We start from the raw sequence: 57671 nt of genomic DNA, 5'->3' as shown, positions 1-57671 counted from the left end.
TCAATGGAAGAAAAATTTTAAACAAAACAATACTTAATAAAGATGAAAAATTTAATAAAAATAGCATTCGCAATGTTCATTACATTAGGCTTGTCTTCTTGTATGTCTTACAATAATGCATATGCTGACACATATGGAGATCCTTACTATAATGATGGATATTATTATGCGCCACAAGGTTATTATAACACAGGAGGATATTATGGTAATGATGGATATTACTACAGAAATAATATGCAGTACCAGTACGACAATGGCGTTCCTTATTATTATGGTAATAACAGAACGAAAGTTTATGTAGAGAAAAGAAGTACATCTCAAAGACCTGCAAACGGATTCAGCAATACGCCAAACAATAACAATAATGGCAACTATACCAATCCGAGGAATAATAACGGGAACACAACCAATCCAAGAGGAAATACAAACAACCCAAGAGGTAACGGTGGATTTAGAAATCAGGGAAATACCAATAATAACGGACAAAGACCTCAACAGCAAAGTACCCCAAGATCAAACAGCAACAGTGGTTTCAGAAACAGTACAAACAGTACCCCGAACACACAAAATACCACACCAGCTACACCACAAAACAACTCCACAAGATCCGGCGGAGGATTCAGAAGATAATCATTCTAAATAAGTAAACGGACAGCCAACGCTGTTCGTTTTTCGTTTTAATTATAGTAATTTTGCACGTTAGTTTTTAGACAAAATAAAGTATGGAATTTTATAAATATCAGGGAACAGGAAACGACTTTGTAATGCTAGACAACCGTTCCGGAGAGTGGAATGATCTTTCTATTGAGCATATACAAAAATTGTGTGACCGCCGTTTTGGAATTGGTGCAGACGGATTGATCAAAATAAACACAGCAGAAGGTGTAGATTTTGAGGTTGATTATTACAATTCTGACGGTTCTAAAAGTTTTTGTGGAAACGGAGCCCGTTGTTCAGTTGCCTTTGCACATTTCCTTTCTATTTTTAAAAATAACAAGACCGTATTTACGGCAATTGACGGACTTCACGAAGCTGAAATCAATGAAGACATTGTAAAACTGAAAATGGGTGACGTTACGACCATCAACAGTGATGGTGATGATTCCGTTTTAGATACCGGATCGCCGCATTATGTAAAATATGTAGAAGACATTTCGAATTTCAACGTTTTTGCAGAAGGAAACAGCATCAGAAATTCTGCAAATTATCAGGAAAAAGGCATCAATGTGAATTTTGTTGAAAATATTTCTGATGATGAAATTTTCGTAAGAACCTATGAACGAGGCGTTGAGAACGAAACTTACAGTTGTGGAACCGGTGTTACCGCTTCTGCTTTAACTTTTCTCCAAAAAAGCGATCTAACCTCCATAAAAGTTAAAACGTTGGGCGGTGATCTTAAAGTGTATGCTGAAAAAAATGGAAGTTCTTTCCAGGAAATTTGGCTAGAAGGTCCGGCAAAACAGGTTTTCAGTGGTAAGGTTGATCTTATTTAAATAAAACAAAAACTTTTAATCAATTATCTATAATGAAAAAAGCTATTCTCATTATCGTACTACTTATTCTTGCTGTGGCAGGATTTTTTGGTTTTAAATTTTACAAAAAATATTACGGAAGCAACGTACAGAAAGATGGGTATGTTTTGATTCCGCATGGGGCAGAATTTAAGCAGATCTTAGATTCAATCACTCCTCATATTGATAATAAAGAAGCATTCATTGATGTTGCAAAAGATAAGTCGATGGATCAGTATTTCAAACCCGGTCGTTATCATTTTCAAAAAGGAGCCAGCAATACGGTTCTTGTGAATATGATTAAAGCAGGAAATCAAACCGCAAATTCTTTCAGAATCGGAGATTTCGGAGATATTTATCAGATGGTTGGGAAAGTTTCTAAAAAAACGGAACTTGATTCTTTAAAATTCGTGAATGATTTAAATAAAATTGCTTCTGAAAAAGGGTACAATAATGCTGAAGATCTTAAAAAATACTTTTTTATTGACACTTACAATTTCTTCTGGACGGTAACACCACAAGAGTTCTTCAAAAAATTTGAAGATCAGTATAACGAATTCTGGACTGCCGATCGAAAAGCTAAAGAACAAAAATCCGGATTATCAAGAGAACAGATTTATTCGCTGGCATCTATTGTTTACAAGGAATCCGGAGGAAAACCTGACGAAATGAAAACCATTGCAGGATTATATCTAAACCGTTTCAGAAAAGGAATGAAATTGCAGTCTGATCCTACGGTAATTTATGCGATAAACAAGCAAACCAATTTCAAAGAGCCTATCAAACGAGTTTTATACAAACATCTTACTACTCCATCGCCATACAATACGTATGCAAATGCAGGAATTCCTCCGGGACCGATTTGTGTAGTTGATAAAAACTCTGTGGATGCTATTTTGGATGCAGAAAACAACTCTTATATTTTTATGTGTGCAGACCCTGCGAGAATGGGCTATCACAAATTTACAGACAGTGCAGAAGAGCATGTCATCAACGCTAAAGCGTATCAGGATTGGCTCAATTCAAAAAATATCAAATAGTAAACATATTTAACTAAATTTTAACAATTTAGCAATTAACAAATCGCAGTAAAAGGCGACCTATCTATTAAGAACAATAAACGAATTGTGAAAAACTGAAAAATTAATTATTTAATAATTTCATAATATTAAATGTGTTTTTCATGATTTCACTTAAAGAATCTCTTATGAATCAGACGGAAATAATCAGCATGATTACGAAGAAAACCTTGGGGTTGACTTTTGTATTATCTGCAGCGGCTTTTGCCTTCGGACAGGAAAAAGTAGGTGTAACAGGAACTATTGTAGACAAAAGCAATCAGCCGGTGCCTTACGCATCAGTTACATTTAGCAATAAAGCGAATAAACTTTTCAGTGATGCTACACTGACCGACGAAAAAGGTCAATACACACTTGAATTAACTCCCGGAAATTATGATATTTCTGTTGAGGCAATCGATTTCAAGAAAAGTGTTATCAACAAACAGATTGCGGCAGCGGGAAATATCGGAGCTTTATCAATTGAAGCTGAAGGGTCTGCTACCAACCTTAAAACTCAAGATATTCAAGGGGTTACAATTACTGTAGCTCAAAAACCTTATAAAGTTGAGCTGGATAAAAGAACTTACGATCCATCTCAAGACATTGTAAGCAAAGGTGGTAACTTGCAAGATGTCTTATCAAACGTACCTTCAGTTTCTGTGGATACAGACGGAACGGTATCAATGAGAGGAAGTTCAAATGTAAGATTCTTAATCAACGGAAAACCTTCTGCTCTTCTTGGAATTGACGATGGTGCTAACGCTTTGCAAAGTATTCCTGCGGATCAGATCGAAAGAATTGAGGTAATTACCAACCCTTCTTCAAAATTTGAAGCAAGCGGAACAGCCGGTATTTTAAATATCATTTTAAAGAAATCTAAGAAAACAGGTTTCAATGGTAGTGTTATCGGAACTTTAGGATATTTACCTCAAACAAATTTAAACACTAACTTAAGCTGGAGAAAAGGAAGCCTTACATGGTTTTTGAATGGCGGCGGTGGTTATCGTGAATCTAAAAACACAAACAGAAATAACGCAACATTTTTTAATGCTGTCTTAGATAATGACAGAACTTTTACAGATCAGGAGTCTATTACAGACAGCAAAAATAACAATTACAATGCTTCGTCGGGTATAGTTTATGATATTTCAGATAAGACATCGATAAACGCTTCCGCAACTGTAAGAACATTTGACAGTGAAAATTTAGGTACGATCACTTATGATTACCGTTTTTTAAACGACCCTAGATCATTTGCGACAAGAACAAATACAGGATCCAATAATAATCTTGCTTTCCAAGGAGATTTTGGGGTTGACCATAAATTTGATGACAAAGGTCAAAACCTATCGCTATCTGCAAGTTTACAAAGTAACAGATCATATAATAATACCAGCGTAGACCAAACTGAAAATGGACTTTTTGAATTGCAGAATTCAATTAATCAAAATACAAAAAATAAAACTTTGGTAGGTAAAGCTGATTATGAATTACCAATTGGTGAAAACTCTAGACTTGAAGCTGGTTATCGTTTAGATATCAACCAAAACACTTATGATAATGATGTATTAGAAAGAGATGATATTAGTTCTCCTTTTAATTTTTTAAATGTTTATACTTATGATGCATATTATAGAGAAATTTTTAATGCAGGCTATCTACAGTTTAAAAGTAAAATAGGAAAGTTAGGATATCAATTAGGTCTTAGAAACGAACATTCTCAAATTGATATTAAGTACTCAAACTTAGATTTCAACACAAAGGACATTGACTCTAAAAAAAGTTATAATAATTTATTTCCATCAGTATTCTTAAGTTACGAAATTGCAAAAGACAATCAGTTTTTGGTAAATTATTCTAGAAGAATTGACAGACCAAGATCATTCTTTTTGATTCCAAATCCTAGTTATACTGATAATCAAAATATTTTTGACGGAAATATAGATTTAAATCCATCATACGTTGATTCTTATGAATTTGGATATAGCATATCTAAAGGTAAATTTACAATCAACCCTACTCTTTACTACAGGCATACTAATGATGATGTAAAAATGCTGGTTTTCCCTGACGAAATTGGTGCGTTTCATACAAGACCTATTAATTTAGGAACTGATGATCGCTTTGGTTTGGATTTAAACTTTAACTGGGATGCTACAAAATGGTTAAAATTCTTAGGAAACGTAGATGTATTTGGATATAAAACTACCGGAGTATTTGATGATTTATCTATTGTTCCTGAAGCTATGTCTTTTGAAGGAAGTGGTTTCTCTACTAGAGCCAGATTGACTTCTACCTTTAAGATTGATAAAACGTTTAGCTTTCAGTTACAAGGTTTCTACAGAGGAGCTCAAAAAACTAACAGTGTAGACAGAAAGGATATGTATGCGTTAAATTTTGGTGCATCAAAAACAATTTGGGACGGTAACGGAACAGTGAGTTTCAATATTCAAGATATTTTTAATACAAGAGCAATGGAATCTACGGCTTATGGAGTCAATTACGTAAGAGATTCTTACATGCAATGGCAACCAAGACAGTTTGCAGTATCATTGACTTACAGATTCAAGCAAGGTGAAAAAATCGAGCAACCGAAGAGAAAGAAAGATGTAAACTCTAATGCCACAGGAGACGAACAACAAGGTCCGATGTAATCAGATTTTAATGAACATAAAAAGTCCCGAAATTTAAATTTCGGGACTTTTTTATTTTGACATTTTTGACATTTCGGCTTCGTAGATTCTTTTCCTTAGATCGCTTGATGAAAAGCGGTGATCTCTTTTGTTATAAAAAATATCAATACCTTTTTCTTCGCAGTATTTTTTTCCGGTAAAATCTCGGTCCATGTAATCGTCTCCTATAATTCTCACGTCGATCACAAAAGATTTCAATATATCTTCCAAATCTTCTTCTGTATAATAAGGAATAATTTCGTCCACGGCATTGACAGCTTTTAACTGAATATATCTTTCAACTATGGTCTGAGTGGGCTTATTTTTTGTAGGTCTGTCGTGAGAAGGATCAATCTGCAGTCCTACAATCAGATAATCACAAACTGTTTTTGCCTCCTCCAACATTTTGATGTGCCCTGCGTGTAATAAATCAAATGAGGAAAATGTAATTCCTATTCTTTCGGTCTTCATATAAATTATTGGTGTATTATTTTGTTATAAATTAATTTTTTCTAGATTCTAAATACTTCTGCCATTCCCATACCGTTTTTAATGCTTCTTCCAAAGAAGTTTCAGATTTCCAGTTGAGCTCTTTTTCAGCTTTATCAGCATTGGCATAAGCAATCGTAATATCTCCTTCTCTCCTGTCGCAAATCTGATAAGGCACAGCAACATCATTTGCAGATTCAAAAGCCTGCACGACCTCTAAAACAGATGAACCTTTTCCTGTTCCCAGATTATAAACATCGATTACAGTTTCTTCTGAATTATTATTCATTAAACTTTTCAAAGCTGCAACGTGCGCTTTCGCCAAGTCTACTACATAAATATAATCACGAACTGCCGTCCCGTCTTCTGTAGGATAATCATTCCCCCAGACGCTTAGTTTCTCGCGGATTCCTGCAGCAGTCTGCATCACGTAAGGCACAAGATTATTCGGAACGCCAATTGGTAATTCTCCAAGCAAAGATGACGGATGCGCTCCAATCGGATTAAAATACCTCAACAGACAGATTTTACTTTTATAAGCCTGAGCAAAATCTTTTAAGATTTCTTCGCCCATTTGTTTAGTCTTTCCATAAACGCTTTCGGGCATTTTCAACGGAGTATTTTCGTCGATTGGCATTTCATCTGCCTGCCCATACACGGTACAAGATGAACTGAAAATAAAATTCGATATGTTTCTTTCTTTAAATTCCTGGAGAACATTGATTAAAGAAAACAAATTATTTTCATAATAATCAATGGGCTTTTGCTGGCTCTCTCCTACCGCTTTGAAAGCTGCAAAGTTGATGCATCCTTCGATATTATGCGCATCAAAAACCTGATTAAGAAGTTCTTTTCTTTTTAAATCGAAAGGGTAAAAAATAGGTCGCTTACCTGTAATTTCCTCAATATTATTTAAAATAAATTTTTCCGAATTAGATAAGTCATCCACAATAACAACTTCAAAGTTATTATTGATCAGTTCTACCACGGTGTGAGAACCGATATATCCAAGTCCGCCTGTTACAAGTATTGCCATTTTTAGTTTTTACTTAATTATTTTGTGTTCCAATTTCTTCTATCTTCAGAGATGCCGAATTATCTTCAAATCTATATTTTTTAATGAGCCTAAGCAACCCAAAAATAATTAAATAACAAATTGGCAATAGAATATAATCTATTAAATCTTTTCCAAAATTTTTCTTTATAAAAATTGATTCAAAAAGCCCGATTGTAAATATAACAATCATCATAGTTAACATATATCTAATAAACATTATTGACTTTTTATTTTTTGTAATCAAACAAAATAAAGATATAATTGATAATATTCCTATTAAAATAATACTAACTGAATAGGTAAAATCTCTAATATTAAAAAAAGAATTGGTAATAATTCTGTTAATGGACGCAAATCCAAATAAGATTGAAAAAATTAGAGTTATTGTAATTAAAATCCAATAAACAAATTTATACTTAAAAACTTTCCTTTTCATCTTTTATCTCATAAACTCCAAAACAGCATCCGTAATATACTTCAACTGTTCTTCGTCTAATTCTGTATGCATCGGAAGTGAAATTACCTGATCCAAAAGCTTGTCTGTATTCACAAAATCTGCATCATTACTTTCCTGAAAATAGGCTTTTTGCTTTCGTAAAGCTACCGGATAATAAATCATTGCAGGAACTTCTTTTTCAGTTAAAAATTTCTGCAATTCGTTACGTTTTCCATTTAAAACTCTTAAAGTATATTGATGAAAGACGTGTGTTGAATATTCGGCTCTTTTTGGAGTTAAAATATTTTCGTTTCCGGCAAAAGCTTCATCATAATAATCAGCAGCTTTTCTTCTTGCATCGTTGTAAGAATCAAGATTGGGAAGTTTTTTTCTTAAAATTGCTGCCTGGAGGCTATCTAATCTAGAGTTGACACCCACCTCATCATGATAATATCTTTCGTACATCCCGTGGTTTACGATACCTCTTAAACGGTGTGCTAAATCATCATTGTTGGTAAAAATCGCACCACCATCGCCGTAACAACCTAAGTTTTTAGATGGAAAAAAAGAAGTCGTCCCTACCGTAGACATCGTTCCTGCATCTCTTACAGTTCCGTCTGAAAATGTAAACTGAGAGCCGATTGCCTGCGCATTATCTTCGATAACAAATAAATTATGTTCTTCAGCAATCTTCAAAATCTCCTCCATATTCGCACATTGACCGAAAATATGAACCGGAATAATCGCTTTAGTTTTTGGAGTAATCGCTTTTCTGATTTGTTCTGTAGAAATCGTAAAAGTATCATAATCTACATCTACCAAAACAGATTTTAATTTAAGTAAATGAATTACCTCTACGGTTGCTGCAAAAGTAAAATCAGCTGTAATTATTTCATCGCCTTCTTGTAAATCGAGTGCCATTAAAGCAATTTGTAAAGCATCGGTTCCATTTGCACAAGGAATTACGTGTTTTACATCAAGATAAGTCTCCAATTCGTTTTGGAAAGATTTTACTTCAGGACCGTTGATGAATGCTGCAGAATCCATCACATTAAGAACCGCATTATCTACATCATTTTTTATTTTGTAGTACTGACTTTGCAAGTCAACCATCTGTATTTTTTTCATACGTCAATTTTATTTTTCTAAGTTAAATGTAATCGCTTTACTATTTTTATTTTTTACACAAATCTTGCGCAGCGATTTCACAAACAAATATTTTCGTAAAAATAAGGAATTTAAAATCCTATCAAAAATTTTATTGAATTTGTTTTATCTTTATACAAAATAAAGAGATGAAAAAACTTTTATTATTTTGTTTTCTAACGGGTTATGGATTGAGTAATGCACAAACCGAATTAGTTTTTGTTTATTTTAATGACAAACCAAATAAAGCAGCATTCTATGCGAATCCTCTGTCAGAGCTCACCCAAAAAGCATTGAATAGAAGGACTGCTTTGGGAATTGCTCTCAATGATCAGGATGCACCCATCGAACAATCATACATTCAAAATCTTCAGAATTTAGGATTTACCATCACAGATTATTCTAAATGGCTGAACGGAGTTGCTGTAACTGTAAACCAAGCTCAGGTTAATTTGATTAAAGCACAGCCTTTTGTACAATCTGTAGAAAGTTTCGCTAAAAACTCTTCTTTGATTTTAAAGACCCAACACTTTAATAAATGGGAAAGCTTTGAACAAAATCAAAAAACTTTAACATCTTTTGATTACGGATCTGGTTCTGCTCAGATTGACCAAATCAATCTGCGACCGCTTCACCTCGCCGGATATACAGGAACAGGTGTTACCATTGCGGTTATCGACACAGGTTTCCCTACCGTAAATACCGGCACTGCCTTCTCAAGATTATGGACCAATAATAAGATTAAAGGCGGCTACGATTTTGTCACAAAAACTACAAATATCTACGAAAGCACATTAAATAACCATGGAACGGTGGTTTTAGGAGCTATTGGCGGATATATTCAGGATAGTTTTGTGGGGTCTGCGCCAGATGCTGATTTTTATTTATACCGAAGCGAAAATACAGCTGTAGAAGTTCCGGAAGAGGAATTGTATTGGATTGAAGCAGCCGAAGAAGCAGACAGAAAAGGTGTAGACATTATTACAGCATCTCTTGGTTACAATATTTTTGATGACCCAAAATACAATTACACTTATGCTCAAATGAACGGAACTACTTCTTTCATTGCAAGAGCGAGCCAAATTGCAGTGAACAAAGGAATTTTTGTTTTAATTGCAGCAGGAAATTCAGGACAACAGCCTTGGCATTATATTTTGACTCCTGCAGATAATGCACAAGTTTTTAGTATTGGTTCAGTGGATTCTGCGGGACTTTCTTCTGGATTTTCATCTTTCGGACCCAATTCTTCAGGAATTATCAAACCTGATGCGAGTGCGAGAGGATCAGCAGCTACAACGGTGAATAATAATTCTACAATCTCTGTTACAGGAACTTCTATTGCAACACCTATTGCTGCTGGCGGAGTTGCTTGTTTAATTCAAGCTTTCCCAACAATGAATAGAAATATGATGAGAACACAATTAAGACAAACAGCTTCTTTGTTTCCGAGTCATACAGATCAAATGGGATATGGAATTTTAAATTTTGGAAGTTTATACAACTCTGTTTTAAACACTTCCGAATTGGTGAAGAAGGAAAAATTGGTCATCTTCCCAAACCCTGTAAAATCTATTTTAAATATTGCAACTGAAGGTGATGTTTCATCTCTTGAAGTGTATGATAATCTTGGAAGATTTATTTTTAAATCAACAAATCAAAAATCTGTCAATGTGCAGGATTTTGCAAAAGGAACTTACTACCTAAAAATTCAGGTTAAGAATAAGGTTTATTATGAGAAATTTTTGAAAGATTAAATACACTTAATTATAAGTTGAAAATTGGATGTTTAAAATAATTTTAACAATACTATTTATTTTACAATTTCTTTATTGTAAATCTCAAATTATTGATTCTGATAATGATGGAATAAAAGATGAAGAAGATGCATGCCCAAAAATCGCAGGTATAATTGACAGCCATGGGTGCCCAGGAATTAGTAAAGAAGAATATGCCGTAAACAATCAAAGACAATTAAAACAGTTTACAGAATTTGAAAACAATTTTAACTTTAAACAATTATCAAGTTTAATTACACAGAAACTAAAAATTAAGTATTTTGAAAAGAGTGATATTATACTACTAAATTTTAGATACGAAGAATGGGGAAATGATATTAGCAGTTCAAAACCTAAATTACCATTAGATGATGTAATATTTCGTCAAAATTTGACTAATAATTTGTGGAATAAAGAAAATTTCGAAAATTTCATGAAAACCAATAGTAGTAAAAAAATAGTGCTCGTACAATCACTGCAATATCCCGATAACATATTTGTAAATAATTTTGAACATCAACACAACTTCATTAAAAAATTTGAAAGCGGAAAAGTTTTAACAGATAAAAAATTCATTACAAGTCCACCGCAAGAATTATTTTATTATAATTATTATAAGAAAACAGACAATAAATCGTTAACAATTGGTGATGATGTATATAAGTATTCGGGACTGGCAATTTATTTATCTCACAAAAATAATTTTGTTAAAGCAGATTATTATTATAATTTTAAAATTCCAGTCTCAAAATTTTTCAAATTCGAAAAAGGTAAATGGCAAGAAAGCAGTCTTATGGAATTTGAAAAACTTAATTGATAAAAAATCACCAATCAACTATAATTACTGTTGATTGGTGATTTTTGAAGTCGATCCTAATTCAAATACGCATATTTTAAGTAAGCATTAAACTGAATTGCATACCATTACGCCGAATTTCTACTCGCATTAATATTCCCGAATAACGATCTCGTCACAAGCTTTTCATACGCTTCTTTATTACCTTCACCTTTCTGAATTTTCATTAAAGCATACTGCTGAATGCTCAACAACGGAAGCACAATTTTTTCACGGATTTTAACCGATTTTCTTGATAACGGATCTTCTTCCTGAAGCATTTTAAAGCCAGTCAATTCCAGCATAATATCTTTTGAAAGATTGTATTCACTGAAAAGTACATTCCAGAATTCGCCGAATTTAGGATTATTTTTAATATAATAAGTCAATGGGAAATAAGATTTGTTCATACTCATCATCGAGTTTAAAACTAAAGTTTTAAAGAAGTCAGAACCTCTATATAACTCTCTTACTTCATCAAATCTTCCTTCATCTTTCAACTGCTGCATTGCAAAACCAAAACCGAAGAAACCGGGAACATTCTGTTTCAACTGCGACCACGATCCCACAAAAGGTATTGCTCTTAAATCTTCAAATTTCAACTCGTTTCCACCACCACGTTTTGATGGTCGGCTTCCGATATTGGTTTTTCCGTAATATTCAAGCGTACTCATTTCCTGAAGATATGGTACGAACATCGGGTGCGCCTTTAAGTCTGAATATTTTTTATAACTGATATTGGCCAGCTCAAGAATTAAAGTTCTTTCTTTTTCAGTTAAATCTTTCTTAGAATTTTTAAATACATCGTTTTCAACTCCGGCAGTTAGTAGCTGTTCAAAATTATATTTCGCCTGCTCTTTATTTCCAAAAATACTTGTAATGGTTTGTCCCTGAATGGTCAATTCAATCTTATTATTGGCAATCGTTTTACCTTGCGAAGCATAGAAATCGTGAGTCTTACCGCCACCTCTCGCTGGTGGACCTCCTCTACCGTCGAAAAAGACTACTTTAATTCCGTTTTCTTCTGAAAGTTTTGTGAGAACTTCTTTCGCTTTATAAATTTCCCAGTTGGCTTTCAAATAACCTCCATCTTTAGTTCCGTCTGAGAACCCCAGCATAATCGTCTGCTGGTTTCCTCTTCTCTCAAGATGTTTCTGATAGATTGGATTTTTATATAATTCGGTCATTACACTTTCGGCATTCTCAAGACCTTCCATGGTTTCGAAAAGCGGAACAATATCCATATTGATTTCTTCGTCTTTGTAGCCTGTAATTTTGAAGAATGCATACACATTCATCACATCTTTCACCGCATCAGAATTTGAAATAATGTATCTATTCATCCCACGGTTTCCGTTGGCAAACTGTATATCTTTTATCTGAGCAACATTAATTAGAGTATCTTTTACAATATCTTCGAAACCATCAGCCTCTATTTTTTCTGAAACATGAATTAATTGGTTAAATTTCTCATCGTTGCTAACCTCAGATTCACCAAATTTAGCTTTATAAACATCATCAATCACCTGCTGATGAATTCTGCTGTCTTGTCTTATATCTAAAGTTGCGAAGTGAGTTCCGAAGATTTTCACACGGTCTTTGAAATTTTCAAGCTGATCGAGAAACAGCGAATTGTGTTGTTCAACTAATATTTTCTCTGCTTCATTTAATCTTTTAAGAATATCTTCTGCAGTGATCCTTTCGTTTCTAAAAATGGCAGTGTACAATTCAGCACTCAGTTGTCCCAAAACTTCCGAAACTCCTCTGAAGCTCAATCTTCTTCTGACATCTTTTAAATTTCCGTAATAAGATTTTAAAATGGCAGAACGCAGTTCTTCAGAAACTCTTTTCGTAACATCTGCTGTCACAAAAGGATTTCCGTCTCTGTCGCCACCCGGCCAGAAACCAAGCTGAATCAAGTCTTCATGCAAATGAAAATGTCCATTGCCAAAAGTAGTTTTTATTTTGGTAAACAGTTCGCCAATCGTATCGTAATACACATACCTCAGATAATGAATGATGCTCAAAGCTTCATCAATCGGAGTTGGCTTTTCTTTATTCACGAATGGAGTTTTCCCTAATTGCTGCAAAAGCATGTCAATATTGGTAATAGAATCGTCGGTGATTGATTTTCTTAAATCATGCAGAATTCTCTGCACCGAACTCGGATAAAACTGAGTCGGGTGAGCGGTAAAAACTACTTTCACCGTAAAATCTCGCAACTTTTCACGCACTTTCTCCAGCTTATGATCTTGTAATGAGCGCTCAAAAAGATTGGTTACTGTTCCGCTGTCACTTTCAGAATGTAAATTTGGAAACGCTGCATCTTCAATACTATCAAACAAAACAACTTGTCTCTCAATATACTGAATGATTTTAAACAACAATTCGAGTTTTTGTTCTTCTGTCTGTAAATCGGTATGATTGGCAAAGAATTCTTCTACAATTTGTTCAGGAGTTTTCCCGGCCTGGTAACCTTCTTTGCTTTCTTCATATAAAAACGGGAGGAGCATCCCGATGTTTGTCATTTTATCATAAGGCAGGCTCATAAATAATGAATTGTAGATTTGAAATTTATTTTCTACAATCTGCCTGAATTTTTCTGCGCGCTGGTCGTGTCTCATACAACAAATGTAGTAGATTTTACATTTAATTGCGAGCGATTGAGTTTAAAAAAGTGTGAAATTTAATTTATTTTTAATTTTCAGATAGGTTAAAAGAATAATAAAAGACAAGAATCAGCAATTGTTTAAAAAAATTAACCCTATATTTATATTCAAATTTGTTTACAATCATTTATTATGACTGAAAAACCATTATCTCACCAAACGATCGACGAGCTTTATCGGAACGAAAACAAGGCAAAAAAAAGCTTCATTTATAATACCATTCTTTTCCTTTTCATCATAGCAATTTCAATTTTCGTAACCGCTGAAAAAGGATTCGGGTTTTACACTTTCTTCCCGATATTCTTCAGCTATTCTATTATATCTTCTCATTTTAGATTAAAAAAAATCAGAGAAGAAATCAAGTCCAGAATATTGCATTTAAGAGGTTAATCAAGTAATTATTTTTCAACAACAAGAGAATTAATTAAGTTTCTCCGACATATTTTGTATTTTCGCTTTACCAAAATCAAAACTAAATAAGCATGTTTAAGAGAATACATTATTATTTTCTATCATCACAGTTTTAGAGTAATAAAATATAGTTGTTATGAAAAATAATAAATTAGCAGACCTTACCACGGAACAATTAGAAGCAAAAAAGAAAACACTTACAGGTGCATTGATAGGATTGGGAATCGTTATGATTATTGCGTGTTCATTTCTCTTTTATCTTGCAATCGTTAATAAAAACTATGCGCTTCTACCTATATCTACCGGATGTTTTATTACTCTACTTCCTAGCGTCATCGGTTTAAAACAGATTAATACTGAAAAATAAAATCAAGAGAATCTAAGTACATTAAATAGTACTATTGTTATGCATAAAACCCGCATACATTTTCTTATTATAGTTGCAATAATCACATGTGCCATTGGAATTTTTTTTCTTAAAAATATTCCATTACTTTCTTTTTGTCAACAATTGCAAGCATATTCTTTGCATTCAGAGAAAACAAAATGGAAACATTACTTAAGGAGAACTCAAAAATCCATTCTTATGTAAATGAAATACACATAAAAACTTCTAAATCCATTAATGCCATTATTATTTTAACGTATTCAATATTTATAATAATCAGTACATTCTTTCTATATCATGTCTTAAAAAAGGGAATAGATATTTTTTTAGCCTTGTTGCAATAATGCCAATTTCTGTAATGATATTCTCTGTAATGATGATTTATAAAGAAATAAGAAAAATGAATTCCACCATCATTACAATAAATAGGAAAGGAATACAAATAGTGAAAAAGCCATTCATGAATTGGTATGATATAGAAAATGAAAGAATCATCTCAAGATTTTATACTTTTAAAAAATCAAAACACGACAATAGCAGTGAAGTTAATTATTTATTATTTTATCATAAAAATGAAAGAATTGAGATAGCAATTGATGAACTAGATATTACTGACTCACAATTAAATCAATATCTTAAAATTTTCCGCACAAGATTTAATGATGAGAAATCAAGATTGCAGCAACTTTAATTACAAAGTTGTTTAAACGCCTCATAGTTTTAATAAAATTCAATCATACAAACTTTACACTTTTATTAACTGAAATTTCGTTGTTCAATGCGTAAATTTGATCTAAAATAAATTTAGAACAATGCTTAATTTCGAGTTAAAAAATCCAACAAAAATACTTTTCGGTAAAGGAGAAATCGCTAAAATTTCAAAAGAAGTTCCGCAAGATGCCAAAGTCTTAATGATTTATGGTGGTGGAAGCATCAAAAGCAATGGTGTTTATGACCAGGTAAAAGATGCCTTGAAAAACCATGATGTTCAGGAGTTTGGCGGCGTTCCTGCGAATCCTGAGTATGAAGTTTTAGTAAAAGCCTTACAGTTTATCAAAGAAAACAATATCACTTATTTGCTTGCTGTGGGAGGTGGTTCTGTAATTGACGGAGTGAAATTCCTTTCTGCAGCAGCAAACTATGACGGAGAGCCTTGGGAAATCTTAAAAAAACCAGTAAGAACCTTCGAAGGCGAAGGAATGCCCTTTGGTACTATTCTAACGTTACCGGCAACTGGTTCTGAAATGAATTCAGGATATGTTATCTCAAGAAGAGAAACCAACGAAAAGCTATCATCCGGCGGGCCAGGATTATTTCCTCAATTCTCAGTTTTGGATCCTGAAGTCATCAAATCTATTCCAAAAAAACAAATTGCCAACGGTATTGCCGATGCTTATACGCATGTTTTAGAACAATATATGACGTCACCATCTTCGGCTGATCTTCAGGAAAGAATTGCCGAAAGTATTCTAATCTCTTTACAAGAAACTGCACCAAAAGTGATGGCAGAAGATTTTGATTACGATGCGGCAGGAAACTTTATGTGGTGCTGTACAATGGCTTTAAATGGACTTATTCAAAAGGGAGTGATTACCGATTGGGCAGTTCATGCAATGGGACATGAGCTTACCGCTTATTATGGTATTGACCACGCAAGAACACTCGCTGTAATTGCACCTTCTCACTACCGCTATAATTTTGAAACCAAAAAAGAAAAATTAGCTCAATACGCAGAAAGAGTATGGAAAATAACTGAAGGAAGCTTAGAAGAAAAAGCCGAAGCTGCCATCAAAAAGATGGAAGAGTTTTTCCATAGTCTGGACATTCAAACTAAACTTTCAGATTACACCCAGGATTATCAAAACACAGCAGAACGTGTAGAAAAAGCTTTCACAGAAAGAAATTGGCTGGCTCTGGGAGAAAATAAAAATCTGACACCACAAGATGCTTATAAAATTGTAGAAATGAGTTATTAATATAGTTGGAGGATAGAAGTCGGAAGCTGGAATTATTTGGAGGTTTACATGATAAATCTCCATCTTTTTATGACTTCCAGCCTTTAACTTCCCTCTTCTAACCTTAAAATTACATTTTTTATAAACATTAGTTTAAAAAACCTTAATTTCATTATAAATATTTCAAATTTATTTATATTTTAGCATATTCTTAAATTTGTGAAAATGAAAAAATACTTACTTTTATTTGCCTTTTCAGCCTTAGCGCTTAGTTCTTGTGAAGATGATGATATTCAAAACTATGAATTGGATATGCTAAAAGGTGAATGGAAGGCAACAAAATCAGAAGTTGTTTCTGGAAAAGATCTTAAAACTGTAATTTCAACCGATACACCTACCGGATGTAGTGCAAAAAGTACAACAGAATTCAGAATTGATTATTATGCAGCGTACACAGCAGTAACCGGAGTGGGAGCAACATGTACAAGCAGTAAAACAGAAGGTAAATATTCTTATGATGCAGAAGAGAAACTACTGACCATCCAATATGACAATGACCTTCCAAGCGTTTATAAAGTACTGATTCTAAGCAGTACGGAAATGAAATTAATGACGATGGTCGGCAATATTGACCAAAATGGCGATAAAGTCATCGACTTCACACAGATCAGCTATGTGAGATAAAATAACTAAAACTCCCGAAAATATCGGGAGTTTTTTATTATATTTATTTCCTACAAAAATTAGAAAACAATGAAGAAGATTTTCGCAGCATTTCTTTTGCTCACCTTTGCCCTTATTTTTTCGCAGGAAAAAAAACCAATGTACTGGCAGGACATCCAAAATTTCAAAAAACTTGATCAGGAATCTGCACCACCGAAAGATGCTATTCTTTTAATTGGGAGCTCATCTTTTACCAAATGGCAGAACGTTTCAGATTATTTTCCAGGAAAGGTGATTATTAATAGAGGTTTCGGAGGCTCAAGGTTGACAGATCTCAATTATTATTCTGAAGATTTATTAAACCCTTATCAGCCCAAGCAAATTATCATCTATTGTGGTGAAAATGATTTTGCAGATGATGCCAAGTTAAAATCAAAAGTCGTAGTCGATAGATACAAGACTTTTTACAGAAAAATTCGTGAAAAATTTCCAAATATTCAGGTTGATTATATTTCAATTAAATATTCTCCAAGCCGCGAGCATCTTTGGCCTCAAATGAAAGAAGCCAATAAGAAAATCGCAAAATTCATGAAGAAAGAAAAAAATGCAGATTTCATAGACATTACAAAGGTTATGAATGATGCTAATGGAAATATCAAAAAAGACCTTTTTATAGAAGATATGCTTCACATGACACCGGAAGGTTATCAGCTTTGGACGAAAGTTATGAAACCTTATATGAAATAAAATAATGCAATCATCCAGAGAAATTCCAATTTTTAAAAAAGCTGAAGAAATTTACCAAGCTTTGAATACCATCACAGATCTTTTCCCTGAAGATAATGATTATTTGCAGCATCTGAAATCAAATCTTTTAGAAGACAGCATGGTAATACAGGCAAAAATTTCCGGTGCGGAAGCTGTAAAATTGTATGACATCAAAATGGAAAATGCGGCAATTATCAGAAAAGCAGCAAGAGACATTATGGTCGGTGGAAATACTTTAGAAATGTTTGATTTTGAAGATGCAAAATATTACAAAATCATCAGAAATTTGATTGAAGAATTTAGGATCCTTTTTGCCGAATGGGTAGAAGGTTTTAATCCAAAGCATTTTATCGTAGACGATTGGGGACTTTTCAATCCACCAGGAATTTCAAGAGATTACGTTCAGCGTGATGATGAACTAAATTTTCTCTACGAAGATGATGACGAGTAATTTTACGATTAAATATTGAAACATAAAGAAAAACGATTCCAAAATTGGAATCGTTTTTTTATATTTATTTCTTTCTCTTCGATTTTGAGATTGCTTTCTGTTGTGCTCTGTTGGCTCCGAATTTCTTAGGCTCTTTCCTTTTTGATGGTCCGCCCCAGTTTTCTTTTTTGTTTTTGTCTTTCTTCTCGTGGAATGCACCTCCGCCTTCATAAAGCTTACCTTGTGCAGGATTCTTCATCAAAATTACGTCTTCTTCAGAAATAATCTTTTTCGGATTGATCTTCACTTCAGATGGGAAGTCGATATACCTTAATTCTTTATCCATCAATAACTCGATGTCAAGTACTAAAGTTTCTTCTTTTTTAGTCACAAAAGTGATGGCTTTACCGTCTTTATCTGCTCTACCCGTTCTACCGATTCTGTGAATATACTGCTCCTGAACTTCCGGAGTTTCGAAGTTGATAACGTGGGTAATATTTGAAATATCCAGACCTCTCGCCATAACGTCCGTCGTGATCAAACCTCTGATTTCCTCATTTTCAAAGCGTTTCATCGCTTTCAATCTATAGTTTTGAGATTTATTGGAGTGAATCACATCAAATTCTTCAGGGAAAAGCTCATTGATTTTTGTAAATAATAAGTCTGAATGCTTTTTGTTATTCGCGAAAATCAAGACTTTAGACATATCATCATTATTCTTCAACAAATGTTCAAGCAAATTGATTTTTGTATTGAAATTTTCAACCTTGTAAGCAGTCTGCTCAATTTTCTCAAGCGGAGTTCCGGATTTTGCCAATGAAATTTCAATTGGGCCTGCAAAATACTGATCCAGCATTTCATCAACGGCTTCGGTCATGGTTGCCGAGAAAAGAATATTCTGTCTTTTCTCTCTCATCATTTCAAAGATGTGTGTCAACTGAGGTCTGAAACCTAAATTCAGCATTTCATCAAACTCATCAATAATCAACTTCTGAACTTCTCTTAATGAAATTGCATTATCAATCGCTAAATCCATAATTCGACCAGGAGTACCCACCAAAATGTCACAACCGTCGTTGAATAAAAGCTTTTGTGTATTGATATTTTTCCCACCGTAAATTCCGATTACTCTTGCAGTGATATTCTCTGTCAGTTTTTCAACAATTTCTGATACCTGAACAACCAATTCTCTTGTAGGAACCAAAATAACAACTGTAGGATTTCCCGTTTTATTGTATTTCCAGGTCTTCAAAACCGGAAGAAGATATGCCAACGTTTTCCCTGTTCCTGTCTGTGCAATTCCCATCACGTCTCTTCCTGAAAGAATCGGGCCTATACTCTTCTCCTGAATTGGAGTAGGCTCAAATAAATTTAAATCTGCTAAAACATCAAGAACTTTTACCGGAAGGTCAAAGTCTGCAAAAGTGAGTTTTTCCATTTTGCAAAGATAGGCAATTAATTTGGTTGTGTATTATTGCAAAAATTTGTAAGATAGAAGATGAATTACGGTAAGTTTCATGTCTAACTTTTGTTTAAAAAGTTAACATAAAGTTTGTCATTCCGGTAGGAATCTAAGCAACTAAAAACTTTTCTTTGTTGGGATTCCTCTGGAATGACAAACTAACCGTTGATTTTCTAACTGTAAATTCGCTTATCTTATATTCTACTTCCTCGTAATTCTCAGCAGAAGAATAACAACCAACAAAACTGAAAAGACAAATCCTAAAACAGCAACCAAAGACATTTCACCAATTCTTGGTCCGGATTCTGAAACAAAAACAATGGCTGTGGCAATAATATTTGCTCCCAAAACCATCGCCAAAATTAAATTGATAATGCTTGATTTTATTAGCTGATTGGTCTTCTCAATATTTTTAATTTCACTTGAAATGGTGAATTTGTTATCATCCAATTTCTGCAGAACTGAACGCAACTCTTTCGGAATTTCATCTACATTATCAGTGAAATTCATCATCTTATCCATTCCGGATTTGAAGAGTTTTTTCGGACTTATTTTTCTGGTCAGGATTTTTTTGGTGTACGGATGAAGACTTTTTACAATATCCAAATCAGGATTGATGGTTCTTCCGACACCCTCTATCAAACCGATTCCTTTAAATAAAAGATAAAAATAATCAGGCATATATAACTGATTGTCTTTTAAAACATCTTTCATTTTATTGATGATGATATGCGGATCAATATCTTTCAGCGAAGTGCTGTGAACAAAATTCAAAACTTCCTCCACGTCATTTTCAAATCTTCTTTCATCCGGAATTTCATAGCTGACCGCCATTTTTTTGAGATAACGAACAATTTTATTTGAATTTTTGGCGACAAAAGCCACAATCAGACTTTCGAGAATTTCTTTGTCATTTGGTTGAATTTTCCCGACGGCTCCAAAGTCAATAAAGACTACTTTTCCGTCTCGTTTCACCAAAATATTTCCGGCGTGAGGATCGGCATGAAAGAAACCATAATCTAAAATTTGCGAAACAAAAAGTCTCAAGCCACCTTCAGAAACAACTACAGGATCAATATTATTATTTAAAAGTTCTGTTTTATCGGTTACTTTAATTCCGTCAATAAATTCCATGCAAAGGACATTATTGTTCGAAAATTCGTCATATATAATCGGAACGTAGGTTTCTTTATTGTTTTTAAAATTTAAAGCAAACTGTTTGATATTATTCCTTTCATTAACCAAAGAAACTTCTTCAAGTAATGATTTTTCGAAGGTTGCAATAGCTTGTTTTAAATTTAATTTTGAACCGATTTCAGAGTAGGTGGAAATCAACTTCACCAAATCTTTAATGAGCAACAAATCATCTTCAATGACACTGAGAACATCTGGTTTTTTGATTTTTAAAATGACTTCTTCTCCTGAAATTAAAGTCGCTCTGTACACCTGAGCAATAGAAGCTGTAGCCAAAGGTTTTGCAATAATTTCTGAGAAATGATCCTTAACAACAATATTGAATTCATTTTCAAGAATTTCCTCGACATTCATTTCAACCACTTCTACCCGATCCTGAAGTTTTTGCAATTCCTGAATCAATTCTGGCGGAAGCAGATCTTCACGGTTGCTGAATGTCTGTCCGAGCTTCACAAAAGTCGGACCGAGTTCTTCTAAAACCAATCGTATTCTTTCATAAACGGTTCCTTTGGAAATAATTTCATCAGAAGCCGAAGAACTTTCTTCCGGTTTTTTGCCCATTCTGGCAATCATATCTTTGAAGCCGTATTTACTTAAAACGGAAATTAATCGGGCAGATCTTTTCAGCTTTCGCTGTTGTTTATCAAACATAATTTTGAGAATGAATTGAATTGCAAAGTAACTTCAAAAATTATTCCTATTGGATTATAATTTGAAAATGAAATTTCATTAAACTATTCAGTAAAAATATATTCATCATAATGTCCTAGAAATTTCACATTACAGCCTAAAGCAATTATTTCATCAATTGCATTTTGAGACAGAACATTATGCCACTCACTGGCGACATTGATAAAGAAAAAGTAATTTCCCAAACCTGTTTTCAAGGTCCGGCTTTCAATTTTTGAAAGGTTCATTTTTCTCCATGCAAAAACGGAAAGCACCTGATGCAGTCCTCCGGCATGATCTTCGGGAAGTGTGATGATCAATGATGTTTTCTCAGAAGTCTGCAGTAAATCAAGTTTCAAACTTTCTTTCTTTTTTGAAATCACGATAAACTTGGTATGATTCTGCTCAAAATCCTGAATATTTTCATGAATGATTTTCAATCCATACAATTTTGCAGAATATCGATTCGCAATTGCCGCCCATTTTTCTTGTGGATTTTCAGAAACCAATTTTGCTGAAGCTGCTGTAGAACTAAAATCCTGCGACGGAATATCTTTAAAATTGTCATACCTGAAATGAAAAGTCTGCGCCAAAGCTTGGGGATGAGAAATGACCTTTTCAAAAGTCTCGTTATTCGGATGAATCATTAAATGATGCGCAATCGGCATAACCAATTCTGTTTCAATAAAAACCTCAAAATCATATAAATAATCGAGGGTCATTGAAACCGTTCCTTCAATAGAGTTTTCTAAAGGAACGACGGCTTTATCTACTTCATTATTTTTCACGGCATTGAAACAGTCTAAAATACTCGACTGAGAAATCAATTCTTCATTCGGGAAAATCTGAGATGCCGCCAATTGCGTGAAACTTGCTTGAGGACCAAGGTAGGCTATTTTCATAGAGCAAATTTAGAAAATATAATCAAAAATTTCTACTAATCTAAATTTGTAGAAATTTTAAAATATTATTTGTAGATATATTCAAAATTCTTACTTTAAATCACTAATTGAAAATCATTTAAATGGCAATAATTTTTCTAAATCAAAGTGAATGTCCTATTTGTAAAAAACTTTAAACGAAGGACAAGATATTGTTTCATTTCCTGCTTTTACTTCAGATGAAAATGATAAGTTTTACATCTTTAATGATGAGGGAGTTCATCGCTCTTGCTTAGAAAGAACTGAATTAGGAAGAGAAGCATTAATATTTTTAGAAGAGATTTATCATTCTAAGAATAACAAATGAGAATTTAGATTCCTACCGGAATGACATACATTGTAACTATTTTGCAAATATTTAACTACCAGATTCAATAGAATTTTATCATTACAATTTTAATTCAATCGGATTATTTGTTCTTTTTACAGCATTCTCAAGTTCTTTTTCAATATTTTTAGTATTGCTGTTAAATTGAATCACGTTTCCATCTTTCATAACAAAACCTATTGAATTGGGGTGAACCAACATCTCGCCAATATTTGAGTTTATATTTTTTGCGCGGTCGTCAAATAATTGATTGAGCTGTTTTTGAGTTATTTCTTTCTCATTTTTATAATCATTACTTAATTTTAAACTTTTGATATTTTTAATTTCAGTAAGTTCAAATGAATGATTTTTTTCTGTGTCTTCAATTTTCACAATCAAACCAGGAAGATTATTAAATTTATACGGACCATCTTGAATGGCAATTTCAGGACTAAACCATGCAATCCATTTTCTACCGTATAAATTTGTTGTTGCTTTTTGACATTTTAAATTATTGATAATTTTCGTTTCTTTTGAAATCTTCCAATTAATTGGTTTTGTTTCAGTTAATTTAAATTTAACTCCATTATCTTTGATGTGATAAGCAACAGAATTTTTAGAATAGTTTTTTGTGATGGTATAAATTAAATTAGGATTGTAGTAAGGCAAATTTGTTTTTATAGATTTATTACTTGCCATTTCCTGTCTTAAAGAATCAGAAACACTTTTAAATGAACTGTAAAAAACCGAATTTTTCATATCGGAATCCAAATTCATATAATCTGTAAGCACAGAATCTTTTTTTGAAACATCCGGAACGAATTTGTATTCGTAAACAAATCTTTTTTGAGAAAAATTTTTAATAAAAACAAGAAAAACTAACAGAACAATAATTTTATTTTTCATAGAATCGTGATAAAATACATCTTAGAAATATACAAAAAATCCCACCAAAAGGCAGGATTTATATTAAAATTCAAGTAAAAATTATTCCCACTCAATGGTTGCAGGTGGTTTGCTTGAAATATCGTAAGCTACTCTGTTGATTCCTCTTACTTCATTGATGATTCTGCTGGAAACAGTATCTAAAAACTCGTATGGAAGTCTGCTCCACGTTGCTGTCATAAAGTCGATGGTGTTTGCCGAACGAACTACTGCGGTGTATTCATACGTTCTTTCATCACCCATAACTCCGACAGATTTTACCGGAAGTAGAACTACGAATGCCTGAGAAACTTTCTCATACAAGTCATTTTTGTATAACTCTTCGATGAAAATATCATCAGCTTCCTGAAGGATTTTCACCTTTTCAGCATCTACAGCACCTAAAATTCTGATGCCCAAACCTGGACCCGGGAAAGGATGTCTATGTACCAAATGATGAGGAATTCCCAATTCTTCACCCACTTTTCTTACTTCGTCTTTAAACAATTCTCTTAAAGGCTCCAGCAATTCAAACTCCATTTCTTCCGGAAGTCCGCCCACGTTGTGGTGAGATTTGATTACCGCTGAAGGTCCGTTTACCGACTGACTTTCAATCACGTCAGGATAAATTGTTCCTTGCGCTAAGAATTTTGCACCTTCAATTTTATGAGATTCCTCGTCGAAAACATGAATAAATTCGTTTCCGATGATTTTTCTTTTGGTTTCAGGATCATCAACACCTGCTAATTTTGATAAGAATCTTTCTGAAGCGTCAACCAATTTGATGTTCATATTAAAACTCTCGCCGTAATTTTTCATCACTTTTACGTCTTCGTCTTTACGCAGAAGTCCAGTGTCTACAAATATACAATGAAGCTGATCACCAATCGCTTTGTGAATTAAAACGGCAGCCACAGAAGAATCTACACCTCCTGAAAGACCAAGGATCACTTTGTTGTCTCCTACTCTTTCTTTGATTTCTTCAACTGTTTTGTCGATATAATTGGTCAGTTTCCAGTTTTTCTCTGCATTACAGATTGCGAAAACAAAGTTCTCCAACATTTTACCACCTTCTTCAGTGTGAGAAACTTCTGGGTGGAACTGTACGCAGTAGATTTTCTTTTCTTCGTTAGCAATTGAAGCGATTACGCCTGATTTTGCGTTTAAATCAAATCCTGCAGGCAACATTCCTACTTCGTCAAAGTGGCTCATCCAAACTACTGAATTCTGAGTAACCCCTTTCAATAAAGAAGATTCTTTTACAATATCCAAATGTGCTTTTCCGTACTCGCCTTTTACACCTTTGTGTACTGTTCCGCCTAAAAGATGTGCGGTAAGCTGCATTCCGTAGCAAATTCCCAGTACTGGAATTCCTTGCTCGTACAATTCTTTTTCAACCAAATGAGCATTTTCTGCATTTACAGAACTCGGTCCACCAGAAAGGATGATTCCTTTTGGCTGTTTTTCTAAAATTGTTGCTAATGGTGTATTGAATGGTAAAATTTCGGAATACACTCCCATCTCACGGATTCTTCTTCCGATAAGCTGGTTGTACTGAGATCCGAAATCTAATATGATAATACCGTTATTCATTGTATAATTGATGATTGATAATTTATAAATGATAAAACAAATGATGTTGATTTTACCTAATTTTTTAAAAGTACGAAAACCCTAGCCCTAATGGAAGCGGCATCCTTTTTTGTTATTGCGATTGAGAAATAGTTCAACAAACTACTTCACGTCTTTCGCAATGACAAAAAAGATACAGTGGACAGCAGGTTCCCGGCTTCTAATAAAAAAGCCCCGAAAAAATCAGGGCATTATATTAAAATTTACCGATGTCTTCTCTGTAGAAACTGTAATCGAAGTGAACGTGAAGTGCGTCTTCATATACTTTCTTTCTGGCTTCGTCGTAAGTAGCTCCCGTAGCAACTACGTTCATTACTCTACCTCCGTTAGAAACTATTTTGTCACCTTTCTTTACAGCTCCTGCACACAATACCTGGCTGTGTTTTGCTTTTTCTATTCCTGTGATTTCAAAACCAGTTTCGATGTTTCCAGGGTAACCACCTGAACACATTACCAAGCAAACTGCTTTTTCGTCTTTGAATTTAAGATCCAGATCTTTTCCGTTCATACAGTCGTTGATTACGTCTAATAGATTGTTTTCCATCAACGCCATCAAAACCTGAGTTTCAGGATCTCCGAATCTCATGTTGTATTCTAATAAGTATGTTCCGTTTTTAGTCACCATCAATCCGAAGAAAATGATTCCTTTGAAACTGAAACCTTCTGCTTTAAGACCTTTCAACGTTGGCTCTAAAATATTTTTTTCAAAATCTGCTGTATGTTCTGCTGTAAATTCCGGACTTGGCGCTACAGAACCCATACCACCTGTGTTTGGGCCTTTATCACCGTTTCCAGCTTTTTTATAATCTTTGGCAGCAATACAAGGGAAGATTTTTTCACCGTTTGAGAATGCAATAATAGATGCCTCAAAACCTTGTAAATATTCTTCAATAACCAAACGAATACCCGCATCACCATAGATTCTTCTGATCATGAAATCGTGGATCGTCGCTTCAGCTTCTTCAAGAGTGTCGCAAATAACAACACCTTTTCCACCAGCTAAACCACTCGCTTTGATTACCAAAGGATATTCCTGATTCTGAACATATTCTTTAGCTTCGTTATATGAATCAAATACTACAGCTTTTGCTGTTTTGATATCATAGGTCTGCATAAATTTCTTAGAGAAAGCCTTACTTCCTTCAAGACTTGCCACTTTCTGGTTTGGACCGAAAACTTTAAGATCATGTTTCTTAAATTCATCCTTCAAACCAGCTACCAAAGGAGCTTCAGGACCTACAATCGTCAAATCTACTTTTTCTTTTATCGCAAAATCTCTCAATTCTTTGATGTCTGACATATGAACATTTTGCCCGATTGCATCTGTAGACGCATTTCCGTTGGCAAAAAACATTTTAGTAACTCTGCTGTCCTTTTGAAGTTTGGCTGCCAGTGCAGACTCTCTTCCACCTTCACCTATGATTAATATTCTCATACTTTATTTATTTCTAATCTAGTTTACAAATATATAATTTTGAATGCTATAAATACAATCTCAAATTACTATTTTAATTCAATTTTAATGAAAGAAATGTCTTACCCCTGTGAACATCATTGGGATTTTGTGTTCGTTGGCAGCGTCAATACTTTCCTGATCTTTCACGCTTCCTCCAGGTTGGATAATTGCTGTAATACCTTCCTGAGCGCAGAAATCTACCACATCACGGAAAGGGAAAAATGCATCAGAAGCTAAAACTAATTCTCCTGTAAATTTCTCTTTTGCTCTTTCAATTGCCTGTTGAGTCGCCCAGATTCTGTTCACCTGACCACCGCCAATTCCGAAAGCCTGAATGCCGTTTGAAACAACGATGGCGTTTGATTTCACGTATTTTACGACTCTCTGAGAAAACAATAAAGCTTTTTTCTGCTCTTCTGTTGGTTGAGTTTCAGTAACCACTTTAATATCGTCTGAGAAAATACTGTCATTATCCTGAACCAAGATTCCACCGTCAACTTTTACCCAAGTTTGCTTATCTGAAACCTGATTAACGATTTTAATAATTCTTAAATTTTTCTTTTTTCTTAAAACTTCCAAAGCATCCTCATCAAAATCAGGAGCCATTACGATTTCAAGGAATGTTTTGTTTAATTCTTCAGCCGTTGCAGCGTCAATTTTGAAGTTTGCGGCTACAATTCCACCGAAGATTGAAACAGGATCACATTCGAAAGTCTTTTTGTATGTTTCTAAAGCTGAAGTTCCGATCGCCACTCCACAAGGTGTAGAATGTTTTACGGCACAACAAGCCATTTCTTCTTTAAATTCAGTAACTACTTTCCAGCAAAGATCCATGTCACGAAGGTTGTTGAATGATAATTCTTTACCTCCTAATTGTTCGAAATCTTTCATCGCACCATTTTCAAAAGTTGAAACGTAGTACGCTGCTGTCTGATGTGGGTTTTCACCGTATCTTAGGTCTGAAACTTTCTTGTATGAAGCGCTTAAATAAGTTGGATAATCTTCTTCTAAAAGCATTCTTGAGATCGCCGCATCATAAGCTGAAGTAAGATTAAATACTTTTCCAGCTAATCTTTTACGGGTTTCGATGAACGTGTCACCGTTTTGTTCCATTTCGATTTTTACTTTTTCGTAATCTTCAACGTCAGTAATAACGGTTACAGAATCGAAATTTTTAGCAGCCGAACGAAGCATTGAAGGACCTCCGATGTCGATGAATTCTACTTTTTCGTGTAATGAAATGTCTTTGTTTACATTTTCAAAAAACGGATACAAATTCACAATTACTATGTCGATCAAACCGATATTGTGCTCCTGAACAGTTTTCATGTGCTCGTCGTTTGAACGAACTGCCAATAAACCACCGTGAACTTTCGGGTGTAAAGTTTTCACTCTTCCGTCCAGCATTTCAGGAAAATCGGTCACCTCATCGATCTGAATCGGATTTAAACCAGCGTCTTTCAAATGTTTGAATGTACCTCCTGTAGAGATCAATTCATAATTTTGAGATTCTAAAAACTGTGCGAATTCTGTTAATCCGCTTTTGTCAGAAACACTGATCAAAACTCTCTTGCTCATAGATTTTTCATTTTTTGAAGCGAAAATCGCAGGATTGCGATTTTCACTCATTTTTACTTTGTCCATTGAGGACTTTTTCAACTTTTACTTTTTACAGTTATTTCAAACTGTAGATCGGTTCTTTCACCTCCGATCTTACTTTTACTTAGATTTTTTACTTTTTCGAAATATTCTTTTTTATCTAAGTGTGTCTTTTTTGTCAGGCTGAACTGAGTCGAGGCCTTATGTTTTTGTTGAGTATTTCTGTTTTTAGCGAAGGTTACTCAAGTGTTAGATGTTTTAAACCACCCCGGCAAAAATTCAAAGAATTTTTGCCACCCCTCCAAGGGAGGGGAATTTTTATATCTCTAATAATTAGTTTCTAATTATTTCCTAATACTTTATTAATAGCTATTGGAAAAATTTCATATTCGATTTTATGAACTTTTTCTGCTAAAGTTTCGAGAGTGTCGTTTTCTGTGACTTCGAATGATTTTTGGAGGATTGCTTCTCCTTCATCGATTCCTACGGTTACAAAATGAACAGTTGCTCCGCTTTCTTTTTCTTTAGCTTCAATTATCGCATTGTGAACATGATGTCCCCACATTCCTTTTCCACCGTATTTTGGAAGTAAGGCTGGATGAATATTGATAATTTTATTTTCCCAACTTTCCACGAACTCAGGTTTGAGGATGGATAAAAATCCTGCCAATACAATTAAATCTGTATTTTTCGGAATGATTTTACCCAAGTCACTGCTGAAGTTTTTTCCTCTCGGAATCAACACAGTTTCTATGTTATGTTTTTTTGCTCTTTCAAGCCCGTAACATTCTCTGTCGGCAACAACTAAAGATACTTTTGCATTCTGGATTTCTCCGCTGTCAATAGTATCAATAATTCTCTGAAGATTGGTTCCTGAACCTGAAACGAGTATAACTAAGTTTTTCATTTTTATTTTATGAGCCTTGTCAAGGTTTTGACTGTTATTAACTAGCCCCGATTGAAGCGGCATCCTTTTGTGTAGCGAAGCGGAACAAAAGATATAGCGGAAAGCGGGATTAAGCTCCTAAAATTTCAAATCAATCTTTTCGCTTCCTTCAGTGATTTGTCCGATTTCGTAAGCGTCATCTAAAAGATGTAATACTTTTTCAGCATGTTCCGGATCAACAACAACGATCATTCCGACACCCATATTGAAGGTTCCGAACATTTCTTCACGAGCGATGTTTCCTCTTTTTTCAAGCTCCAACATTACGCTAGGAATCTGAATTTTTGAGGCATCGATTGTAGCACACAATCCGTCACCGATGATTCTTGGGATATTTTCGTACAAACCGCCCCCTGTAATGTGAGCAATTCCTGAAACTTCCACTTCTTCGATTACGCTGTGAATATCTTTAAAATATAATCTTGTAGGCACCAAAAGTGTCTCGTACAAAGGTTTCCCTTCAAATTCTTCTTCGAAATTCGGGAATATTTTTCTTACCAAAGAAAATCCGTTTGAGTGAAATCCTGCACTTGGTAAAGCGATGATTTTATCTCCTGTTTTGATTTTCGAACCGTCAATAATCTGGTCTTTTTCAACAATTCCTACACAGAATCCTGCAACATCGTAATCTCCAGGCTGATACATTCCAGGCATCTCGGCAGTTTCACCACCAATCAATGCACAGTTGTTGTCTTTACAAGCTTTTACCATTCCTAAAACGATCTCTGCAGCGATTTCGGAATCCAGTTTTCCGCAAGCTAAATAATCAAGGAAAAACAAAGGTTTTGCACCGTGACAAAGAATGTCGTTGGCACACATTGCGAAGCAGTCTACCCCAATAGAATCGTATCTTTTTGAGTCTAAAGCAACTTTAAGTTTCGTTCCTACTCCGTCAGTTCCTGAAACCAAAACCGGGTTTTTGTAACCACCGATTTCGTAAAAAGCACCGAAGCTTCCCAAATGATTCAATACATTGGAGTTGTGCGTTTCGCCCACCGCTTTTTTGATTTTATCAACGGTTTTGTAACCTTCTTCTTTGTCTACACCTGCAGATTTGTAAGTATTGCTCATAGTATGTAATGTAACAATGTATCAGTTTAGCAATCTAACAATGTTTTCACTTGTAATGATGGTAAATTGGTACAATTTATTTTTAATTATCTAAATAAAAAAGCCGACAATCTTGGTCGATTATCGGCTGATGTTTTATCTGAGAGTTTCAGAGTCCACAGTTTTTCCATAAACTGAAAAACATTCTTTGAAAGTGGACTGAATCTTCATTCTTTTTTCTTTTTGCAAAGATATTAATTTTATGTTAATATTCAAATGCTATTTTTCTAAGATTGTTTCAAGAGCAGAAATCTTTGCTATTTTTTCTCTTAACTCACTGTCTTTCTCTGCATTAGAAATCTTTTGATTTTCTTTATCAAAGTTATCATTAAAGAAAGGAAGCGTAAAAGTGTCTACAATATTTCCGCCATGCAAAGGAAAACGCTTTTCGGCAGCTTCTAAAACGCCTAAACCACCTCTTCCACCGGGAGCTGTCGCCATTAGTAACATTGGTTTTTCGTTCCAGACTGCTCTTTGTTTGATTCTTGATGTCCAGTCGAAAACGTTTTTGAATGCTGTTGAGTATGTTCCGTTATGTTCAGATAAAGAAACTAAAAGTACATCTGCGCCATCAATTTTTGAAGCGAAATCAATTGCTTGTCGTGGAACGCCGTTTTCTACTTCTCTTTGGTGCTTGTAGATGGGCATTTCAAAATAGTTCATGTCTACGATTTCTATTTCTGCATTTTCGAACAATGTTGTGGCGTAAGTTACTAATTGTCTGTTGATTGATGTATCGGAATTGCTTCCTGCTATGGCTAGGATTTTCATTTATGTAATTATTTTTAAGTTATATCGATTATTTTAAACCACCCCGTCAAAAAATCGAAAATTTTTCGCCACCCCTCCAGAGGAGGGGAATTGAGGAGAGGAATTTTTGTAGTGCGAAAATATTATTTTTTATTTTAAATATGATGGTAAATCCATAGGAACTTCCATCAATAGGATCTCGGTGTCTTCTACCGCTTCAATGTTGAAACTTTGGGTGTCCCAGATTCCTAAACCATCTTTTTCGTTTAAGATTCTGTCTCCCACTTTTGCACTGCCTTTTAAGACAAATGCGTAAACGCCATTTCCTTTTTTATTGATGGTATAGTTTTTACCGTTTCCTTTGGTGAAATTAGCCAGATTAAACCATGCATCCTGATGAATCCAAACTCCGTCATCGTTCTTATTTGGAGATAAAATCTGCTGGAATCCGTTGATTTTTTCTCCGTCTTTAATGCTTTTCTGGTCATATCTTGGTTCAACATTTTCTTCTCTCGGGAAAACCCAGATTTGTAAGAATTTTACAGCTTCATCTTTATTTTGATTGTATTCGCTGTGCATTACACCGGTTCCTGCGCTCATTACCTGAATTTCTCCTTTTCTGATTACCGCAGTCGTTCCCATAGAGTCTTTATGCTCTAAATTTCCTTCCAACGGAATTGAAATGATTTCCATGTTTTTGTGAGGGTGCGTTCCGAAACCCATTCCTTGAGAAACGGTGTCGTCATTTAAAACTCTCAACACTCCGAAGTTGGATCTTTCTCTGTTTTGATAGCCTGCAAAACTGAAGGTGTGATAAGAATTTAACCAACCGTGATCTGCGTGACCTCTAGAATCTGCTTTGTGATATACTGTTTTCATATTTTTATTATTTATTTGTTACTTAATTATTGTTGCTATTAATTATGATACAAATGTACAGCTTGCAGATTCCGGAAATATTGACGTAAGATAAGAAAGGTTTTGTGGTGAATTGTCAAGCGTCAATTTTCTTTTAAGTGAATTTTATTGTTGAATCTTTATAATTAAATTTTGGCTAAAGCCAATTTCCCAGCAACATAAAGAAAGCGGACTAAAGTCCGCTTCTATTGATTTTTTCACTGTTTTTAATTGCTTTTTATTTTTTAGAAGATTTTAATTCCTGTAACAAAACATCTTCTAACGCAGATTTTTCTGAAACCACTTTGTCCGAAACATCATTTGGAATCGTCATCGAGAGAACGTACTGTTTTACTTTCCAGCTTCCGTTTATTTTTTCTAAAACTCCGGAGCCACGGCAGATTTTCATTTGAGTATCTAATAATTCGTCAAACCAAGCCAGTTTTCCGTCTTTGCTGAAATAGATATTTCTTTTCAAGGACGTAAAATTCCAAGTCTTTTTTTTGTCAAAATGAGGTTTTGCCCAGGTTTTAAATTCTTTTTTATTCCAGATTTCCGTTGCATCGGTTCCGATAAACGTAGATTCATCAGCAAAAAAACTGAAGTATTTCTCAAATTCCGCATTGGCAGCAGCAACGTTGAAATCATCAAGCATTTTTGAAATGGCTGTTTTTTCATTTTCAAATTTTGCTTCTTTAGATTGCGCTGAAAAGTTTGAAAAAGCAAATAGAAAGATTGTTAAAGCAAAGAAAAATTTTGTTCTATTCATAATCATAATTTTCTTTAAATATAATTAAATTTAAGATTCGACCAATTCCATACGTTTTGCAATCCTGTTTGCTAACCAACTTACATAAAACAACTGAAAACTGTGATAAATCATTACAGGAAGCAGAAATAAAACTTTTTGTTCGTCCGGAATCCCTAAAACCAAGAGAAACAAACTTCCGTGAACCAAGGATTTTTTTGAGCCGCAGAATGTTGTCGTAATAATATCTTTAGGTTTAAAGTGTAATCTTTCAGCTAAAAATTTAAGAATATAATAAACTGCAAAGAACAGGAAAACCACACTGAAAGCCAAAATCACAAATACCAAAGAAGGAACAGAAGCAAAAATATTTTCTATAAATGCGCTTGAAAAACTTTCGTAGACAATCAATAAAATAATCAGTCGGTCAAATTCTGCGATAACATTTGAATACTTTGTTACCCATTTTTTTAAAAAGGATTTAATAAAACTCCTAAGATAATTGGGAGAAGAACTTTTAGTAGTAGTTGTTCAATAATTTCTGTCTGATTAGCATCTTCGCCATTTGAAGTCAGGAAAAAACTCATCAAAAGCGGTGTCATTATAATTCCTATTAAACCAGAAATTGACGCATTAAAAATGGCTGAAGTTACATTTCCTTTCGCAATAGAAACCATCACAACCGAAGACGAAACCGTTGATGGTAAACTTGCAAGAAAAAACACTGAAAGCCAGATATTGTAGTATTGAGAAACTTTTACAAACGGATAAAATAGTAAAACCAATAAAGGAAACAAGATAAATGTTCCAGATTGAATCAGCAAATGTAATTTCCAGTTGGAAACATCTTTCACCACTTCTTTTAAATTTAATTTTAAACCATATAAAAGAAAAATTCCGGCAATTCCCCAATCGATAAATGCAGAAAGATTAAAATATCGACTGTAAGAGGGTTGAAATGGAATTAGGTTAGCGAGCAAAACCATTACAATTAATAAAAAAAGAAAAGTATTTTGCTTGGTGAAAATTTTAGAAATCAACTTCATAATCATCGTTTTAAAATAAATTTTTAATACATGAAAAAAAATATAGAAAGTCTTTTTTACCGCAAAAGAAATAATTGAAAAAAGAGAAATTCAAAAAGTTTACAAAATGTAAAATTTTCATTTATAATTTGTTTTGCTAGCTTTTGAATACCTTATTTCATCAAAAAATATTTTGTCTCTTTTTTGGTAAAAATATCATGTAGTAAAATAAAAATCCTTAAAGTTTTTGGCTTTAAGGACTATAAAATTACGAATTATTTATTTTATGGGCTTTATGGAAACGGCAAAACCTCCACTTCGAACCATTTTAAAATTGATTTTAGTTTTACTGTTAATCTGTTTTTTGTAAATATTATAACTCTGAGGATTGTTTATGTAATCTGCATCTTTTCCATCTTCATAAATGGTTGCTTCATATTTTTTTCCTTTATCTAAAAATGAAAAATCTACGGTGTATTCCCTCTTGTTTTCATCCGTAATTCCACCTACGAACCAATCTTCAGTTCCTTTCGCTTTTCTTGCCGTAATCACGTAATCTCCCGGTTCTGCCGAAAGTATTTTGGTATCATCCCAATCTGCCGCCACATCTTTGATGAATTGAAAAGCATCCATGTGTTTTTTGTAGTTTTCAGGTAGATCTGCAGCCATCTGCAAAGGCATGTACATTGTTACGTACAACGCCAACTGTTTTGCCAAAGTAGTTTTCACAAAACGTTGATCTCCCGGAAAATAATAATCTAATTTGGTCTGGAAAATTCCCGGTGTATAATCCATAGAACCGCCCATCCATCTTGTAAACGGAAGAATCGTCTGATGGTCTGGATTATTTCCTGCAAATGCTTCGTATTCTGTTCCGCGAGCGGCTTCTGCTGAAATATAATTCGGATAGGTACGGCTTTCTCCTCCCGGACGCACCGATTCATGAGAATTGACCATGATTTTATAGTCATTGGCTTTTTCTACGATTCTGTAGTAATGATTAATCGTCCATTGCGAATAATGATGCTCTCCTCTTGGAATAATATCACCAACATATCCAGTTTTAACAGACGTGTAGCCATATTTATTCATCATTTGAAAAGCCTGATCTGCCCATCTTTCATAATTGGTTGCCGAACCCGAAGTTTCATGGTGCATGATTAATTTTAAACCTTTAGATTGAGCATATTCATTCAGCATTTTAATATCAAAATCAGGATAAGGCGTCAGGAAATCAAAAACATATTCTTTTGAATGACCGAACCAATCTTCCCAACCAACATTCCAACCTTCAATTAAAAGTCCTTGGAAACCATTTTCGGCGGCAAAATCGATATATTCTTTAACTTTTGTATTATTGGCTCCATGTTTTCCGTTGGGTGTTAATTTAGAAAAATCGGTTACTCCAAGATGCACATTATCTGCTGTAGAATAAGCCCACTGCGATTTTCCGATAATCATTTCCCACCAGACTCCCATGTATTTTGTAGGTTTTATGTAAGAAGTGTCGGTATATTTAGTAGGTTCATTTAGATTAAAAAGCATTTTAGAATCCATCAAATCTTCAGCTTTTGGCGAAACAATAATGGTTCTCCAAGGAGTCACAGAAGGAGTCTGAATATATCCTTTTGCGCCTTGTCTATCTGCCGTAAGATGAGTTTTAAATTTAAAATTCTGAGCATAAACTTCAAGATGAGACGCTGGATAATTTAAAACTGCTGCTTCTGCAATATTTATGTAAAGTGCGGGTTTAACTCCGGTATAACCAAGATTAACTTCTTTCTTTAGCATTAACGGTGACTGAACTGCATTTTTAATTAATTTCTGAGATGCATTAGAATCAAAAGCTTTATCCCATTTTTGCGGAATTTCAGAGATATTGGTTTCCTGATATTTGTATTCCTGAGAATCGTAATCGGCAACCATCCACCAAGCTTTCATGTCGGTTGGAAAATCAAACTCTGTATCTTCTTCCCTGATGACAAAATAATTCAAATTTTTCTGCTGTGGAAACTCATATCTGAAGCCCAAACCATCATTAAACAATCGAAATTTAACCACAATACTTCGGTCGGTTGAATTTTGATTCAGCGTAACCGCCAATTCATTATAATGATTAATGTAATTTTTCTTTTCGCCTAAAACTGGTTGCCAGGTTTCATTTTTTGAATCCCTTTTCTCAGAAGTTTTAACGAAATCATTATTCAAATCAAATTTCGCATCTTCAGTTTTAGCAATTTCTGAAGCAAATGTTACCGAAGTATCTTTAAAAAGTCTTAATCCTAACTTGGAATCTTCAACAACCGTAGATCCGTTGTATTTTAAATTGTAAAAAGGAACTCCGTTTTTCAACTGGAAATTCATTTCAAATTTTCCGTCAGGAGATTTCAGAGACTGCGCATTCAAACCTGTAAACATCATCGAAAGCAAAACTGCGCTTGTTGTAATTTTCATCTTATTGAATTTTATAAAGTTTAAAAATAAAAAATTACCATCAACAATTAGTAATAAATCAAATAAAGATTCTTAACCGTTGTGCATTTTGAAAAATTGCAATATTGGATTCGTCAATTCGAGTGTTTTTTCGTAACAAAGTGGAGAAAAAATGTATCGAGAATAGATTTATCTTCAAAATTACAAACTTCTCGATACGATTTTTTTTCAAAAATCTACTCCTTTAGATTTGTAAAAAGAAAATTGATACTTTTATTAAGAAGAGACAAGTGTTTAAGTAAACTAATAATCACTCCGAGCAAAACTCATAGTTCGATTAAGACTTAAACACTTTCTTATCAAAAAACTCAGATAGAAATTCGGGATTGGAGCCCATTATTAAGGAGTTGAGATGATGATAAGTTTCTCTTTCAATTAATCAAAACAAATTTATGGAAAAAGTTTTTATTGGAATTGACATTAGTAAACTAACTCTGGATGTTTTCGTTAAGGGAGGTTCTAAAACACAGCATTATCAAATTGAGAATAATTCGAAAGCTATCAAAAAGTTTTTCAAAAGTTTCTCCAATACTGCAGATACCGTTGTAGGAATGGAAAATACAGGAAGGTATAATTTTGAACTTTACGAAGTTCTAAGTAATATGGACCTTTTAGTTTTTGTTATAAATCCACTTCATTTAAAGAAAAGCATCGGTTTTTTAAGGGGTAAGAATGATAAACTCGACAGTCAGAGAATTTGTATTTTTTTGGAGAAAAACCACATGGATTTAGAGCCTTGGATTGCTAAATCTTCAGAGATTCAAAAGATAAGTTTACTCAATGCAGAACGTAGACACAGAGTAAAAATAAAAGCAGGTTTATTAAGACAGATGAAAGATTTAAGCTTTCTTAAAAATCATACAGATAAGGAAATTATAAAACTTAATAAACAATTGATTTTACTTTTAGACAAGCAGATTAAAACAGTTGAGAAAAAGATGGTAGAGATTATTGAATCGAATGTAGAATTGAAGGATCAATATAAAAGAATACAGACTGTCCCAGGTGTTGGAAAAGTATTGGCTACTATGCTAATTGTTAAAACTAATGGATTTACAGAGATTCAATCGGCAAGAAAGATGGCTTGTTATTCAGGGGTAGTTCCGTTTGATCATCGCTCAGGTTCATCAATCTATTACAAACCTCGAGTCTCTACGATGGCTGATAAGGAATTAAAAAAGATTTTACATTTAGCTGCGTTGAGCTCCATAAGATTGAAAAATGATCTCGCTTCATATTTTCAAAGAAAGGTTTTAGAGGGAAAGAATAAAATGTCTGTCTTAAATGCAATTAGAAATAAAATCATACACAGAGTTTATGCTTTGATAAAAAATAATTCTGTGTATAAAAATAATTTGCTTATGTCATAGAAATCGAACTGACGAAAGTACTTTAAAATGCACAATGAGTAAAGATTATTTTTATCTCTTATATAAATCTTTGTATCCCGAAAATAAGTGAAAAGGCTTTGTTCATCATAAATTTTTCACTGCATTTATTTCTCTTTGTTTTGCCTTGTTTTTAAAATTATCGTAAGGTTAGATAAAGTCTTTTTCTAAAAAAAATTATTTTAAGGTAAACAAAGCCACTTCGTTGAATAAAGAAATACAAAGGCTTTAATTGTAAATAAAGTATATTTAAAAATATATTAAAGACAATACACTAAGCTAATTCAGGAATTTTGGCAGATTATCTTTATCTTTGCAGACTTAAAACTATACTATAAATGTCAAACAGAAAGATGATTACGGCGGCTTTGCCTTACGCAAACGGACCGGTTCATATTGGGCATTTGGCGGGAGTTTACATTCCTGCAGATGTTTACGCTAGATTTCAGAGAAGATTGGGAAAAGATGTTGCTTTTATCTGTGGATCAGATGAGCACGGAATTCCTATTACCATAAGAGCTAAAAAAGAAGGAGTTACACCACAGGATATCGTCGATAAATATCATGAGATCATCAAAAAATCGTTCTCAGATTTGGGAATTTCCTTTGATGAATATTCGAGAACAACTTCACAAAACCACCGAGAAACAAGTCAGGATTTTTTTAAAGTGCTTTACGAAAAAGGAAAGTTCACAGAAGAAATGTCTGAGCAGTATTTTGACGAACAGGCAAATGAATTCTTAGCTGACCGTTACATCGTAGGAACTTGCCCGAACTGTGGCAACGAAAACGCTTACGGAGATCAGTGCGAGAGATGTGGTTCTACCCTTTCTCCTTCAGAATTGATCAATCCAAAATCAATGTTGAGCGGAAACATTCCTATTAAAAAAGAGACTAAAAACTGGTATTTACCTTTAAATGAATATGAAGATTTCTTAAATGAATGGATTATCGAAGGTCACAAAGACGACTGGAAACCCAATGTTTACGGACAGGTAAAATCTTGGTTGACTGACGGTTTAAAACCTCGTGCAATGACCAGAGATTTAAATTGGGGCGTTCCTGTTCCACTTCCTAATGCAGACGGGAAAGTGCTGTACGTTTGGTTTGATGCACCGATTGGATATATTTCTTTCACAAAAGAATGGGCTGAGAAAAACGGAAAAGACTGGAAAGATTACTGGCAGAGTGAAGAATCTGATTTAGTTCATTTTATCGGAAAAGATAATATTGTATTCCACTGTATTATTTTCCCTGCGATGATGAAGGCTCACGGAGATTTCAAAATGCCGAAAAACGTTCCCGCTTTTGAATTTTTGAATCTTGAAAACGATAAAATTTCAACTTCAAGAAACTGGGCAGTTTGGGCACACGAATATGTGGAAGAATTTCCTGGACAGCAGGATGTTTTGCGTTACGCATTGCTTTCATCAGCTCCTGAAACAAAGGATAATAACTTTACTTGGAAAGATTTTCAGACGAAGAACAATTCTGAGTTGGTTAATAAATTCGGAAATTTTATTAATAGGGTAATTACTTTTACCAATAATAATTTTGAAGGAAAAGTTCCAAATGGGATTTTAGATGATAATAGCAAAACAGCGATTAAAACTGCAATAGAAAAGGTGGGATACCATCTGGAAAAATATGAATTCAGAAATGCTTTAAATTCATTTATGGAACTTGTTGATTATGGTAATCAATATCTTCAAAATGCAGCACCTTGGAATACGATAAAAACTAACCCAGTTGAAGCAGGACAAACTATGTTTGTTGGAGCTCAAATTGCAGCGGTTGTAGCACAATTATGTGAACCGTTTATGCCATTCTCAGCGGAGAAATTATTTGGTTATTTCAATATTAAGAAAAAGAATTGGGAAGATTTCCAAAACTCGGAAGTTCAAATTGAAGCTGGGCATAAGATTGAAAATGCTCCCTTATTATTTACTAAAATTGAGGATAGTGTTATCGAAGCTCAGATTCAAAAATTAGAAAATACAAAACAAAGCAATAAAAAAACAAACCCTAACGCCAACCCAATGAAAGACGAAATACAGTTTGATGATTTCACGAAAATCGACTTAAGAACAGCAACAATTTTAACTGCTGAAAAAGTAGAAAAAGCTGATAAGTTATTAAAACTAACCGTTGATACAGGTGTTGACGTTAGAACAGTAGTTTCAGGAATTGCAGAAAGCTTTACCGCTGAAGAAGTAATCGGAAAGCAGGTGATGATTTTATTGAATCTTGCTCCAAGAAAAATCAGAGGAATTGAATCTCAGGGAATGTTGTTACTGACTACAAAAGCTGATGGGAAATTATCTTTTGTGACGCCGGATGAAACGGTGGAGAATGGTATTGAGATAGGATAATTTCTAAATCTTAAATATATCAATGGGCATTTTCTGATGCCCATTTTTTCTGAATAATGGTCAAAAGAAATGTTTTAAGTAAACTCTCCAATAAGGAACTGGAAAATTATTTAACCCCCGAAAACCGCTTCGTTCCTGAAGCTGTTCAGATGGCATTTGAAATCCTTGAAGAAAGGGGACGGATTTTCAATGAATCAGAAAAAACCAACATTCAGAATATTATTCAGCAAAAAATAGAAACTGAGGCAGCAAAAAAGCACGAAGAAACAGAAAAGTGGAAAGATCATATCACAAATGATCCATCCGCTGTCAAACTATATTCAAGAACATTGATTTTGGTTTCAAGCTTTTTTTTGGGAACATTTTATGGAGCAGTTTTATTAAGTTTAAATTTCTTAAAATTAAAAAAATACGTTCCCGCTGTTTTCACTTTTCTGTTTGGAACGATTTATCTTCCGTTACAATATTATGTTTACAATTTTTTAGTTGAAAATAATTTGGTAACTTCATCAAGATACAGCCCAGAAACATTTCCTATCATTTTAGGTCCAATAATTTTGATTATAATTTGGGTGACTACAATGCCCAAGAGAATCGTGTATAGATCCCAATCTTACTTGTTCCCTATTCTGTTTGCAGTTGTCATGTTATTTCTGATTTTCAACAATTATTACGGGTTATTTTCAAGTTATTTTTTAATGAGATTTTCAGAATAGAATTTTGTGAATAGTAGATAATCATTTAACTGAACTTAAAACGAAGTTAAACTTAAATTTTCTTATATCCTTAATAGACCTTAATGTTTAAAAGAAGCATTGGAGATTGCTTCGCTATGCTCGCAATGACATGGGTTTTATTTTTTAGTCAGTTTTGCCAAATAAGAATCCTCATCCTGCAAAATCATTTCAATTTTAAAACCATTATTTACTGCCGCATTTTGCAAAGTATTAAAATCAAGATACAACCATTTAATCGGGTCTTCAGACTCGCCTTTATAGTGAACCACATAATCTAGTTCACCATAATATCCATTCGCCGGAATCAAAACTCCGCCATCTTCATCAACATCAAACATATACAAAATATCAGTGCTGTCAATAAGAATTTGTCCGTTTTTATTTAATAACGAATGAAGTTTTTGAAGGTAAATATCAATCACGTTTAGGCTTTGGAAAATTCCCGTTCCATTCATTAAAAGAAGAATCGTGTCAAAAGTTTCACCCGAAAATTCAAGCATATTCTGAGCAACTGTTTTCTGAATTCCTCTCAATTGGCAAACTTCAATCGACTTTGGTGAAATATCTAAAGCGGTAACATCTAAATTCCTTTCATTCTGAAGATAAAGTGAATGCGAACCCGCTCCTGCTCCGATGTCGAGAACTTTTCCCTGAGCTAATTTCAAAGCTTTTTTTTCGATTTTATTCATCTCTTCAAAATCTCTGAAAAGATAGTCCACCGGAAGTTCATCGAGTTCGGAAATTGAAGTTTCAGTCTGCAGATCTTCAGGATTTTCGTTTTTAAAATAATCCCAGATTGCGCGTCCCATTAAGTCTTTCATGCTGAATTTTATTGGAGCAAAGATAAAGGTTTCATTAACAAAGTATTATTTTTTTAACATCGAATTAGTAACCATTTATGTGAAATAGTTATCTTTACTTTAGTAATAAAATTATCTCTTAACATCAATATTTATTTTAAATAAATGGAAAAATGGACACCTATTACATTAAATGAATTATTTGATGAAATTCAAAAGACTGAAACTGATCTAAATGGACAATTTTGGAACTTTTGGGAATTAATAAAAATTGATCCTGTAAAATGGAATGAAAAAGATTATGGAAATATGGGCGGTGGTTTTTGGGTAGTTGCAATCTGTGGAACTAAGGTAATTTGGTATAATGATATTGAAGAAGGTTTTAATATTTCCACCTACAAAACAATTGGCGAAATTGATGAATATTGGTGTAATCAGGATGAGCTTAATATCGCAGTAAAAAAAATGTTTGAATTAATTACTTTTGGAGGGAATATATCCGGACGGGCGCGAGCTTCATTCTAATTCTTGTATCGCCATCATCCACATTTTCTATTTTTAACCCATTCCATTCCTACAAAAATTCCCTAACTTGTCTTTTCTAAAAAACGAGATTCATCTCATGACAGATAAACAATTTAATTTTCAACAGGGTTTTACATTCAGCAAACACGTTCCGGAAGAAATATCGCATTTTGACCGTGTTTTTGATGTGTTCAAAGACTTGCTGACCCACACTTCGGGCGATATTGAGGAAGCTTTTGAGTGGCTCGATATGCTCGATAAAGAATATGATATTTTCACCGACGAATATACACTTGAAGACTTTGAAGAAGACCTCAGAAAACGAGGTTACATCAAAAAAGAAGACGATTCCGAAGATGGAAATACCGGAACCGGAAAAGGTAAAAACATTCTCACAGCCAAACTTGAAGCAGCTTTGCGTGAATATGCTTTAGACCAAATTTTCGGAAAACTTAAAAAAAGCGGCATCGGAAATCACAGAACCAACAAATCCGGAGTCGGTGACGAACGTGATGGCGAAAATCGAAACTTCCAATACGGAGACGATTTATCAACGGTCAATATGACAGAAAGTCTGAAAAATGCCCAGATCAACAACGGAATTGCAGACCTTCGAATGACCGAAGACGACCTCATCGTAGAAGAAACCAAGCACAAAGCGCAGATGAGCACGGTTTTGATGATCGACATCAGTCACTCGATGATTTTATATGGAGAAGATAGAATCACTCCAGCCAAAAAAGTTGCGATGGCTTTGGTGGAACTCATAAAGCGAAAATATCCAAAAGATTCCATCGACATCATTGTCTTCGGAAACGAAGCGTGGCCAATTAAAATCAAAGACCTTCCCTATTTGCAGGTCGGTCCGTATCACACGAATACGGTTGCAGGATTGGAGCTGGCAATGGATATTCTTCGCCGAAAAAGAAATACCAACAAGCAGATTTTCATGATTACCGACGGTAAACCAAGCTGTCTGAAATTGCCTAATGGTGAATATTACATGAACAGTGTCGGACTCGACCAAAGAATCGTAACCGAATGTCTCAACAAAGCTGCTCAGGCAAGGAAACTGAAAATTCCAATTACCACATTTATGATTGCCCAGGATCCTTATCTCCGTCAGTTTGTGAATGCTTTTACCGCCCAAAATAAAGGAAAAGCTTTCCTGACAGGACTTTCAGGTTTGGGACAGATGATTTTTGAGGATTACGAGAAGAATAGGATTAAGAGGATTTAAGAAGAGCCAAGGCAAAAGTAAAAGGTTAAAAGTAAGATTCACCTCTATCAAATACTATTACTTGACTTTAGAAACATTGTGATCTTTGCTGAGTGAAACGCCTTTGCGAACAAAAAATAAGACAGTTAGTAGTAAAAAAAATCTTCGTGGACTTTGCGTTAAAATAATTTCCAACAAAGCGTACGTATTTAATAGAAATAATTACATCATTAAAACAAATGAAAAACGATACAACATTTAAAGAATTAAAACAATCAGGATATACAGACAAAACCATTAATCAGGAAATTCAGGCGAATTTGATTGCGAAAATTAAAGCGAAAGAACCTGTATTTGAAGGACTTTGGGGTTATGAAGATTCTGTGGTTCCGCAATTGAAAAAGGCAATTTTAGCGGGACATCACATCAATTTATTAGGGTTGCGCGGACAGGCAAAAACCCGAATCGCAAGAAGCATGGTCAATCTTTTGGACGAATACATGCCGATTGTAAAAGGTTCGGAAATCAATGACAGTCCGTTTCAGCCGATTTCAAAATTTGCGAGAGATCTTATCGCAGAATTGGGTGATGAAACTCCGATTTCGTGGGTTCACCGTTCGAACCGTTTCTTTGAAAAACTGGCAACTCCGGATGTGAATGTTGCCGATTTGATAGGTGACATCGATCCGATAAAAGCAGCAACTTTGAAACTTCCTTACTCGGACGAACGTGTTTTGCATTATGGAATGATCCCAAGAGCGAACCGATCGATTTTTGTGTTGAATGAATTACCCGATTTGCAGGCGAGAATTCAGGTTTCTCTGTTTAATATTTTGCAGGAAGGCGATATTCAGATTCGTGGATTTCAGTTGAGAATGCCTTTGGATATTCAGTTTGTGTTTACCGCAAACCCAGAGGATTACACCAACCGTGGAAGTATTGTTACGCCTTTGAAAGACAGAATCGGGTCGCAGATTTTCACGCATTATCCTAAAACAATTGAATTGGCAAAGCATATTACCGAACAGGAAGCGCAGGTTTCTGCAGAAGATAGAGCGCAGATTCAAATTCCTGATTTAGCGAAAAATCTTTTGGAAGAAGTCGCTTTCGCAGCTCGTGACAGCGAATATGTAGATGCGAAAAGTGGGGTAAGTGCAAGATTAACGATCAGTGCAATGGAAAATTTGGTCGCAGCGGCTAAACTTCGTTTAATAGAAACAGATGCCTCAAAAACCATTGTTCGTTTATTGGATTTTATGTCGATTATTCCGTCAATAACCGGGAAAATTGAATTGGTGTACGAAGGTGAGCAAGAAGGCGCAGATTATGTCGCAAAAATATTAATCGACAAAGCAGTAATGATTCAGTTTGAAAGCATTTTCCCAAGAATTTCTAAACTTGAAAAAGAAGGCATCAAAACTCCATACACTGATTTGATTAAATGGTTTAATAAAAATCATTTGGAACTTAATTATACTGATACTGACGAGGAATTCTACAGCAAGCTCAACAGCATTGCTCCATTGACAACCGTAATTGAAGAAAACGCTTCAGAATTGAGCACAGAAGACAAAAACTTCTGCAAAGAATTGGTTTTATGGGCATTGACCATCAGCAAGAAATTAGATAAATCTGAAAATTCTAATGCTTATACTTTTGATTCTGCAGATATCGGGCAATATTTGAGGAATTAGAATAGATGTCATTTTAAAATAATTAATCCCTTGAATTTTCTTCAGGGGATTTTTGTATAATATCAAGTATATTTTTTGCGAATAGAAGTACAGATTATCATAAAATACTTCTTTTCATCATATTATTTATTTTAATTTTGATCCTAACGATAGATTTTTAAGATCGGTATCACTTATGATGAGAAACGTCATTGCAAGGGTGCGACAAGATTTCCCGCTTTCCGGAAAGTTCATTACTAGGGTGCGACAGGCTTTCCCTTCTTCCGGAAAGTTCGTTGCAGGGGTGCGAGAAACTTTCGAGGTAACCGGGAAAGCTTGTCGCAGGGGTGCAGAGACATTTTCCGAGTGGTTTTTCTTACTTTTGAGGCTATTCATCTTTTGCTTTCATCAACTCTTTATCTTTTTTATTTTTTTTGTTTTCATTGCTAAAAACCTCATAGGTTTCGAAAACCTATGAGGTTTGAAATTTCAAGCATAATTAAACAGGATGATATTGCAGTTAGAATAGGCCTTCTCCACAATGACAAAAGAGCTTAACACGACCATTCCCCTCCTAGGGAGAGGTGGCGAAAATTCTGAAAGAATTTTTGACGGGGTGGTTTCAAAACGCACGTCTTAAAATGAATAGGCAATAGTCAATTTTTCAAAACCCATACCAATGGACAAACCACTTCCCTAGCCCCGATAGAAACGGCATCCTTTTTTGGGATTGGCGGAACGAAGAGGAGACAATTCCAAAAAAGATATAGTGGATAGCGGGATTGAGCTCCCAAAAAATATCAGTAATAAGTAATGGGCGATGAGTAATTTCTTAAAAGTAAAGCCCCGCTTTAAGAACAAAACGAGACTTTACGGGTAAAAACAAGGTTTCTTTATAAAGCAGGACCAGCTGCGCCTTTGATGTCTTCTTCTAATTTTTTTCTTTCTCGCTCTCTTCTTCTGGCGATGACCGATTTTCCGTTGAGGATTCTTATGACTCTTAAATATTCTGTACGTTTTCCGAAATGATGGGTAATCACGTAAAGCATTACTCCGAAACCGGCGACAATGATGTAGCCGAATATTTTTTTATTAGCGGAAATGATGGCATTGAGCTGAATGGTTTTCATATTGGTAGCAACGGTTTGTGGCGTGATGGTCATCCCGTCCATATAGACTGCCAAATCTCCTAAACTGACGATTTGAAACTGATATTGAAACCAAGAAAACAATGCTGAGAAAAATCCTACCGCAAGGAAGGTTCGCCATACCAAAACCAATCCTATGGCCGCCAGCATTTCGTTGAGTTCGAGTTTGTCTAAAGTATAATACCAAACCGAAATGAAGAGTGAACACATTCCGTAGCCTTTCAGAAACATCGGCAGGTACCAGCTTTCGTAGTTGAATTCGAGTACCATCGAAAAATACATAATGATTGCATAAGCCGTCATTGCTGAGAAGCCCGAAAAGATGAACATTTTAAGCGGTCTTTCTTTTTTAAACCAGAATACAGCGATGATTCCGGCTAAAAGTAATCCGGGGATCATCATTAGATTGAGATTGGCATTGGTTAGTTGGTCGTAGCCCAAAACTCCGACTGAATAGATGTTTTGAATCGACGTTGTTCCTAAAAACATTCCGAGCAACAACAGCATAAACAGTCCGTTCAGCACATTACTTTTTGTGAAAATATGAAAGGAAATATAAGGTCTTTTTAAAGTCATCTGACGGATGGCCAATAAGGCAAAACTCACAAATGCTGCGATACTTGCGTTGATAATATTTTTTGAATTTAGCCAATCCTGCTGTTTCCCAAACGAAAATACATATGCGGAAAACATAAACGTTGATACAAAAAGAATAATGCTGAGCCAATCGATGTAGTGCAACGGAACTTTTAAAGCAAAATATTTATCGTGCATCAATACCCAACACAACAATGCCAGAACGAAACACAACACCGCAGCCAAAATAAAGAACTGCTGAAAGTTATATTGTATTGAAACTTCCACGGCATAATACGCTGATACCTGATTTAATATCAAAACAAATGTGTAGAAAACGCCGTAAAAAATTCCACGTCCGCCCAGCATTGCCATTAACGGAAGGAATAATTCGATGGTAATCATCATTTTTAAAAATCCGATAACCAGAGAGGTCATTACAATAACCATCGGTTCGAAAGTGGTTGCGTTGATATAACTTAATGCACCGAGAAGCACCAATAACATCACCAATTTATCACGGACTTTGAAACGCATTTTCATTCTTAAAACCACAGGCATACATGCTCCCATCCCAATGGTGGTGGCATAGTTTGCCCATAGGAAATATTCCTGCATCACGCCGGTTCCGCCCACGATAAAACTGATGTTTCCGGTGTAGACACCTCCCAACGGCATGACCACGATAAGCAGTAAAACCATCATCAGAAGCTGTACGGGTTTCGGAACCCAATCGCTGAAAAGACCTTTGTTGTACATAATTTTTATTTTTTGGCTGGAAGTTGGAAGATGGGTGCTGGAAATTTAAAGAGCAAAGTAAAAAGGCAAAAGAGCCAAGGTTTTGGAAGTGTTTAATAATATAATTATTGATTATTAAAACTTTCTCTTTAAAAAAAGTCGTTTTACTTGGACCACAGTACTTTTTACCTGGTTCTTTTTACTTTTCACTTGGCTCTTTAATAGAAACATTCATATTCATCCCCGCACTCAGTTTTGCCACATCTTCTTTTTTGTTGGAATCTGTGAACTCGATTCTTACGGGAATTCTCTGTTGCACTTTGATGAAGTTACCAGTTGAGTTATCTGTTGGAACACTAGAATATCTTGAACCTGTTGCTGCAGAAACGGCGGTTACCACACCTTCAAACTGTTTTCCACCTAAAGCATCGGCTGTCATCATTAACTTTTCACCAATTTTAATATTCGGCATTTGACTTTCCAAGAAGTTGGCTGTGACCCATTTTTGATTGTTTAAAACGATGGTCGCAACTTGTTGTCCGGGCTGAATTAACTGTCCTTCAGAAATCGTTCTTCTTCCCATCACACCGTCGTAAGGCGCTGTAATTACGGTGTACGAAAGATTGATTTTAGCCATATCCAAAGCGGCTTTTGTTCTTTTGATTTCAGCATCGTTAATTCCTAATTTGCTTTTCACTTCGGTTGTCGAAAGGTTGGCAGATTTCTTCTGATTGACCAAAGTTTCGTAGGCTGCTTTCTGCGCATCATATTCAGTTTTGGCTTGGTCAAACTGCTGTCTCGTAACTGCTTCTGCTGCCAAAAGGTTTTTGTATCTGCCTAAATTCTGTTCGGCATTCCATAATCTTGCTTTTGCTCCGGCGATGTTAGATTCCATCACACTGACGTTGTTGGAAACTGTATTTATTGAAGAACCTGTAGCCGAACGCTGAGCCAAAGCATTTTGATACGCTGCTTCCGCTTGCCCTAATTGGGTAATGATTTCACGGTCATCCAAAATGGCTAATGTATCCCCTTTCTTCACTTGTTGGTGTTCGATGAATTTTATTTCTTTAATGTAAGCCGAAACTCTGGTGTTGATTGGATTGATGAATTCTTCCACCTGAGCTGCTTCCGTATAGGTTTTGTCGCCGATGTGAAAGTATTGACGAATCAGCCAGAATAATCCGAAACCAATCAATGCAAAAACGATGATGTTTGAAATGATGGCTCTGATTTTATTCTTTCTGTTTTGTTTTTTCTTAGCTTCAGCACTTGAAATCACAGGTTTTACTGCTGGTTGCGGTTGTGTATCTTGAGTATTTTGTTCCTTATTTTCCATTGTTTTTGTTTTATATCTTTTTTGAACACGAAATTCTTAGAGTTTTTTATTATTAATGTCTTTTTGGTGTTTTACTTATAAAAGATTTTTTGTTTTATTTTTACACGCAAAGATTTAATGTTTGATACTTTTTATTTTTAGTGTGCAAAGGCAAATAAATTTGCTGCGCAAAGCTTATGCATCAGCTTAATAAAATCAACTTGTTGATTCATCTTTGCGCACTTAAAGCTATTTTCAACCATCTTAAAACTTTGCGTTAAAAAACATTAGTACGTTTAAAATGTTTCAATTATTACAGCGTCCCAGTAGATTTCAATAAATTGTAATATTGATATAGCACATTGATTTCCGCATTCGCAAAGTCCAGTTCAGATTGAAGTTTCTGATTTTGCGCATCAATCATTTCAGCCTGCACAGCCAATTGATTCAGGTATTTTGCTTCGGTGATTTTATAATTTTCTTCGGCTAATCTTTTCGCATCATTTAAAATATCTGCTTGTTGAATTGCTTCCTGATATTTCACGTAAGAAGCATTCACATTCATATCAATATTCTGCTGTGTCAAAGTCAAAGCGTCATTAGCCTGCGTTTTCTGCAGTTCGCCCAACTTTACTTTTTCTTTGGTTTTATATAAATTATCAATGTTGTAGCTTAAAGAAATTCCACCTTGCCAACCGCTTGCGTACATATCCAAAACAGGATTTCTATTGGTAATAGGTCTTTGTAAACTGTACCCACCGAAACCTGAAAGCGTCGGCATTCTGTCGGTTTTAATAATCTCAATATTTTTAGCGGCAATACCAATGTTGGTTTGTGCAGATTTCAATTGCGGATTGCTGTCATGAGCGAGATTTAAATAATAATCCATCCCAATTCCTGATTCTTTATTGCCTAAATTTTCAACAGGAATAATTTCTGTATCCGCAGGCAATCCCAAAGCAATATTTAAATTGTAATTAAGGATTTTCCTGTTGTTAGCTAACGTTAGAATTCCCTGATCTAAATTTTTAATCGCTAATTCAGCACGGATGACTTCATTTCTCGTCAGCATTCCCTGTTTGTAAAAATCGTTGATGTTCTTCAATCGTTGTTGAGCCAATTTTTTATTGTTTTCAAAAACTGATTGTTGATTAATAATCTTATAAACATCCAAATAATTAGAGATGACCAAAAATTTCACATCCTGTTTATTCTTTTCTAAATCCAGTTCAGAAAGCTGTTCACGAAGGCCCGCCAATTCGATAGATTTATTAACCAATCCACCTTTAAAAATAAGTTGAGTAGCCTGCACGCCATAAGTACTTCCGTAATGAGGCATCTCAATGGTTGTAGAATTGGAAAAATCTTTGTCAATTGCCACTACGTTTCCCAAATAAAATTGAGTCGTAGAAGCCGTTATCGTAGGAAGTTTTTGAAGTTTGGTAATATCAGTTTGTTGTTTAGCAATATTGATATTCTGTGAAGAAACTTTTAACTGGTAGTGATTCTGAAGTGCCAGTTCGGCGACTTCATTCGCTGTCATCTGTTTTATTTCTTGTGAAAAAAACAGCGCAGGAAAGATAGTCACTACAAGCGATAGTGCTGTTTTTATGTTCTTTGTCATTTTACCTTGTTTTACGAAGCAAAGTTACGACGACTGCAATCTCAAACAAATGTTTGAGATTTGGAAAAAGATGTTCAAATGTAGGATTTTAACCTTCGAACTGATTTCGGTATTGAGAAGGACTTACCTCCAAATGTTTCTTAAAAAAGTGAGAAAATGAATATTGGTCGCTGAATCCAAGGATTGTAGAAATCTCTGAAACAGGCTTTTTAGAAGAATTTAATAAAACTTTTGCCTCATTGATTACAATTAAAGCAATAATCTGACTCGCCGACTTTCCCGTAATCGCTTTTACAACCGATGAAAGATGTCTGGTTGTAATCGACTGTCTCTCGGCGTAGAATTCCACCGTTCTGTCATTATGATGATGAGAAGCCAAATCATTGAGAAAAATGAAAACAATCTCTTCCTGTCTCGACATTTGATTCATCGAGTTACTGTCCTCGCTGGATATAATTCCAGCCATTTGGTAACAGAAAACCGAGAAAAGATGCTCCACCATTTCCTTTTTATACGTCATTTCTGTCTGAGAATCGAGAATATATTTCAAAAAATTAACACTTTTCCAAACCAAATCCATATCATCCTGATGAAAAGGAACGCCCACATTCATCTGCTGACGGAAATAGCGGTACGTTATCAACCTGTTGAATTTCAAAGACAAAGCGGAAATAAATTCGCGTTTGTAAGAAACCATCCTCGACTGAAAATCGTCGCTCACGGAAATCAATTCGTAAACCGTCTGCGGGTCAGTCACCATAAACATATTCGCAGACAATTCGAGGTCGCTGAAATGTTGTCGCAGTTTGATAGAACCGCTTTTGATGAAGATAAAAGCAGGATTATCTGGACGGAAAGGTTTGTCGGCGGAGATTCTTTCAAAGATATTATGTTGCGTAAAAATCTCAACCCCGAATTTTTCTAAAGCGGACATAAGACAAATGTAATCAATCTCTTTTTCGATTGCAAAAATTTATTATTTTAGTACACCCAAATTTGAGAATATGAGAAAGATCGATTTACTTTTCGCAGAATATGCCGAAAGCCACAGAAATTCCACCAACAAGCTGATTCACTGGATCTGTGTTCCGCTTATCTTTTGGACGATTTTAGGATTTATTTCTTTGATTCCTTCCCCACATTTTTGTGCGCCTTACTTTGGATGTATCAGTCTGGTTAGTTTGATTGTTGTTATTTTGGTGACTTTATTTTATCTCAGACTTTCTCTTCTAATTGGTTTTATTATGATTTTTGCAATGCTTTTGATGGAGCATTTGGCATATGCTTTCAATATTCATTTTGGAAACAAATCGTGGATGATTTTTCTCGCAGTTTTTGTAATTACATGGATTTTACAATTTGTTGGACATAAAATTGAGGGTAAGAAGCCGTCATTTTTGAAAGATCTACAGTTTCTTTTGATTGGACCGATTTGGTTGTTGAGTTTTGTCTTGAAGAAGTTGGGGATTAGATATTGATTTTAAATTTTGTTTTTTAAACGCAAGGTTAAGCAAAGATTTTTGTTAAAAGCTTTTTGTATATTTTTAAGGTATACAATGGCGTTCTACTTAGCAATGAAATACTATTTTTCAGAAAGTAATTTCAGTATAAAGTAATTTAAATTCAAATTAATCTTCCAAAGCATACACTGCAAAACTTGCCAACCAATGATCTCCTCCATAATTTCCTTGGAATAATAATGGAAGTCCATTGTTCAAAAAGATGGTTGCTGTTTTCTGAAATTGTTTTTTCAATGGATGATTATCAGGAAGTGTCTTAGCAATTCCTTTCATACACCATGCTTTTGTGAAAGATAAGCCCACAAGATGAACAGTTTGATAATCGCTCAGATCACTCACAACAGGAATCTTCTCAATATTTTCCAAACTTCTTTTTTCATAGAAGTTATCCAGCCATTTTACAAATTCTTTTTGGGGAAGAATTCTACGCATTAAGTCGGCAATTTCAAGGCTTGGCGAGAAAAAATCTGAACCATCAGGTTCAAGATATGCTGGAGTTTTTGTATTATTTAAATAGAAATATTTTGCTTTTTCAGTCAATTGGTTTTCAAAATCTTTATCCTTAGCAGCTCTTGCCCAGTCCAACGCAAAAACCATTGCAAATGCTGTGTTAGGATGAACTCCAGTTCTGTTTGGATAAGTTTGTTTAGGCAAATACGTTTTCCATGAAGCAAGAATTTTGTCAGTAAGAGGTTTTAAATTCTCATGCCAGATCTTTGCTTTCGGATGATTCCAGCTCATGAGTTCTTCGTCTAACTTGAGAAGCCAAGCCCAACCATACGTTCGCTCGAAAGTTGTCGTCAGCTGATATTTTGTAAAATAATCTGCTTCCACTTGAAGATTTTCCTTCTTAAATGAATTATCTAAAATATTTTCAATGTCTTTAGCAACGGATAAATTGGGTTTGGTCTTTAACAAACGAACCAGCATCCAATGTCCATGAACAGAAGAATGCCAATCGAAACATCCATAAAAGCTTGGATGAAGATCTTTTGGTGTTAGATGAACTTCATTTGCAGTATTGATAATGTGTGCTGTTTTATTAGGATATTCCTGATTAATACAGTGCAATGGCTTTTCAGAGAGCTTTATAGCCATTTCATCCGTTAATTTCGGAGATTCCTGAGCAAAAATTAAAAATGGAGAGAAGATAAATACTAAAAGACTTTTTTTCATTTTATAAAAATATTAATTAAAATTTAACTGTAACAGTCTTACAGCGAATTATTAATTAATTCCAATTAAAATATTTGAGATATTTATAACAAATAAAACCTCAAGCACGTTTTTTGATACCACATTGAAAAATTCATTTATGAAAAAGATAATTTTACCATTATTTTGTTTGATCCTTTTTAATTGTAACAAATCTGAAAATCAACATGAAGTAAAAGCAGATTTAGTTGAGATCATCGAAGACGACAAAGCAACAGGTGCGTCAATGAATATGATGATTCCGCCTCCGCCACCAAAAGAAGAAGTTCCGATAAGTTCAGTTTCCGCAAAGGCCGTAAACACAACACCAAATGTCTCAGCACCACAAAATAATAGTATTGCCAAGAAAATTATCAAAAATGGTGATCTTGAAATTCAGGTTGGGGATATAAAAAAAGCTCATCAACAGGTAAATGAAATTGTAAAAAACAATAACGCATACATCCAAACTGAACGTTTTAATAATACTGATATTGCTGAAAAACAGTTTTTCACAATCCGTGTTCCGCATAAAAATTTTGATGCTTTAATCAATTCTTTTTCTAATGGCGTTGGTTCTGTATTATCCAAAAATATTGCTTCTGATGACGTGACAGAAGAGTACACAGATGTTTCCATCAAGTTAGATAACAAGAAGATTTATCTGGAAAAATACCGTGATATGTTGCGAAGTGCAAAAACCACAAAAGACATGTTGGAAATTCAGGAAAATATTCGGGAACTGGAAGATGAGATTGATGTTTCGGAAGGACGACTTCGTTTTATCGACGACCGAGTCAACTACAGTACCTTGGAATTAATGCTGTATAAAGAAAAAGTAAGAAGTTCAGCAACATCAAAAATAGGTTTTGGAAGCCGTTTTGGAGATTCTATTACAGAAGGCTGGAATAGTTTCATAGCTTTCTTTTTAGGAATTATTTCTTTTTGGCCTTTCTTATTACTGATTCCAATAATCATTTTCGTTTGGAAAAAGTGGAGGAAAAACAGAGTTAAAAAATAAAATCATAAAACAAAAAACATCCGAATACTTGTGGTATTCGGATGTTTCATTGCAATAAATAATTTATCTAGGCATTAAAATGCGATTTTACAGTTTCTAAAACCTGCTCATCAGACATTTGTTGCGAAGTTTCTAAAGTGATTTTTAAATCTTTAAACTGAGCGGTGTCATGCAGATACTTTTTCAATTCCTCCTGAATTGTGCCAGGACCTGTAATCAATACTTCTTCAGAATTTGTAAGCAGATGTTCAACTTCCTTGAAAAATTTAACTTTATTCGTTTGTTCAGCATTATTACCTGCATTTTCACTTGAGTTTCCGTGTTGAATAATTGCTTTCACCGGACTGCATAAGAAAAATTTGAATGCATTTTGAGCATCATGATTTTTTACGACTACAGCTTTTTGGGTATCGATCCAAAGACCTGCTAATTTTTTGTCAGACATATTATATTTTTTAATGTTATAGGTATGTATAGACAAGAATGATGCTAAAGAGTTGTTAATGGCTGTTAAATAATAAATAAAGAATTTCTTAAACATAAATTTCACAAATGAATTCCACGAATGACATTATGTTTAAAAATAAATCTGCGTAATCAGCAAAATCTGCGAGAGATAAATATTCAATTTTATTTTCCTAAAACGAACACCGCAGGAATTTTATGTAATTCAGGTTTTTGTTTCTGCCAGTCCTTAATGCTTAAAGTTTTTATGAATTCATGCTCCGAATCATTAATGTTTGCAGCAATGCAAAGCTTTGTATTGGGTGAAAGAAATTTACACAAATCATCGAAGAGCGCATTATTTCTGTAAGGCGTTTCCATGAAAATCTGGGTATAACCCGTTTTTTGAAGTTCACTTTCCAGATATTGGATTCTCTTTTTCTTTTCGCCTTTTTCTATCGGAAGATAACCGTTAAAGGTAAATTCCTGACCGTTAAAACCGCTTGAAATTAAAGCTAAAATAATCGATGAAGGCCCAGAAATAGGAATCACTCTGATTTTTTTCTCATGACACCATTTTACAATCAGATTTCCAGGGTCTGCGATACAAGGAAGTCCGGCTTCTGATAATAATCCGAAATCCTGACCGTTGAGCATTCTGTCCTGAGCTTCTTTAATGTCAGAATTTTCTGTGTATTTATCTAAAAGAAATAACTTTAAATCTGCTTGCTTTTTCTCTGGAGCGAAAAACTTGATCACTTTTCTTGCAGTTTTTTCATTTTCAACAAAGAAAAAGTCGGTCTGCATGATATAATCTTTAATCACTGGTGAAAAATGAGTGATTGGGGTATTTTCTGAAAGATAGGCAGGAATTAAGAAAAGCATTGTTGTAAATTATGAGTTGAATTTTAATGAAAAAAATATGTATTCTATATCTTATTAGTGATAACCTGTTGCTGTAATTGATGTGAAATTTTATTGCATGCATTATCCAATAACTGAAAAACATTTTCAAAATCATTGATGTCGCCCCAGTAAGGATCAGGAACTTCTGAGTTTTGATGATTTCCAGCTTCTTCTAAAAACAGATGAACTTTCTGACGTTGCTCTTCATTTTTAGTCATAAAAATCACATCTTCAAGATTCTTCAAATCCATACAATAGATTTTATCAAATTTATCTAAATCTGATATAAGAAGTGGTCTGGATTTTTGTCTTGAAATATCAATGCCGTGATTGGCCGCGGTTTTCACGGCTCTTTTGTCAGGTGTTTCTCCTTCATGCATTGAAATTGTACCTACAGAATCAACAAAAAAATTGTCAGGAAGTTTAGATCTTAAAATTCCTTCAGCAAGCGGACTTCTGCAGATATTTCCTAAACAAACCATCAGTATTTTCATTGAACTAAATTTTAGAATTATATATTTTCAGTTGACAAAATTAAATAAAAAATGGAGAACAAAATTTATTCTCCATTTTCCTATTATTTTAAATTACAGATTAATGCTTGATTTTCTCTGTCAATTCTTTTACGTATTTTTTAATTTCCTTATCAATTTTAGAAACATCTTTTATCGTATCGCAAGCGTACATCACCGTTGAGTGGTCTTTCCCTCCCATTTCTTCACCAATTTTAGTAAATGTTGCATTGGTAAATTCTTTAGCAAAATACATCGCTAATTGTCTTGGTAAAGCGATTTCTCTTTTTCTTGTTTTAGATAAAAGCTGCTCTCTTTTGATTCCGAAATACTCACATACAACTTCCTGAATGTAAGGAATATTGATGACCTTTTTCTGATTGGCAGCAATCTTATTGATGGTTTCCTTTAATAATTCAAGACTTAAATCTGATTTGTAAATTGTAGAATAAGCAATCACTGAATTGATAACACCAATCAATTCTCTTACGTTGGTTTTTGCTTCTGCAGCAAGGAAGTCTAACATATCATCTGCCAAAACGATTCCGTCTCTGCTTAGTTTATCAACGATAATTTTTCTTCTTGTATCTAAATCGGGAGATTTGATCTCTGCAGAAAGTCCCCATTTGAAACGGGAAACAATTCTGTCCTGAATATCCATAATATCGACAGGAGCTTTATCTGAAGTCAGGATAATCTGCTTTCCGTTTTGATGCAGATAATCAAAAATATGGAAGAAACTGTCCTGTGTTGCCGATTTACCAGATAAGAACTGAATATCATCGATAATCAGAACATCTACCATTTGGTAAAAATTAGCAAACTCCGTCTGTTTATGAGCTTTCGCAGCTGAAATAAACTGCTGGATAAATTTTTCTGAAGAAAGATAAAGAACCACTTTATCCGGAAACTGGCTTTTCACTTCAAGACCAACCGCCTGACCAAGGTGGGTTTTACCAACACCATAACCTCCGTATAAAAATAGTGGGTTAAATGCCGTAGAACCAGGCCTTTTTGCTATAGATCTGGCAACCGTAGAAGCAAACTTGTTGCTCTCACCTTCCACATAATTATCGAAAGAAAAATCAGCTTTCAGGTTAGAATCAATATTTACTTTTTTAATTCCCGGAACAACGAAAGGATTAACAATATTAGATGAAAAACCCTGAGGCATTGTTTCCTGCATTTTTGGTGTAGGAACGGTTTTGCCTTTCATATTCATCGTAACGGGCTTTTCTAAACCGCTTGGCTTATTTTCCATTACCGAATACCAAAGTTTAACGCCTTTACCGATGTTTTTCTTCAGGGCAGCAGAAAGCAACGATAAGTAATTATCTTCAATATATTCTTTGTAAAAATCACTCGGAACCATCAACGTCAAATTGTTGTCAACCAATGAAATTGGCTGCACTTTATCAAACAGTAAGTCGAAGGATTTTTCGAGTTTTTTAAGATCAGAATTATCTTCAGCCGCGTTTAAATTATCTCGCATAAACTGAAGGCACTTCTGCCATATCATCATTAAATTTTCATCCAT

Annotated in this window: 48 protein-coding genes and 1 pseudogene (1 of these 49 running past the window's edge); 21 read left to right on the top strand and 28 right to left on the bottom strand. The window is 34.4% G+C overall.

Annotation, left to right across the window (positions count from 1 at the left end; all coding sequences use genetic code 11):
• The 5 genes from pnuC to LNP04_RS00225 form a co-directional block, all read left to right on the top strand.
• A protein-coding gene (gene pnuC, locus LNP04_RS00245) for a nicotinamide riboside transporter PnuC (RefSeq protein ID WP_229984588.1) crosses the window boundary here: on the top strand, positions 1-37 show its 3' end. Its footprint begins 632 nt before the window's first position; 37 of the gene's 669 nt are visible here — the last part of the coding sequence; the start codon falls outside the window, past its left edge; it ends in the stop codon at positions 35-37.
• 5 nt (positions 38-42) lie between these two features.
• Positions 43-630, top strand: coding sequence for a hypothetical protein (locus LNP04_RS00240; protein WP_229984587.1), 588 nt, complete (start codon positions 43-45; stop codon positions 628-630).
• A 92-nt stretch (positions 631-722) separates the two neighbouring features.
• Positions 723-1493: a diaminopimelate epimerase gene (gene dapF / locus LNP04_RS00235; protein WP_229984586.1), complete on the top strand. Its 771-nt coding sequence runs from the start codon at positions 723-725 to the stop codon at positions 1491-1493.
• Positions 1494-1525: 32 nt separating this feature from the next.
• Positions 1526-2551 carry an endolytic transglycosylase MltG gene (gene mltG / locus LNP04_RS00230; protein WP_229984585.1) on the top strand — a complete coding sequence of 342 codons (1026 nt, stop codon included), beginning with the start codon at positions 1526-1528 and terminating at the stop codon, positions 2549-2551.
• 167 nt (positions 2552-2718) lie between these two features.
• Positions 2719-5226: a TonB-dependent receptor domain-containing protein gene (locus LNP04_RS00225; protein WP_229986327.1), complete on the top strand. Its 2508-nt coding sequence runs from the start codon at positions 2719-2721 to the stop codon at positions 5224-5226.
• A 51-nt stretch (positions 5227-5277) separates the two neighbouring features.
• On the opposite strand, the gene LNP04_RS00220 is transcribed toward LNP04_RS00225, so the two are convergent.
• The 3 genes from LNP04_RS00220 to LNP04_RS00210 all read right to left on the bottom strand — a co-directional run bounded on the left by LNP04_RS00220 (position 5278) and on the right by LNP04_RS00210 (position 8354).
• Positions 5278-5715, bottom strand: a complete 438-nt coding sequence (locus LNP04_RS00220) for an adenylyltransferase/cytidyltransferase family protein (protein WP_229984584.1) — start codon at positions 5713-5715, stop codon at positions 5278-5280.
• 31 nt (positions 5716-5746) lie between these two features.
• Positions 5747-6769, bottom strand: a complete 1023-nt coding sequence (gene galE, locus LNP04_RS00215) for a UDP-glucose 4-epimerase GalE (protein WP_229984583.1) — start codon at positions 6767-6769, stop codon at positions 5747-5749.
• 460 nt (positions 6770-7229) lie between these two features.
• Positions 7230-8354 carry a DegT/DnrJ/EryC1/StrS aminotransferase family protein gene (locus LNP04_RS00210; RefSeq protein ID WP_229984582.1) on the bottom strand — a complete coding sequence of 375 codons (1125 nt, stop codon included), beginning with the start codon at positions 8352-8354 and terminating at the stop codon, positions 7230-7232.
• Between the two features lie 167 nt (positions 8355-8521).
• On the opposite strand from LNP04_RS00210, the gene LNP04_RS00205 reads away from it, so the two are divergent.
• Positions 8522-10126, top strand: a complete 1605-nt coding sequence (locus LNP04_RS00205; RefSeq protein ID WP_229984581.1) for a S8/S53 family peptidase — start codon at positions 8522-8524, stop codon at positions 10124-10126.
• A 28-nt stretch (positions 10127-10154) separates the two neighbouring features.
• Entirely contained in the window at positions 10155-10964 is an 810-nt protein-coding gene (locus LNP04_RS00200; RefSeq protein ID WP_229984580.1) for a hypothetical protein, read from the top strand.
• Positions 10965-11071: 107 nt separating this feature from the next.
• On the opposite strand, the gene LNP04_RS00195 is transcribed toward LNP04_RS00200, so the two are convergent.
• On the bottom strand, positions 11072-13606 hold the full coding sequence (locus LNP04_RS00195; RefSeq protein ID WP_229984579.1) for a phosphoenolpyruvate carboxylase: 2535 nt from the start codon (positions 13604-13606) through the stop codon (positions 11072-11074).
• A 592-nt stretch (positions 13607-14198) separates the two neighbouring features.
• Here LNP04_RS00195 and LNP04_RS00190 point away from each other — a divergent pair.
• The 6 genes from LNP04_RS00190 to LNP04_RS00165 all read left to right on the top strand — a co-directional run bounded on the left by LNP04_RS00190 (position 14199) and on the right by LNP04_RS00165 (position 18287).
• A complete protein-coding gene (locus tag LNP04_RS00190; RefSeq protein WP_229984578.1) occupies positions 14199-14429 on the top strand; it encodes a hypothetical protein in 231 nt (76 codons plus the stop codon).
• Positions 14430-14910: 481 nt separating this feature from the next.
• Positions 14911-15141: a hypothetical protein gene (locus LNP04_RS00185; protein ID WP_229984577.1), complete on the top strand. Its 231-nt coding sequence runs from the start codon at positions 14911-14913 to the stop codon at positions 15139-15141.
• A gap of 121 nt (positions 15142-15262) precedes the next feature.
• Positions 15263-16426, top strand: a complete 1164-nt coding sequence (locus tag LNP04_RS00180) for an iron-containing alcohol dehydrogenase (RefSeq protein WP_229984576.1) — start codon at positions 15263-15265, stop codon at positions 16424-16426.
• 204 nt (positions 16427-16630) lie between these two features.
• Positions 16631-17089 (top strand): lipocalin family protein, encoded by a 459-nt coding sequence (locus LNP04_RS00175; RefSeq protein WP_229984575.1) that lies wholly within the window; start codon positions 16631-16633, stop codon positions 17087-17089.
• 69 nt (positions 17090-17158) lie between these two features.
• Positions 17159-17815: a GDSL-type esterase/lipase family protein gene (locus LNP04_RS00170; RefSeq protein WP_229984574.1), complete on the top strand. Its 657-nt coding sequence runs from the start codon at positions 17159-17161 to the stop codon at positions 17813-17815.
• A gap of 4 nt (positions 17816-17819) precedes the next feature.
• Complete coding sequence (locus tag LNP04_RS00165) at positions 17820-18287, top strand: hypothetical protein (RefSeq protein ID WP_229984573.1); 468 nt, start codon at positions 17820-17822, stop codon at positions 18285-18287.
• 64 nt (positions 18288-18351) lie between these two features.
• On the opposite strand, the gene LNP04_RS00160 is transcribed toward LNP04_RS00165, so the two are convergent.
• From LNP04_RS00160 to LNP04_RS00095, 14 genes and pseudogenes are all read right to left on the bottom strand, one after another.
• On the bottom strand, positions 18352-19704 hold the full coding sequence (locus tag LNP04_RS00160; RefSeq protein ID WP_229984572.1) for a DEAD/DEAH box helicase: 1353 nt from the start codon (positions 19702-19704) through the stop codon (positions 18352-18354).
• Between the two features lie 225 nt (positions 19705-19929).
• The gene (locus tag LNP04_RS00155) at positions 19930-21573 is read right to left on the bottom strand and encodes an AarF/ABC1/UbiB kinase family protein (protein ID WP_229984571.1); all 1644 of its coding nucleotides are present in this window, start codon (positions 21571-21573) and stop codon (positions 19930-19932) included.
• Positions 21574-21656: 83 nt separating this feature from the next.
• The gene (pheA, locus tag LNP04_RS00150) at positions 21657-22493 is read right to left on the bottom strand and encodes a prephenate dehydratase (protein WP_229984570.1); all 837 of its coding nucleotides are present in this window, start codon (positions 22491-22493) and stop codon (positions 21657-21659) included.
• A 427-nt stretch (positions 22494-22920) separates the two neighbouring features.
• A complete protein-coding gene (locus LNP04_RS00145) occupies positions 22921-23745 on the bottom strand; it encodes a GLPGLI family protein (protein WP_229984569.1) in 825 nt (274 codons plus the stop codon).
• A gap of 81 nt (positions 23746-23826) precedes the next feature.
• On the bottom strand, positions 23827-25356 hold the full coding sequence (gene guaA, locus LNP04_RS00140; RefSeq protein ID WP_229984568.1) for a glutamine-hydrolyzing GMP synthase: 1530 nt from the start codon (positions 25354-25356) through the stop codon (positions 23827-23829).
• Positions 25357-25591: 235 nt separating this feature from the next.
• On the bottom strand, positions 25592-26830 hold the full coding sequence (gene purD / locus LNP04_RS00135) for a phosphoribosylamine--glycine ligase (RefSeq protein WP_229984567.1): 1239 nt from the start codon (positions 26828-26830) through the stop codon (positions 25592-25594).
• An 84-nt stretch (positions 26831-26914) separates the two neighbouring features.
• On the bottom strand, positions 26915-28429 hold the full coding sequence (gene purH / locus LNP04_RS00130; protein WP_229986326.1) for a bifunctional phosphoribosylaminoimidazolecarboxamide formyltransferase/IMP cyclohydrolase: 1515 nt from the start codon (positions 28427-28429) through the stop codon (positions 26915-26917).
• Between the two features lie 361 nt (positions 28430-28790).
• Positions 28791-29357 carry a phosphoribosylglycinamide formyltransferase gene (gene purN / locus LNP04_RS00125; protein ID WP_229984566.1) on the bottom strand — a complete coding sequence of 189 codons (567 nt, stop codon included), beginning with the start codon at positions 29355-29357 and terminating at the stop codon, positions 28791-28793.
• 117 nt (positions 29358-29474) lie between these two features.
• On the bottom strand, positions 29475-30467 hold the full coding sequence (purM, locus tag LNP04_RS00120; protein WP_229984565.1) for a phosphoribosylformylglycinamidine cyclo-ligase: 993 nt from the start codon (positions 30465-30467) through the stop codon (positions 29475-29477).
• A 258-nt stretch (positions 30468-30725) separates the two neighbouring features.
• Positions 30726-31277, bottom strand: coding sequence for an NADPH-dependent FMN reductase (locus LNP04_RS00115; protein ID WP_229984564.1), 552 nt, complete (start codon positions 31275-31277; stop codon positions 30726-30728).
• Between the two features lie 129 nt (positions 31278-31406).
• Positions 31407-32135: a pirin family protein gene (locus LNP04_RS00110; protein WP_229984563.1), complete on the bottom strand. Its 729-nt coding sequence runs from the start codon at positions 32133-32135 to the stop codon at positions 31407-31409.
• Positions 32136-32391: 256 nt separating this feature from the next.
• Positions 32392-32922 carry a nuclear transport factor 2 family protein gene (locus LNP04_RS00105; protein ID WP_229984562.1) on the bottom strand — a complete coding sequence of 177 codons (531 nt, stop codon included), beginning with the start codon at positions 32920-32922 and terminating at the stop codon, positions 32392-32394.
• A 30-nt stretch (positions 32923-32952) separates the two neighbouring features.
• Positions 32953-33947: pseudogene (locus tag LNP04_RS00100) on the bottom strand (bile acid:sodium symporter family protein).
• A gap of 258 nt (positions 33948-34205) precedes the next feature.
• Positions 34206-36380, bottom strand: coding sequence for a glycoside hydrolase family 97 protein (locus LNP04_RS00095; protein WP_229984561.1), 2175 nt, complete (start codon positions 36378-36380; stop codon positions 34206-34208).
• Between the two features lie 431 nt (positions 36381-36811).
• Here LNP04_RS00095 and LNP04_RS00090 point away from each other — a divergent pair, with 431 nt between their 5' ends.
• The 3 genes from LNP04_RS00090 (at position 36812) to LNP04_RS00080 (ending at position 40895) form a co-directional block, all read left to right on the top strand.
• A complete protein-coding gene (locus tag LNP04_RS00090; RefSeq protein ID WP_229983271.1) occupies positions 36812-37789 on the top strand; it encodes an IS110 family transposase in 978 nt (325 codons plus the stop codon).
• Positions 37790-38145: 356 nt separating this feature from the next.
• Entirely contained in the window at positions 38146-40179 is a 2034-nt protein-coding gene (metG, locus tag LNP04_RS00085; protein WP_229984560.1) for a methionine--tRNA ligase, read from the top strand.
• 56 nt (positions 40180-40235) lie between these two features.
• Positions 40236-40895: a hypothetical protein gene (locus LNP04_RS00080; protein ID WP_229984559.1), complete on the top strand. Its 660-nt coding sequence runs from the start codon at positions 40236-40238 to the stop codon at positions 40893-40895.
• Positions 40896-41032: 137 nt separating this feature from the next.
• Here the strand turns inward: LNP04_RS00080 and LNP04_RS00075 are convergent, their stop codons facing one another.
• Complete coding sequence (locus LNP04_RS00075; RefSeq protein ID WP_229984558.1) at positions 41033-41737, bottom strand: bifunctional 2-polyprenyl-6-hydroxyphenol methylase/3-demethylubiquinol 3-O-methyltransferase UbiG; 705 nt, start codon at positions 41735-41737, stop codon at positions 41033-41035.
• 144 nt (positions 41738-41881) lie between these two features.
• Between LNP04_RS00075 and LNP04_RS00070 the strand changes: the two genes are divergently transcribed.
• From LNP04_RS00070 to LNP04_RS00060, 3 genes are all read left to right on the top strand, one after another.
• The gene (locus tag LNP04_RS00070) at positions 41882-42241 is read left to right on the top strand and encodes a hypothetical protein (protein WP_229984557.1); all 360 of its coding nucleotides are present in this window, start codon (positions 41882-41884) and stop codon (positions 42239-42241) included.
• Between the two features lie 97 nt (positions 42242-42338).
• Complete coding sequence (locus LNP04_RS00065) at positions 42339-43481, top strand: VWA domain-containing protein (protein ID WP_229984556.1); 1143 nt, start codon at positions 42339-42341, stop codon at positions 43479-43481.
• A gap of 218 nt (positions 43482-43699) precedes the next feature.
• On the top strand, positions 43700-45154 hold the full coding sequence (locus tag LNP04_RS00060; protein WP_229984555.1) for a sigma 54-interacting transcriptional regulator: 1455 nt from the start codon (positions 43700-43702) through the stop codon (positions 45152-45154).
• An 872-nt stretch (positions 45155-46026) separates the two neighbouring features.
• Here LNP04_RS00060 and LNP04_RS00055 read toward each other — a convergent pair.
• The 4 genes from LNP04_RS00055 to LNP04_RS00040 all read right to left on the bottom strand — a co-directional run bounded on the left by LNP04_RS00055 (position 46027) and on the right by LNP04_RS00040 (position 51471).
• Positions 46027-47616 carry an MFS transporter gene (locus LNP04_RS00055; RefSeq protein WP_229984554.1) on the bottom strand — a complete coding sequence of 530 codons (1590 nt, stop codon included), beginning with the start codon at positions 47614-47616 and terminating at the stop codon, positions 46027-46029.
• A gap of 178 nt (positions 47617-47794) precedes the next feature.
• The gene (locus LNP04_RS00050) at positions 47795-48934 is read right to left on the bottom strand and encodes an HlyD family secretion protein (protein WP_229984553.1); all 1140 of its coding nucleotides are present in this window, start codon (positions 48932-48934) and stop codon (positions 47795-47797) included.
• Between the two features lie 292 nt (positions 48935-49226).
• The gene (locus tag LNP04_RS00045) at positions 49227-50537 is read right to left on the bottom strand and encodes a TolC family protein (protein WP_229984552.1); all 1311 of its coding nucleotides are present in this window, start codon (positions 50535-50537) and stop codon (positions 49227-49229) included.
• A gap of 88 nt (positions 50538-50625) precedes the next feature.
• Entirely contained in the window at positions 50626-51471 is an 846-nt protein-coding gene (locus LNP04_RS00040; RefSeq protein WP_229984551.1) for an AraC family transcriptional regulator, read from the bottom strand.
• Positions 51472-51541: 70 nt separating this feature from the next.
• Here LNP04_RS00040 and LNP04_RS00035 point away from each other — a divergent pair, with 70 nt between their 5' ends.
• The gene (locus tag LNP04_RS00035) at positions 51542-52015 is read left to right on the top strand and encodes a DUF962 domain-containing protein (RefSeq protein ID WP_229984550.1); all 474 of its coding nucleotides are present in this window, start codon (positions 51542-51544) and stop codon (positions 52013-52015) included.
• Positions 52016-52165: 150 nt separating this feature from the next.
• On the opposite strand, the gene LNP04_RS00030 is transcribed toward LNP04_RS00035, so the two are convergent.
• Positions 52166-53233, bottom strand: coding sequence for a DUF2891 domain-containing protein (locus LNP04_RS00030; protein WP_229984549.1), 1068 nt, complete (start codon positions 53231-53233; stop codon positions 52166-52168).
• A 139-nt stretch (positions 53234-53372) separates the two neighbouring features.
• On the opposite strand from LNP04_RS00030, the gene LNP04_RS00025 reads away from it, so the two are divergent.
• Positions 53373-54272 carry a DUF4349 domain-containing protein gene (locus LNP04_RS00025; protein ID WP_229984548.1) on the top strand — a complete coding sequence of 300 codons (900 nt, stop codon included), beginning with the start codon at positions 53373-53375 and terminating at the stop codon, positions 54270-54272.
• A 67-nt stretch (positions 54273-54339) separates the two neighbouring features.
• Here the strand turns inward: LNP04_RS00025 and LNP04_RS00020 are convergent, their stop codons facing one another.
• From LNP04_RS00020 to dnaA, 4 genes are all read right to left on the bottom strand, one after another.
• Positions 54340-54717 carry a hypothetical protein gene (locus tag LNP04_RS00020; protein ID WP_229984547.1) on the bottom strand — a complete coding sequence of 126 codons (378 nt, stop codon included), beginning with the start codon at positions 54715-54717 and terminating at the stop codon, positions 54340-54342.
• Positions 54718-54902: 185 nt separating this feature from the next.
• On the bottom strand, positions 54903-55601 hold the full coding sequence (locus LNP04_RS00015; protein ID WP_229984546.1) for an SAM-dependent methyltransferase: 699 nt from the start codon (positions 55599-55601) through the stop codon (positions 54903-54905).
• A gap of 44 nt (positions 55602-55645) precedes the next feature.
• Positions 55646-56116, bottom strand: a complete 471-nt coding sequence (locus LNP04_RS00010; protein ID WP_229984545.1) for a low molecular weight protein-tyrosine-phosphatase — start codon at positions 56114-56116, stop codon at positions 55646-55648.
• Between the two features lie 100 nt (positions 56117-56216).
• Positions 56217-57671 carry a chromosomal replication initiator protein DnaA gene (gene dnaA, locus LNP04_RS00005; protein WP_229984544.1) on the bottom strand — a complete coding sequence of 485 codons (1455 nt, stop codon included), beginning with the start codon at positions 57669-57671 and terminating at the stop codon, positions 56217-56219.

The sequence above is a fragment of the Chryseobacterium sp. C-71 genome (assembly GCF_020911865.1).
Taxonomy (GTDB): Bacteria; Bacteroidota; Bacteroidia; order Flavobacteriales; family Weeksellaceae; genus Chryseobacterium.
The sequence above is the reverse complement of the archived record's forward strand: the minus strand, read 5'-3'. Positions and strand labels throughout refer to the sequence as shown.

Excerpts from the sequence above, each read along its gene's own strand:
- LNP04_RS00020 (WP_229984547.1), bottom strand. The coding sequence starts at position 54,717 with ATGTCTGACAAAAAATTAGCAGGTCTTTGGATCGATACCCAAAAAGCT.
- LNP04_RS00070 (WP_229984557.1), top strand. The coding sequence starts at position 41,882 with ATGGAAAAATGGACACCTATTACATTAAATGAATTATTTGATGAAATT.
- LNP04_RS00160 (WP_229984572.1), bottom strand. The coding sequence starts at position 19,704 with ATGGAAAAACTCACTTTTGCAGACTTTGACCTTCCGGTAAAAGTTCTT.
- LNP04_RS00220 (WP_229984584.1), bottom strand. The coding sequence starts at position 5,715 with ATGAAGACCGAAAGAATAGGAATTACATTTTCCTCATTTGATTTATTA.
- LNP04_RS00195 (WP_229984579.1), bottom strand. The coding sequence starts at position 13,606 with ATGAGACACGACCAGCGCGCAGAAAAATTCAGGCAGATTGTAGAAAAT.
- LNP04_RS00050 (WP_229984553.1), bottom strand. The coding sequence starts at position 48,934 with ATGGAAAATAAGGAACAAAATACTCAAGATACACAACCGCAACCAGCA.
- LNP04_RS00015 (WP_229984546.1), bottom strand. The coding sequence starts at position 55,601 with ATGCTTTTCTTAATTCCTGCCTATCTTTCAGAAAATACCCCAATCACT.
- LNP04_RS00040 (WP_229984551.1), bottom strand. The coding sequence starts at position 51,471 with ATGTCCGCTTTAGAAAAATTCGGGGTTGAGATTTTTACGCAACATAAT.
- pheA (WP_229984570.1), bottom strand. The coding sequence starts at position 22,493 with ATGAAAATAGCCTACCTTGGTCCTCAAGCAAGTTTCACGCAATTGGCG.
- LNP04_RS00180 (WP_229984576.1), top strand. The coding sequence starts at position 15,263 with ATGCTTAATTTCGAGTTAAAAAATCCAACAAAAATACTTTTCGGTAAA.
- LNP04_RS00240 (WP_229984587.1), top strand. The coding sequence starts at position 43 with ATGAAAAATTTAATAAAAATAGCATTCGCAATGTTCATTACATTAGGC.
- mltG (WP_229984585.1), top strand. The coding sequence starts at position 1,526 with ATGAAAAAAGCTATTCTCATTATCGTACTACTTATTCTTGCTGTGGCA.
- LNP04_RS00200 (WP_229984580.1), top strand. The coding sequence starts at position 10,155 with ATGTTTAAAATAATTTTAACAATACTATTTATTTTACAATTTCTTTAT.
- purN (WP_229984566.1), bottom strand. The coding sequence starts at position 29,357 with ATGAAAAACTTAGTTATACTCGTTTCAGGTTCAGGAACCAATCTTCAG.
- LNP04_RS00035 (WP_229984550.1), top strand. The coding sequence starts at position 51,542 with ATGAGAAAGATCGATTTACTTTTCGCAGAATATGCCGAAAGCCACAGA.
- dnaA (WP_229984544.1), bottom strand. The coding sequence starts at position 57,671 with ATGGATGAAAATTTAATGATGATATGGCAGAAGTGCCTTCAGTTTATG.
- LNP04_RS00205 (WP_229984581.1), top strand. The coding sequence starts at position 8,522 with ATGAAAAAACTTTTATTATTTTGTTTTCTAACGGGTTATGGATTGAGT.
- purD (WP_229984567.1), bottom strand. The coding sequence starts at position 26,830 with ATGAGAATATTAATCATAGGTGAAGGTGGAAGAGAGTCTGCACTGGCA.
- LNP04_RS00060 (WP_229984555.1), top strand. The coding sequence starts at position 43,700 with ATGAAAAACGATACAACATTTAAAGAATTAAAACAATCAGGATATACA.
- LNP04_RS00075 (WP_229984558.1), bottom strand. The coding sequence starts at position 41,737 with ATGAAAGACTTAATGGGACGCGCAATCTGGGATTATTTTAAAAACGAA.
- LNP04_RS00025 (WP_229984548.1), top strand. The coding sequence starts at position 53,373 with ATGAAAAAGATAATTTTACCATTATTTTGTTTGATCCTTTTTAATTGT.
- LNP04_RS00175 (WP_229984575.1), top strand. The coding sequence starts at position 16,631 with ATGAAAAAATACTTACTTTTATTTGCCTTTTCAGCCTTAGCGCTTAGT.
- LNP04_RS00055 (WP_229984554.1), bottom strand. The coding sequence starts at position 47,616 with ATGTACAACAAAGGTCTTTTCAGCGATTGGGTTCCGAAACCCGTACAG.
- LNP04_RS00115 (WP_229984564.1), bottom strand. The coding sequence starts at position 31,277 with ATGAAAATCCTAGCCATAGCAGGAAGCAATTCCGATACATCAATCAAC.
- LNP04_RS00090 (WP_229983271.1), top strand. The coding sequence starts at position 36,812 with ATGGAAAAAGTTTTTATTGGAATTGACATTAGTAAACTAACTCTGGAT.
- LNP04_RS00225 (WP_229986327.1), top strand. The coding sequence starts at position 2,719 with ATGAATCAGACGGAAATAATCAGCATGATTACGAAGAAAACCTTGGGG.
- guaA (WP_229984568.1), bottom strand. The coding sequence starts at position 25,356 with ATGAATAACGGTATTATCATATTAGATTTCGGATCTCAGTACAACCAG.
- LNP04_RS00170 (WP_229984574.1), top strand. The coding sequence starts at position 17,159 with ATGAAGAAGATTTTCGCAGCATTTCTTTTGCTCACCTTTGCCCTTATT.
- LNP04_RS00030 (WP_229984549.1), bottom strand. The coding sequence starts at position 53,233 with ATGAAAAAAAGTCTTTTAGTATTTATCTTCTCTCCATTTTTAATTTTT.
- purM (WP_229984565.1), bottom strand. The coding sequence starts at position 30,467 with ATGAGCAATACTTACAAATCTGCAGGTGTAGACAAAGAAGAAGGTTAC.
- LNP04_RS00110 (WP_229984563.1), bottom strand. The coding sequence starts at position 32,135 with ATGAAAACAGTATATCACAAAGCAGATTCTAGAGGTCACGCAGATCAC.
- galE (WP_229984583.1), bottom strand. The coding sequence starts at position 6,769 with ATGGCAATACTTGTAACAGGCGGACTTGGATATATCGGTTCTCACACC.
- LNP04_RS00210 (WP_229984582.1), bottom strand. The coding sequence starts at position 8,354 with ATGAAAAAAATACAGATGGTTGACTTGCAAAGTCAGTACTACAAAATA.
- LNP04_RS00080 (WP_229984559.1), top strand. The coding sequence starts at position 40,236 with ATGGTCAAAAGAAATGTTTTAAGTAAACTCTCCAATAAGGAACTGGAA.
- LNP04_RS00065 (WP_229984556.1), top strand. The coding sequence starts at position 42,339 with ATGACAGATAAACAATTTAATTTTCAACAGGGTTTTACATTCAGCAAA.
- LNP04_RS00010 (WP_229984545.1), bottom strand. The coding sequence starts at position 56,116 with ATGAAAATACTGATGGTTTGTTTAGGAAATATCTGCAGAAGTCCGCTT.
- metG (WP_229984560.1), top strand. The coding sequence starts at position 38,146 with ATGTCAAACAGAAAGATGATTACGGCGGCTTTGCCTTACGCAAACGGA.
- LNP04_RS00045 (WP_229984552.1), bottom strand. The coding sequence starts at position 50,537 with ATGACAAAGAACATAAAAACAGCACTATCGCTTGTAGTGACTATCTTT.
- LNP04_RS00095 (WP_229984561.1), bottom strand. The coding sequence starts at position 36,380 with ATGAAAATTACAACAAGCGCAGTTTTGCTTTCGATGATGTTTACAGGT.
- purH (WP_229986326.1), bottom strand. The coding sequence starts at position 28,429 with ATGAGCAAGAGAGTTTTGATCAGTGTTTCTGACAAAAGCGGATTAACA.
- LNP04_RS00145 (WP_229984569.1), bottom strand. The coding sequence starts at position 23,745 with ATGAAAAATAAAATTATTGTTCTGTTAGTTTTTCTTGTTTTTATTAAA.
- LNP04_RS00190 (WP_229984578.1), top strand. The coding sequence starts at position 14,199 with ATGAAAAATAATAAATTAGCAGACCTTACCACGGAACAATTAGAAGCA.
- LNP04_RS00155 (WP_229984571.1), bottom strand. The coding sequence starts at position 21,573 with ATGTTTGATAAACAACAGCGAAAGCTGAAAAGATCTGCCCGATTAATT.
- dapF (WP_229984586.1), top strand. The coding sequence starts at position 723 with ATGGAATTTTATAAATATCAGGGAACAGGAAACGACTTTGTAATGCTA.
- LNP04_RS00165 (WP_229984573.1), top strand. The coding sequence starts at position 17,820 with ATGCAATCATCCAGAGAAATTCCAATTTTTAAAAAAGCTGAAGAAATT.
- LNP04_RS00185 (WP_229984577.1), top strand. The coding sequence starts at position 14,911 with ATGAATTGGTATGATATAGAAAATGAAAGAATCATCTCAAGATTTTAT.
- LNP04_RS00105 (WP_229984562.1), bottom strand. The coding sequence starts at position 32,922 with ATGAATAGAACAAAATTTTTCTTTGCTTTAACAATCTTTCTATTTGCT.